Source organism: Nocardiopsis sp. iso_238 (assembly GCF_056173325.1).
In genome coordinates this window covers 1-57,392 of the sequence record NZ_CM149668.1, presented here as the reverse complement: position 1 = coordinate 57,392, position 57,392 = coordinate 1, and the positions used below count along the sequence as shown (strand labels likewise).

Sequence of the window (57,392 nt, the reverse complement as noted above, 5' to 3'; positions counted from 1 at the left end):
GCTGGCACGTAGTTAGCCGGTCCTTATTCCCCACCTACCGTCAACCCCACGAGAACGTGGAGCCTGCGTTGGTGGTAAAAGAGGTTTACAACCCGAAGGCCGTCATCCCCCACGCGGCGTCGCTGCATCAGGCTTTCGCCCATTGTGCAATATTCCCCACTGCTGCCTCCCGCAGGAGTCTGGGCCGTGTCTCAGTCCCAGTGTGGCCGGTCGCCCTCTCAGGCCGGCTACCCGTAATCGCCTTGGTAGGCCGTTACCCCACCAACAAGCTGATAGGCCGCGAGCCCATCCCTGACCGATAAAACTTTCCACCCTCCACCATGAGGTGGCGGGTCGTATCCGGTATTAGACGGCGTTTCCACCGCTTATCCCGGAGTCAGGGGCAGGTTGCTCACGTGTTACTCACCCGTTCGCCGCTCGTGTACCCCGAAGGGCCTTACCGCTCGACTTGCATGTGTTAAGCACGCCGCCAGCGTTCGTCCTGAGCCAGGATCAAACTCTCCATAAAGGTCAAACAACCCGTCCCGGCGACCAGAGGTCAGCCTGGGGCGAGTAAACCTAGAAGAAATCCTGACCAACCAACTCGCGTTGGTTAATCAAAGGAACCCTACGCACCGAAGTGCGTCGGGGCCAAAACAAACATGGCTTAAAGAAAATCAAACACGCGCTGTTGAGTTCTCAAGAAACAATCGCTCTTCCCGTACAAGCGCCAGAACCTCAAGGTTCCGTCTGCTCTTCCGGAGAAGGCCTCTGCGTTTCCACCGCTTTAGCGGCTTCTTCGCTTTGTTGTGTCTTTACTTTATCAGGTGTTCCGCGCCCCGCCAAATCGGCGGTTTGTGTTGACCAGATCGGGGTAAAGCCCGTTTTGCTTCGTTTGGTTCCGAGTTGCTGCCTTGCGGCTTTTGCTCGTTTCCTTGAAGCGACTCTCCGAGTTTACATGGCCCGAGCAGTGCTTGAACCGCTGTGTTTCGGAGAGGATGTCTGTGATCGCGACCCGGCTCGAGTCGGCCCTCTCGGGCCGCTCACCGACTCGCGGCGACCTGGAGAACATTACCCCCCGCCCAGACCCCAGGCAAACCGAACCCCTGTGTCCCCAGTCACCGGGGGCCAGGTTCATTCGAGCACCCGGGCCAGTGCCCCACCACCGAGCGCTCGCCCTCCTACGCGTGCGCGTACGCGCGCCCGTTCCCCCAGTTCCCTCCGCGAGCCTCCCCTCCCCGAGCCATGGGTGTTCCCTGCCCCCGCCTCCCCGCGGTCGCGCCTCCCCCACCGCCTCGTGCTGCCTCCCCTCCCTCCCGCCCTGGAGGCGGTTCCCGCGCCTCACTCCCCAACCCCACGGCCCCTCTGGGAACACACCCACTCACCGAAATGAGCACCATGGACAGAGGAAATCCTTACCCAGGTGACAAAGGAAAGCCGCGAACCACTTTCCTTCACCCTTGACTTTCCCAAACAACCGCACCCATCACGGGCTTTCCCGCGTTCCCGCACGTCAGAGCCGCCCAAACTCCGGAACAAGATCATTTTCCCCCGCCCCGAAAAGGTTCCGAAACTTCACCTGGAACTCTTGATATCCAGCCGATCCCGATACATGATGTGCAGCGTTACCGAAACACATTCTCTGGCTCGGATCCACCCGCACACGGGAGGGTTCAGCCGGGCCGCGTGCCGGAAGTTCGGGGGGACGGCGGGCGCAACGCGGTCATGCACCCTTGGAAGGACTCGCATGGACTCCCCATCCCCCGACGGCCGTGGCGGCGCCCCCAGCTCGACCAGCTCCCCCTCCTCCGTTTCCTCGAACAGCCCGGACACCACGTACTCCACGGACTCCCCCGGGAGCCACACCAGCTGGAAGCGCTTCGCCCTGTTCTGCCTCCCAGCCGGGGCGGCCATCGGCGGCATCCTCGTCGCCATGGCGAGCGGCGCCCTGGCGGCCTCCTTCAGCATCTCCGGCCAGCAGTTCAAAATCGCAGCGGACGAGATGCACGGTGAGGGCTTCACCCAGTTCGGATGGGTCAACGCGACCGTTCGCGACGAGCCCGTCCCCCTCGCGACGGCCGGGATCAGGTCCGCCGAGATCACCGGTCTGTGTCAGTCCGTCCTGACCACGGAGTTCCCCCTGGTCGGTTCGATCTCCCTCATGCTGACCGCCGGGGACGCCGGCACCCCGGTTCAGGCGTCCGACCTGGTCATCGACATGGAACAGATGGACGGCAACGCCGAGTTCACCAACATGGAGATCGGGCGGGACGCCTCCACCCTCGACAAGGGCCCCGACGGGCTCGGCTCGGGCCGCGGCCACACGGACCTGTTTGGCATGCAGTCCGACACCATCCACGTGGAGGACCTGGAGCAGACCGCCCGAGCCGCCTCCGCCGGGACCTTCAAGCTCCACAACCTCAGCCTCGGTGTCTCCCGTGGGGACGCCGAGTGCTTCTGAGAGGAGACCGGACCCCGTGGTCAGCGTGGACCAGGTGGCGTAGGCGGCGCCCGTTCCTGGCGGGACTGCTGATGATCCTGGCCGGGATCGAGATGGTGCTGGTCACCCGGATCCCCGTGGAGCTGATGCTCCACCTCGGTATCGGTGCCGTCTCCACCCTCGTGTTCAGCGGGATGCTGATCGTCCTTGGCCTGGTCACCTGGTTCACCCCGAACCAGCACGTGATCACCGGCAGCTTCGCCGGGTTCATCGCCCTGGGCGCACTGGTCCTGTCCAACCTCGGCGGGCTCGTCGTCGGCACCCTGCTGGCGCTGGTCGGGGGCGGTCTGGCCTTCGCCTGGCGTCCGCTCGCACGACCACCCCGTCGACGGAGCGGTCGTCGCCGGGCTCCCCGGGACAGGGAGCCGACGAGTCCGCGAGACCACTGATCCCCCGGGGCGAGTGGGCACCGTACCCCTGCCCACCCCGCCCACCCGTCCCGGGTTCCCGTCAGACAAGTGACGTCTACCTACGTCGGCGCGTGCACACACCTCCAGTCGCGCCGGGCGTCCTCCCCAGGGGCCGCCCGGCCACCCCACCCAAGGAGTACCCATGTCGGTTCCGCGACCGAGATCCCGCACCCGCTCCTGCCTGGCCGTCGCCGCCGTCGGAGCGCTCGTCCTCGGCTGGGGCGGTCCCGCCCTCGCCGAGCAGCAGGGCCCGACCACGGTCGAGCCCGCGGGCGCCGCCTTCACCGCCGAACTCGTCGGATCGGCCGTCTTCACCGCCGGGGACGTCACGATCACCTGCGACGTGTCCGCGACCTCACCCGGCAACGGCAACAACCTGGTCCCCGACGCTCCCGACAACCACAACCCCGACGGCGCGGTGGGCGGCCCCATCAACGCCCCGAACTTCACGGACTGCTCGACCGACGTGGCCCTCGTGAACGCGACCGTCACCGTGAACGACCCCGTCTGGCAGATGACGATGCAGCACGGTTCGCCCTCGCTCGCCACCATGATCGTCCCGGCGGCGGGGATCGTGGTGAACACGACCGGTCTGGCCACCTGCACCGCCACGGTCAGTCCCAACGCGGACGCGCCGATCGGAGGCGAGTGGACCAACGGGGACCCGGCTTCGACGTTGGCCTTCGACACCACGACCGCCGTCGAGGTGGAGGGGAGCTTCGGCTGCCCCAACGTCAGCGAGGCGGGATTCACCGCCACCTACGCGGTGACCAACGCGGACGACCCCGCGAGCCCCGTCACCGTGAGCGGCTGATCCAGCGGGGCCGTTCCGCACGGTCCCCGTAGTGAACGGGGTCGGGTCACGCGTGTCTGACGCTGGCCCGGCCCCACCCCGCACACTCCCCCGCCCTCCCCCGGTGTCGACTCCTCGACTCCTCGACTCCTCGACTCCTCGACTCCTCGACAGCTCGATCCGACCACTGCCGGGGGTCGCCGCGACGCTCCCCTCACCCACGTGAACACGGCAGCCCGCCCGCCCACCCGGGCGCCGATCCCTCACCTTCCCGGCCCACCGGCCACCCGCGGATCTCCACCCGCCCCGGTTCTCGGTGGCACTCCCGGTCCGTGACCGGGCCGAACCCACTCTCCCCAGTGACAACTACGCGCGAGTAGTCACTCACCTGACGACGGAGAAAGTCCGTGGCCTCCTCGCCTACGGTCGCAGTACTCCGTGGAGTCACGAGGCGAAGGCTCCTCGGAGGGCGCGGACCGCTTCGCCCGTCCCCGGACCCCCTCGGAGACCTCATGGCGTCCCAAGCCAGCAGCCCGCCCACCCCGCCGGAACGACCCACCCCGTCGACCGGGTCGGTCCCGCCCGCTCCGTCGACCCCTTCGGCCCCTGCGACGGCGGCCTCGCCGCCCCCTCCCCCGCCCTCGACCCTGTCGAAGCTCCGGCACACGCTGAGGGTCGCGCGGGTCCTGGTGCGGGCCGGGGTCCTCTCCCCCGGGCGCCCGGACCGGATCGTCCGCCAGCTCCGCGCGTTGAAGACCTGGGGTGCCACCATCGCGGGCGGTTACGCCGCCGCCGGTGAGCGTGTGCCCGACCAGGTGTCGCTGATCGACGAGTCCGGAAGCACGACCTTCGGGGAGATGAACCTGCTCGGGCGCGCTCTCGCCCGTGACCTCCACGGCCTCGGCGTCGGTCAGGGAACCCGGGTCGGCATCCTGTGCCGCAACCACGTCGGCCTGGTTCAGGCCACCATCGCCTGCGGGCGCCTCGGCGCCGACGCCGTCCTCCTGAACACCGGTTTGGCGGCGGGCCCCCTGGGCGACGTGATCGGGCGCAACGAGGTCTCGCTGCTGATCGCGGACGCCGAGTTCGAGGAGCTGTGCCGGGGCCTGCCTCCGGAGATCCCCCGGGTGACGGCCTGGGGTGAACCGAGCGTGCCGGGACCCCGGATACCCACCAGGGACCTGCTCTCCGCGGACGGCGCGGACTCCACGGGACCGCCGCCGCCCCCCGAGCGCCCGGGCAGGTTGATCGTGCTCACCTCGGGGACGACGGGTACTCCGAAGGGGGCCCGTCGCCCCACACCGAAGGGGCCGCAGGACGCCGCTTCCGTGCTGTCACGTATCCCGCTGAACTCCGGGGACCGCATCCTCGTCTCGGCTCCGGTCTTCCACACCTGGGGGCTGGCCGGGGTCCAGCTGGGCATGTCGATGCGGGCGACTCTGGTGATGCGTCGCCTGTTCGAGCCGGAGGACGTACTGCGGACGATCCAGGAGCAGCGGTGCACGGTGTTGTTCGCGGTGCCGGTGATGCTGCGGAGGATCATGGACCTGCCCCGGTCGACCCGGGACCGGTACGACACCTCGACACTGCGGATCGTGGCGTGCAGCGGGTCGGCGATGAGCCCGCAGTTGATCAGTGACTTCATGGACGCGTTCGGGGACGTCGTCTACAACCTGTACGGGTCGACCGAGGTGTCGTGGGCGACGATCGCGACCCCGGAGGACCTCAGGCTGGCTCCGACCACCGCCGGTCGGCCTCCCCTCGGAACCAGGATCGCGGTGCTGGACGAGCGGGGCCGGGAGGTACCGCAGGGGAGCAGGGGAGCCATCCACGTCGGCAACGAAATGCTCTTCGACGGATACACCAACGGAAACACCAAACGAATCGCCGACGGGCTGATGGAGACCGGCGACCGCGGCTACGTGGACGCCCACGGGTTGCTGCACGTGGCCGGACGGAACGACGACATGATCGTTTCGGGTGGTGAGAACGTCTTCCCGAGACCGGTGGAGGAGGCGATCGTGACGATGCCGTCGGTGCGCGAGGTGGTGGTGACCGGCGTCCCGGACGAGGAGTTCGGCCAACGCTTCGCCGCCTACGTGGTGCCCTACGAGGGCCGCTCCGTGGATCCGTACGAACTCCGCATGCACGTCCGTGAGGCCCTGGGCCGCTTCTCGGTGCCGCGCGACGTGGTGGTCCTGGAGGAGCTGCCGCGCAACGCCACGGGGAAGGTGGTCAAGCGGCGGTTGCCGAGCAGCGCGCCGGACCGGACGGAGGAGTGAGCCTCGGGGTCACGGGTTCACGGCCGGGGGCAGGGAGGCGTCCCTGCCCCCGCCAACGAAACACCCGTCCGGCCCCGATCCCCCCCGCTCTCCCTCCCCTGACGACTCCCCGCCCTCCTCCCACCCCTCCGTCGCGGCCCGGAACCTGCGCGACGGTGTCGACGTGAACGCCGGTCGACCCCGTCGCGCGCGAACTTGCCCCCGTTGCGCACACATGGTCCCCCGTGTCCCTTTTTTGCTTGTGCACAAGGCAATTGTGGGCTTTGACATCGGGTGCGTGGTTACTACGATGTGGAACGATGCCCGACCGATCCCCCGCCCAGACGGGCGACTTCGAACTCCCGGCAGTCGACGAGCAGATGTGCTTCGCGCTGTACGCGGCCTCGCGTGCGGTCACGAACCTCTACCGCCCACTGCTGGATCCGCTCGGCCTGACCTACCCCCAGTACCTCGTGATGATGCTCCTGTGGGAACGCGGAGAGTGCGCGGTCAAGGAGATCGGCGCGGTACTGCAACTCGACTACGGCACTCTCACGCCGCTGCTCAAACGCCTGGAGACCAACGGCCTCCTGCGCCGGGAACGCGACCCCGCCGACGAACGCTCGGTGCTGGTCACCGCCACGGGGGACGGCGCCGCGCTGCGGGCCCGCGCCCGGGGCATCCCGGAGGCCATCGGGCGGGTCATCGACCTGCCCGCCGAGGAGTTCGAGGCGACCAGGCTCGCGCTGCGGAGACTGACCGCCCACGTGCTCGCGGGCGAGGCCCGCGTCAAGGAACCCTAGCCGTCCCCTTCGGGGGAACGGTCACGAGGACGGGCACCACGGGGGTCGTGCCCGTCCTCCAAGGGTCCGGGGGACCGTGCGGACGGGCCGGAAAGCCCGTCCGCACCGGCTTTCCGGCCTCTTCGGGTTACCGTTGAAGCATGGCGATCTGGGCTTCAGACAACCGTAACGGCCACGTCCGCGAGGCCCTGACCCTCCTGCTCTCCCAAGGGGTGATCGACGACTTCCGGATCAGCCCCGAGGACGAGTTCCCGTTCAGAATCCAGGTTCCCGCCGGGATCGTCCCGATGACCGAGCACCAGGCGGCGCACTTCGCCCTGGGCGCCGTGACCGCGCACTTCGGCCACCTGGCCCGGGACTCCGAGGGGACGGGGACGGGGTTCTGACCTCACAACCGTCCCCGCGCCGCGACGACCACGCGACAACCGCCCGCACGGCCACAGACGCCCCGACCGCGACGGCTCCCCTCGCCCCTCAGCAACCGTCCGGCGCGAGCTCCCAGTGGCCCGGGGAGGACTCGGTCAGCGAGGTCCGCACCGCCGTGTTCCAGAGCCCGAGGGGGTCCCCGGAGCCCAGCGCGTAGGCGAGGCCCTGACGGTGTTCGGCCCGGCCCCGCCGCCGTAGTACTCGGCGGTGGTGGATCCGGGGCAGACGCTCCGTGCCGTCCGGGGCGTAGGGGCGGCGTCCTGGGGGCATCCGTGCGACAGGACGACCAGGGCGCGCCCCGGGGGAGTCGTCGGGGACGTACTCGTACACGGAGAGGCCGCCGGGGTTGGTGCCGAAGGCGGGCACCGGGGCGAGTTCGGCGGCCGAGGCACGCGGCGTCGCGACGACCAGCACCGCCACCGTCGTCAGGAGCACGGTGACCACGGAGAGGAGGGGAACCGCGAACCGGATCGGACCCGACCAGGGGACGGACACGGAGGTCCCGGGCCCGCGCATGGGCCGAACCCACATGGACCGACACCGGGGTGTGTCTCCACGCCCCGTCCCCCGGTCCGCGAGCCGCCCCTAGTTTGCTGGCATGACGACGCACGAGTTCCCGTCGGAGGCCGCGCGGCAGGCCCCCGGTGCCCCCGCCGAACCCTCCCTCCGCCCCCCTTCGGAGCCCGGTGCCTCGCCCGCTCCCGGTGCCGCCCCCACCGAAACCCCGCCCACCCCCGGCGGCCCACCCGCTCCCACTCCCCACACGACACGGGTCGATCTCTCCGGAAGGACGGCCCTGGTGACCGGCGCGGCCAGCGGGATCGGCCGCGCGTGCGCGCTGCGCCTCTCCGCCGCCGGGGCCGCCGTCCGGATGGTCGACGTCGACGGACCCGCCCTGGCCGCACTCGCCGCCCAGGGCGTGGGCGAACCGGTGGAACTGGACCTGACCGACCTGGACGCCGCCGAGGAGACCGCCCGGGGCACGGACATCGTGGTGAACAACGCCGGGGTACAGACGGTCGCCGCCGTCCAGGACTTCCCTCCCGGGCGTTTCTCCCTCATCCTTCGACTCATGGTCGAGTCACCGTTCCGCGTGGTGCGCGGGGCCCTGCCGCACATGTACGCGCGCGGATGGGGCCGGATCGTCAACATCTCCTCCGTGCACGGGCTGCGTGCCTCCGCCTACAAGTCCGCGTACGTGGCGGCCAAGCACGGGCTGGAGGGGTTCTCGAAGGTGGTCGCCCTGGAGGGTGCCCCCCACGGTGTGACCTCCAACTGTGTGAACCCCGGCTACGTGCGGACCGCGCTGGTGGAGAAGCAGATCGCGGACCAGGCCGAGGCGCACGGCATCCCCGTGGACCAGGTGATCTCGGAGGTCCTGCTGGCCCGCACCCCGGTGAAGCGGCTGATCGAACCCGCGGAGGTGGCCGAGATGGTCGCCTACCTGTGCTCCGAAGACGCGTCCTTCGTCAACGGGGCGTCCCTGCCCATCGACGGAGCCTGGAGTTCGAGCTGAACACCACCCCTGTCCCTCAGGACCCTTCCCCCTAGAGATCGGGGGCCGAGCAGCAGGCGCTCTTCCTGGAGCTGCTGCTGCGTGACGCACCGGCCGTCGAGTACGAGCGGCCGGTGCTCCGCGCCCGCTCGGACGGTTCGGACGCGGAGACGGTGGCCGCGCTGGAGAACGCCAAACTGGCCGCGCTGCGGGTGCGCGCGGTGCTGCGGGACCGGCAGCGGCGCGAGTCGGAGCTGAGCGCGCTGTTCGAGACCGCCAACGACCTCGCCGGGATGCGCAGCCTCGACCAGGTGCTCCGGGCGATCGTGGAGCGGGCGCGGCACCTGCTCGGGACGGACGTCGCCTATCTGACTCTGAGCGACCCGGAGGCGGGCGACACCTACATGCGGGTGACGTCGGGGTCGGTCTCAGCGACCTTCCAGCGGCTACGGCTGGCCCCGGGCAAGGGACTGGGCGGTCTGGTGGCCAGCACGTCGCTGCCGTACGTGACCGCCAACTACTTCGCGGACCCCCGGTTCGAGCACGCCGAGAACATCGACGACGGCGTGCGGGAGGAGGGCCTGGTCGCGATCCTGGGGGTGCCGTTGCGGATGAACGGACGAAGGGTGGGGGTGCTGTTCGCGGCCAACCGCCGGGAGCGTCCGTTCGCCCACTCGGAGGTGGCGCTGCTGTCGTCGCTGGCCACGCACGCCGCGATCGCGATCGACAACGCCAACCTCATCGACGACACCCGCCGGGCCCTGGACGAGCTGCACACCGTCAACGAACGCCTGCAACGGCACACGGCGTCGGTGGAGAGGTCGGCGGCGGCGCACGACAGGTTCACCGACCTCGTGCTGGGCGGGGGAGGGGTGCGGGAGGTCGCCTCAGCCATCGCGGCGGTCCTGGGCGGCACGGTGCGCATTCACGACCGCACCTCGGACGAGCTGGTGACCGCGTCCCCCGAGGGTGTGACCGGGGTGACGGCAGCGCTCCGGGAGAACAGTGCGGCCACCATGACCGGGGCGGCCGGGGAGGACGCCGAGCTGGCCGAGGCGGCCCGCTCCTCCCTGGCCAGCGGGCGGGCCGTTGCGGTCGGGGACGCGTGGGTCGCGGCGGCGGTCGCCGGGGCCGAGCCCCTGGGCACGCTCGTCCTGCGCGGGGTGGAGCTGGACGACACCGACCAGAGGGTGCTGGAGCGGGCGGCGATGGTCACCGCCCTGCTCCTGCTCATCCGCCGATCGGTCAGCGAGACCGAGCACCGGGTACGCGGCGACCTGCTCAACGAACTCCTGGAGGTGCCCGCGCGCGATCCGGCGTCCCTGCGCCAGCGGGCGGCGCTGCTCCACGCGGACCTGGACACCCCGCACGTGCTGGTGGTTGCGGAGGCACCCGGGGGAGACCCGCAGCGGTTGCGTTCGGCGGCGGCCTTCGCCGCCGAGACGGTCGGCGGGCTGGCGGCCTCCCGGGGCGGGCGGCTGGTGCTGGCCCTGCCCGGCTCCGACCCGGCCGAGGTGGGCGGACGGGTGGCGGCCGAGCTGTCCGCCGCCGCCAACGGCCCGGTGACGACCGGGCTGGCCGGGCCCACCCGGGGCCCGGCGACCTTCCGGGACGCGTTCACCGAGGCGATGCGGTGCCTCCAGACCCTGCGTGCCCTCGGCCGGATCGGGGACGCCGCCACCACCGACGACCTCGGGTTCTCCGGGTTGCTGCTGAGCCAGGACCGGGACGTGCCCGGCTTCGTGACGGCCGCGCTGGGGCCGCTCCTGGAGTACGACGCCAAGCGGGGCACCCTGCTGGTGGAGACCCTGCGCGCCTACTTCGCCGCCGGGGGCAACCTGTCCCGCGCCAAGGACGATCTGCACATCCACGTGAACACCGTGGCGCAGCGCCTGGAGCGGATCGGGCACCTGATCGGGGCGGGCTGGCAACGCCCCGACCGCGCGCTCGAACTCCAGCTCGCCCTTCACCTGCACGGTCTGCTCGACCAGGGCGTGGATCTGCTCAGCGACCCCGGCCATAGTCGAGTCCACGGCGACGGCCGAGGTTGACGAGACCACGCCGCCGTCCGGACCACGCCGCCGACCAGACCGGGGCGCGGTTCGGCCGCGCATCGAGTGCCCCGACGCCCCCGGCCGAACGGGAACCGGCCCCCCAGGGGGTTGACCTCAACATTGGTTGAGGAAGTGGACTGGACTCCGGGCCCCTCATCGAGGTGGCCCCCGGGCCCGAAGCCCGGCACTCATCCAGAGGGAGACACGATGTCCCAGCCGACGAAGACCCGGCCGATCCTGGTCACCGGAGCCACGGGCAACACCGGCCGCCACGTGGTGGCGGGGCTGCTCGCCGAGGGGGTACCGGTCCGTGCGCTGACCCGGGACCCGCAGCGGGCACGGCTGCCCGAGGGCGTCGAGGTGGTCGCGGGGGACGTCACCGACCCCGCGCACGTGACCCGCGCGGCCAGGGGCGCGAGGGCCGCCTACCTGGTGTGGCCGGGAACCGACGAGGCCGCGAAGGGAGCGGCGGAAGTGGTCGCGGCCCTGGGCGCCGAGGTCGGGAGGGTGGTCTACCTCTCCGCCGCCGGCGCGGAGGAGACCGAGGGCGTGTGGGGCGGCGTGGAACGCGCCGTGCGGCGCTCCGCCCGCGAGTGGACCTTCCTCCGGGTCACCGGGCTCGCGACGAACGCGCTGGCGTGGTCCGACAAGGTGCACCGGGGAGTCGTGCGGGCCCCGTTCGGCGCGGCGACCCGTTCCCTGGTGCACGAGCGGGACGTGGCCGAAATGGGGGTGCGCGCGCTCCTGGACGACGGACACGCGGGGCGGGCGTACGTGGTCAGCGGGCCCGAGGTGGTCAGCCAGACCGACCAGGTGCGGATGATCGGGGAGGAGATCGGGGTCCCGGCGCGGTGGGAGGAGCAGCCGCTGGACGAGGCCCTCGTGGAACTGTCGCAGGAGGTGGGGGTGGACTTCGCCCACCAGCTCATCGAGCACTGGACCGCCAACGTCGACATCCCCGAGGAGGTGTCCGAGGACGTCGCGCGGGTACTCGGCCGTCCCGCCCTGGGCTTCCGGGAGTGGGTCCGCGACCACGTCGCGGACTTCACCCCCGGAGACTGATCAGCCCTCCGAAACTCATCCGGTCCCCGAAGCCGATCCACCCTGCGGGCCGCCCGCCCCGGGGGCTGACCAGAGCGGCGGGACAGGGGTACGGGGCGGCGGGGGAGCGGCCGGGTCAGGGTGTGCGGGGTGCTGCCACCGGTACCGCCCGGGTCAGCAGGGCCCCTGGTCGGACCAGGCGCCCCACTCCCCGCCGAGGTCCGGCGGGAAGCCCTGGATCCACCATCGGGCCTCGTAGACCCGCCCCTCGTGGTGGACCCGGTCGCCCTCCTCGTAGATCGTGCCCGCGTCCCAGGCGGCACCGGCGCAGGAGCTCTCCGGGGCCTCCTGGCCTCCGCCCTCCCCGGAGCCACCGTCGGCGGTGTCGTCCTCCGCCTCCTCCTCGACCGGTTCGGGGCCGGTGGAGACCGTGAGAGTGACGGCGCCGTCCTCGGGCAGGATCGTGCCCGGTTCGGGGTCCTGGCCGCTGACCGCTCCCTCCGCGACGGACTCGCTCGGAGCCTCGACCACGGACACGGTCAGACCGAGCCCGGACAGCGCCTCGGAGGCCTCCGCCCGCCCCATGCCCGACAGCGCGGGAACGATGACCCCCTCGCTGACGTGCAGGGTCACCTCCTCCTCCCGGTCGCCGTCCTCCCCGACCCCGGGGACCGAGGACAGGACGGTGCCCGGCGTCTCCTCGGCGGAGTGCTCCTGCACCACCTCGACCTCGGTGAAACCGGCCTCACGCAGCAGGGCGCGGGCGTCGTTCTCGGTGCCGCCCACGACGTCCGGCACCTCCGCGTGCCGAGGGCCGACCGACAGCGAGAGCAGGATCGACTCGCCGCCCTCCAGCTCCGTGCCCGCCGCCGGTTCGGTCGCGGACACCTCACCCGGGACGACGTCCTCGCTGTAGGCGTCCTTGTAGGTGAAGGTGAGGTCCATGTCCAGGGCGGCCAGCTCCACCTCCGCCATCTCCGGGGAGAACCCGGCGAGATCGGGGAGTTCGGCGTCCCCGCCCGGCACGAGGGCCCATCCCGCGACGCACAGGGCCAGCACCACGGCCCCGGCTCCGACCAGGACGGGCAGGCGCCGCCAGGGAGGGGTGCCCCCGCCCCGGGCGGGGGAGGCCTCGACCGCGAGGGCGTCGACGCCCACGACCGGGATCGGCTGGGTGACGTCGCCGCCCTCGGCACGAGGACGCGGCAGCGACCTCAGTACCTGCTCGACCAGGGTGAGGTACTGTCCGGCGTCGCGCGGCCGGTAGCGGGGATTGGGTTCGGTGGCGTTGGAGACCAGCATGTCCAGGTCGGGCGGCAGTCCGGGGACGGTGGCCGAGGGGCGCAGCGCCTCCCCCTCCTCGGCCCGGAGGTCACCGGTCAGCAGGGTGTGCAGGAGCGCGCCCACCGCGCGCACGTCCGAGCGCGGGGTCAGGTCCTCGACCCCCAACAGCCGGAATCCGGTGATCGTGACCCGGCCCTCGGCGTCCAGGACCACGTCGCCCGGGGCGAGGTCGCCGTGCACCAGGCCCTCGTCATGTGCCGTCCGGAGCGCCTCCAGGACCTCGGCCACGACGCTCAGGGCCATGTGCGGGCCGTAGCGCAGCCCCTGCTCGCCGCCGCCGAGCACCTCGCTGAGGGGTTCCCCCGGCGTCGACGCGGTGACCAGGTACACGTGGTCGCCGTCCCGGCCGTCCCCGAGCACCCGCACGAGGCCGGGGGAGCGGAGTCCGGCCAGGCTCTGGGCCCGGCCCAGGAAGGCGTGGACGGCGGCGGGGTCGCCGACCAGGTCCGGGGCGAGGAGGGTGACGGTGACGGGCTGGTCCGCCACCGTGTCGTGCCCGTCGTGGACGGACACCTGGCCGTCGCCGCCGACACGTTCGCCCACGAGGACGCGTCCGTGCAGCGTGGTTCCGGTGGCCGGAGAGGGGGTGGGGGACTCCATGAGTCGGATTGTACGGCGCCGAAACCGCACGGATCCTTCTTCAACGGGCCGGATACGGACAGAAGCACCTGGACCGGGCGCGCGGTGTCAGCTGTCCGAATTCCCGGCCTCCCCGGGCCGGTTCGTGCGTGACCAGCGGAGTAGAGTCGGCCGACACCCCTCTCCCCTCCTGTGAGGCCCCATGAACACCCTTGGCAGCGACCCCGACCGGGACGGCGGAGACCACCGCCGGGACGACCGGGCCACAGGGGTCCTGCTCGGAGCCGCGTGCGGCGACGCGCTCGGCGTGCCCTACGAGTTCGCCGCCCGGCTCTCCGAGAAGGAGGTCCCCGCGATGGTCGGCGGCGGACTGGGCCCCTACGCCCCCGGGGAGTACTCGGACGACACCCAGATGGCGGTGTGCCTCGCGGAGGCGCTCCGGGACCACGACGACCCCCGCTCCGGACCGGCCCTGGAGCAGACCGCCCGCGCCTTCCTCTCCTGGCGCCGCGAGGGCGCCACGGACATCGGCGCGCAGACCGCCCGGGTCCTCGGTGACACCGAACGGGCCCTGGCCGCCGACGACACGGGCAGGACCGGGGCGGCCGAGGAGATGATCCGGCTGTCCGCGCGGATGTTCGGCGCGGGGGAGCGGTGCGCGGGCAACGGGTCGCTGATGCGCACCGCACCGTTGGCCCTGGCGCACCTCGACGACCGCCACCGGCTGGCCGAGACCGCGCGCGTGTACAGCCTGCTCACCCACGGCGACCCCCTCGCCGCCGAGGCCTGCGTGCTGTGGTGCGAGGGGATCCGGGTGGCCGTGCTGGACGGGTCCGACGAGGGACCGCGGGCGGGGCTCGACCTGCTGGAGCCCCACGAACGCGGGATCTGGGCCGGGTACCTGGCCGAGGCCGAGGCCGCCCCGCCCCACGCGTTCGCGCCCAACGGGTTCGTGGTGCGCGCGCTCCAGGCGGCCTGGTCGGCCGTCGTGCGCACCCCCGTGGACGCAGGGGACCCGGACCGGTACGCGGCCCCGGTGCGGGCGGCGGTGCGCGCGGGGGACGACACCGACACCGTGGCGGCGATCGCCGGTGCGCTGGTCGGCGCCCGGTGGGGGCGCTCCGCCATCCCGGAGGAGTACCTGACGGCGGTGCACGGTTGGCCGGGCTACCGTGCGGACGGGCTCGCGCGGCTGGCCGGGGAGATCGTGCGGCGACACGGAGGTTAGGGCCACGGGCGTCCGTTTGCGGCCACGGAGCGGACGTGCGGCATCATGGTGGCGCACGAGAGCGGGAACGTGAATCGGTACGGGAACGGGGAGCGGCCATGGCGGAGCGAATCGACTGGGTGCCTGCACACGATCACCCGGAGCTGACGGCCGATCCGGTGCGCGAGGCCATCGCGCCCTTCGACGGTTCGGTGCGGGCCGCGGCGATCGACCCCACGCTGGCGGACACCGCCGAGTTCTGCGAGGCCTACGGGCTGTCCCTGGAGACCAGCGCGAACTGCGTGGTTCTGTCCGCGAAGCGGGGCGGCGAGGTGACGTACGCGGCGTGCATGGTGCTGGCCACGGATCGGGCCGACGTCAACGGGGTGCTGCGCAGACACCTGGGGGCGCGGAAGGCGTCGTTCGCGCCGATGGACGAGGCGACCGGGCTGACCGGGATGGAGTACGGGGGGATCACCCCGTTCGGGTTGCCCCGGGGGTGGCCGGTCCTGGTCGACAAGCGGGTGTACGACACCCCGTGGGTGGTGGTGGGCAGCGGCCTGCGCCGCTCGAAGCTGCGTGTTCCCGGCCCGTTGCTGGCCGAACTGCCGGGTGCCGAAGTGCTGTCGCTGACCCGCTAGGGGCGGTGGACTCCGTCCGGCCGAGGCCCGCCGCGCGTCGATTTGTCGACAAATCCACGAGTGGTTAAGGCGGGTTTCGGAACGGGGACGGGCCCGGCACTAAGTGCCTGGTCTGGGGACATACCCGTTCGCGGCCAACAGGCTGTCCGGAAGTGCCCGCGTTCCCCCGCGCGACCGCACGCGCCCCTCCGACCGACCACCCACCCCTTCCTAGGAGACGGGGTAGCGCAGCCGGTACCACTGGGGCGCGGTGCGGTTCATGGGGAAGCCGAGTCCCCTCCGGGGGGCGTCCTCCACGTCGAGGAGGTCCCACCCGGGGAACGCCTCCAGGACCTCGGACCGGGACACCCCGCCCACCATCCTGCGATAGATCGACGGCCCGAACTCCAGCATGATCAGGGTCGCCCCCGGCGCGGCGAGCGCCGTCACACTGCGCCCCTGCGCCGCCCGCTGTTCGGCGTCGAAGCCCTGGAAGCAGCCGATGTCGATGAACAGGTCGAAGAGCCCCAGGTCGGGGGAGAGGTCGGTGGCGTCCCCGACGCGGTAGCTCACCTCGGCGGGCCCCTGGCGACGGGCCGCCTCGACGGCGGCGGGGACCAGGTCGACCCCGGTGACGTCCCAGCCCTGGTCGGCCAGCTCCGGGGTGAACCTCCCCCGGCCGCATCCGATGTCCAACGCCCGGCCCGGGCCGCCCCGCTCCTCGGCCTCGCGGTCGAGGAAGGAACGGAACCGCACCATGGCCACGGGTCCGTAGCGCTCCCACGGGGTGACGCCGAGACGGTACATCCGCGCGTAGTTGGTCATGGCTCCACGGTAAGCCCGGGTGCCCGACGTGGCCAGGCGCCTCGGTGCCGCCGGTGAAATCGCTGGTGGGGCGTTGTTCGGCTGGTCAGAGCCTATTTACTGACCGATCGGTCTGTAATACTGTTCGCTCAGGCCCACACCGAGGAGAGGACCGTCACGTGTCCGAAGTACTGGAGAGCTACGCACAGGGATCGTGGTTCACCCCCGCGGACGAGGGTGCCCCCCTGGCCGACGCGAACACCGGCGAGACCGTCGCGCGGATCTCGACGCGGGGCCCCGACGTCGCCGCGATGGTCGAGTACGCACGTGAGGTCGGCGGCCCCGCGCTGCGCCAGCTCACCTTCCACCAGCGGGCGAACATCCTCAAGGAGCTCGCCAAGCACCTGATGGGGTACAAGGACGAGTTCTACGCCCTCTCCCACCGCACCGGCGCCACCAAGCGCGACACCGTGGTCGACGTCGACGGCGGCTTCGGCACGCTCTTCAGCTTCTCCAGCAAGGGCCGCCGCGAACTCCCCAACTCGACGGTCATCCTGGACGGCCCGCTCGAACCGCTGGGCAAGGGCGGCACCTTCGTCGCGCAGCACGTGTTCACCTCGCGTCCCGGCGTCGCGGTGCAGATCAACGCCTTCAACTTCCCCGTCTGGGGCATGCTGGAGAAGCTCGCCCCGGCCTTCCTGGCGGGCCTTCCGAGCATCGTCAAGCCCGCCGGCCAGACCGCGTACCTGACCGTCGCGGTCGTCCGGCGGATGGTCGAGTCGGGGCTGCTGCCCGAGGGCTCCCTCCAGCTGCTGGTCGGCAGCCACCGGGGCCTGCTCGACGCCCTGGGCCCCCAGGACATCGTGGGCTTCACCGGCTCGGCGGCCACCGGCGCCCTGCTCCGGGAGCACCCGAACGTGGTCCGTGGCGGGGTGCGGCTCAACGTCGAGGCCGACTCGCTGAACTGCTCGATCCTCGGCCCCGACGTGGGCGTGGACGACCCCGAGTTCGACCTGTACGTCAAGCAGGTCGTGGCGGAGATGACCGTCAAGGCGGGCCAGAAGTGCACCGCCATCCGCCGGGTGATCGTGCCCGCCGCGATGGCCGACGCCGTCACCGGGGCCCTGACCGACCGCCTGTCCAGGGTCGTCGTGGGCGCCCCCGACCACCCCGACGCCCGCATGGGCGCCCTGGTCTCGCTCGCCCAGCGCGAGGAGGTCCGCAAGGCCGTCCGGACCCTGCGCACCTCCAGTGAGCTGGTGTTCGGTGACCCCGACCGGGTCGAGGTGACCGGCGCCGACGACGCCACCGGCGCGTTCATGTCACCGATCCTGCTCCGTGCCGCCCCCGGCGCGAAGGAGCCCCACGACGTCGAGGCGTTCGGTCCGGTCAGCACGATCATCACCTACGACTCGGTCGCCGAGGCCGTGGAACTGGCCGCGCGCGGCCAGGGCAGCCTGGTGGGTTCGCTGGTCACCCACGACGAGGACGTGGCCCGCGAGGTCGTCCTGGGCGTCGCCCCCTGGCACGGCCGCCTCCTGGTGCTCGACCGGGACGACGCCAAGGAGTCCACCGGCCACGGTTCCCCCATGCCGGTCCTGGTGCACGGCGGCCCCGGCCGCGCGGGCGGCGGCGAGGAGATGGGCGGTGTACGCGGCGTCAAGCACCACATGCAGCGCACCGCCGTCCAGGGCTCCCCGGACATGCTCACGGCGATCACCGGCCACTGGACGACCGGTTCGCGCCGGGCCGTCGGTGCGACGCACCCGTTCCGCAAGGACCTCGGTGAACTGCGGATCGGTGACACCATCGAGTCGGCGGAGCGCAGGGTCACCCGCGCGGACATCGACCACTTCGCGGAGTTCACCGGCGACACCTTCTACGCGCACACCGACGAGGAGGCGGCCGCCGCCAACCCGTTGTTCGGCGGGATCGTGGCGCACGGCTACCTGGTGGTCTCGCTGGCCGCCGGGCTGTTCGTGGACCCGGCCCCGGGTCCGGTGCTCGCCAACTTCGGCGTGGACAACCTGCGCTTCCTCACCCCGGTGAAGGAGGACGCGGTGATCCGGGTGACGCTGACCGCCAAGCAGATCACGCCGCGCACCAACGCCGAGTACGGCGAGGTCCGCTGGGACGCCCTCGTCACCGACCAGGACGGCGAGCCGGTCGCCACCTACGACGTCCTCACCCTGGTGGCCAAGGGCGAGGAGTAGGACCGGCCCGCGTGTCGATCCGTCTCCCTGTCGACGAACCGACGGGGAGACGGGTCGGCACCGGGATCCGGACCCGGGGCATAACCCTGGTTTATGTTCCCGAGATACGTGTCTTCCTAGGGTGAGTGGAGCGTGAACACCGAGGTTCCGACACGGGCAGGGGCGACATGGGACGCATCACCGTCGACGCCGAGAACAGTGATCCGGTCGAGTTGTACTACGAGGACCAGGGGAGCGGCCAGCCGGTCGTCCTCATCCACGGGTACCCGCTCGACGGACGATCCTGGGAGCGGCAGACCGCCGTGCTCCTCGACTCCGGGTACCGGGTCATCACCTACGACCGCAGGGGGTTCGGCCAGTCGTCGCACCCCGCCGACGGGTACGACTACGACACCTTCGCCGCCGACCTGAGGACCGTCCTGGAGACCCTGGACCTCCACGACGCGGTGCTCGTCGGGTTCTCCATGGGTACCGGAGAGGTCGCCCGCTACCTGGGCTCCTACGGCTCCGACCGCGTCACGAGGGCGGTCTTCCTCGGTTCGCTCCAGCCCTTCCTGCTCCAGACCGACGACAACCCCGGCGGCGCGGCCCCGCGCGAGTTCTTCGAGGACATCGTCGCCCAGGTCAGGGCCGACCGCTACGCCTACTTCACCGCGTTCCTGGAGGGCTTCTACAACCTGGACGAGACCCTGGGGGACCGGATCAGCGAGGAGGCCGTGCACAACAGCTGGAACAGCGCGGCGAACTCCGGGCCGGTGGCGTCCGCCGCCTGCCCGCTGACCTGGATCACCGACTTCCGCGAGGACGTGCCGAGGATCGACGTGCCCGCGCTGATCGTGCACGGCACCGGTGACCGCATCCTGCCGGTGGACGCCACGGGGCGCCGGTTCGCGGAGCTGCTGCCCTCGGCCGAGTACGTGGAGCTCGAAGGGGCCCCGCACGGCCTGCTGTGGACCCACGCGGACGAGGTCAACCAGGTGCTGCTGCGTTTCCTGGCCACCTGACGTGGGAGGACGCGACCGGAGCGTCCGTCCTCGGCGCACCACCAAGCTGCGTGTGACCGAGGACTTCGACGCACCGCCGGAGCGGGTGTTCGCCCTGACCCTCAGCGAGGAGGGCTTCGTGGACGCGATGCCCCCGGGCGTGGAGGTGCTGGGCTGGCCCGAGCGGTTCGGTGAGGGGGAGGTCCTGGACCTGCGCTGGGGCGTGGCCGGGGTCCACCCCGTGCGCTGGGTCGCGGTCATCGACGCCTACGAGGAGGGCCGTTCCTTCAGCGACCTCCAGGTGCGCGGACCGTTCCGTTACTGGCGGCACACCCACACGGTGGAACCGTACGGCGGGGGCACGCGCCACACCGACCTGGTGGAGATCAGCACCGGACTGGGTCCGGCGGGCGACCTCGCCGCCGCGATCGGCGTCCGCGGGGCCTTCGGGCCGAGACTGAACCGCATGCGCGCCGCCCTGGAAGGGTGAACGTGAGAGCGCCCCGGAGGTGCCGACTCCTCCGGGGCGCTGGTTCCGGGCCTACAGGCGGGCGATCGCCCTCGCCGGGTTCTCCATGGCGTCGGCGACGACGCGCATGAACCCGGCCGCCGCGCCGCCGTCACAGACCCGGTGGTCGAAGGCGAACGACAGCTGGGTGATTTTGCGGACCGTCAGCTCCCCGTCCACCACCCAGGGCCGGTCGATGATCCGGCCGAGGCCGAGGATCGCGACCTGCGGGTGGTTGATGATCGCCGCGCTGCCGTCCACGCGGAGCGCGCCGTAGTTGTTCAGTGTGAACGTGCCGCCGGTGAGCTGGGCGGGGGTGGCCCGACCCTCGCGGGCCATCTCGGTGAGCTCCCTGATCCCGGCGTCCAGCTCGGTGGTGGTGAGCCCGTGGGCGCCCATCACCGCCGGGGCGACCAGGCCCCGGTCGGTCTGCACGGCCAGGCCGAGGTTGACCCCGTCGTACTGGACGAGTTCCTCGCGTTCGGTGTCCACCCGGCCGTTGAGCTCCGGGTACGCGCGCAGGCCCGCGAGCACGAACCGGGCCACGTAGGCGAGCAGGCCGGGGCCGTCGGGGTCGGACTGACGCAGGCGCACCAGCTCGGTGGCGTCCACGTCGACCCACACGGTGGCCTCGGGGATCTCGGCCCGGCTGCGGGAGAGCGCGGCCGCGACCGTCCTGCGGAAGGTGCCCATCGGGACCCGCCGGGACTCGGTGAGTCCGGTGCGGGAGTCGACGGCGCCGGGGGCAACCGGCGCCGGGGCGGTGACCGGGGCCGCCTGGGAGGGGACCGCGATCGGGGCGGACGGGGCCGGAGCGGTGTTGGCACCGGCCGCCTCGATCGCGGAGCGTACGTCGCGGCGGGTGATCAGGCCACCCGGACCGCTGCCCTGGACGTCCGCCACGCGCAGCCCGGCCTCGCGGGCCAGCTGACGGACCAGGGGCGAGGTCACCAGTGGCACCCGGCGTGCCGGGGCCGCCTGGATGGGTGTCACCGAGGCCACGGGGGCGGCTGGCCGTGCGGCCTCCGCCGGGCGGTGGCGCGGTCGTCGGCGGCGCCCGGTGCCGGTGGACTCGGGGGTGCCGTAGCCGATCAGGACGTTGCCCGAGCCCGCGCGCTCCTCCTGCCGGTAGCGCTCACCGGCGGTGTCAGCGGAGTCGGCGGTGTCGGCGGGTGCGGACTCCGTCACCGGTGCCTCGGGAACCGGGACCTCCGCGACCGGGGCCGCCTCCGCCACACCGACGCTGATCAGCGGTTTCCCGACCGCCAGCACCTCGCCCTCCTGTCCGTGCAGGACGGTGACCGTCCCGGCGAACGGCGAGGGGACCTCGACGATGGACTTGGCTGTCTCCACCTCCGCGACGGGCTGGTCGAGGTCGACGGTGTCGCCCACGGCGACCAGCCACTTCACGACCTCGGCCTCGGTGAGACCCTCCCCGAGGTCGGGGAGGTCGAACGTACGGGTCGTCACTGGTCCTCCCACTGAAGGTCGTCGACGGCGTCCAGGATCCGGTCCACGCCGGGCAGCTGGAAACGCTCCAGCTTGGGCGGGGGGAAGGGGATGTCGAAGCCGGTCACCCGGCGGACCGGGGCGGCCAGCGAGTGGAAGCAGCGTTCGGTGACGCGGGCGACGATCTCCGAGGCGACGCTGGCGAACCCGCTGGCCTCGGCGACCACCACGGCGCGGCCGGTGGAACGGACCGCCGCGCACACGGTCTCGTCGTCGAAGGGGACGATCGAGCGCACGTCCACCACCTGGAGGCTGCGGCCCTCCTGGGAGGCGGCCTCTGCGGCCTCCATCGCGGTGGACACGGCGGGGCCGTAGGCGATCAGGGTGGCGTCGGTCCCCTCACGGCGGACCACGGCGTGCCCGATCCCGGGGGCGGGGCGGTCGACGTCGACCTCGTCCTTGGCCCAGTAGAGCTTCTTCGGCTCCATGAAGACCACGGGGTCAGGGGAGGCGACGGCCTCGCGCAGCAGGTGGTAGGCGTCCTCGGGGGTGGCCGGGGTGACGACCTTCAGGCCGGGGGTGTGCGCGTAGTAGGCCTCGGAGGAGTCGCAGTGGTGCTCCACCCCGCCGATGCCCCCCGCGTAGGGGACACGGATGACGATGGGCAGGCCGACCCGGCCCCGGGTGCGGTTGCGGGTCTTGGCGACGTGGCTGACGATCTGCTCGAAGGCCGGGTAGGCGAAGGCGTCGAACTGCATCTCGACCACCGGGCGCATGCCGTTCATCGCCATGCCCACGGCCATGCCGACGATCCCGGACTCCGCGAGCGGGGTGTCGAAGCAGCGGTCCTCACCGAACTCGGCGGTCAGGCCGTCGGTGATGCGGAAGACGCCGCCGAGGGGGCCCACGTCCTCACCGAAGACGTACACGGAGGGGTCCTCCGCGAGGGAGTCGCGCAGCGCCCGGTTGAGCGCCTGCGCCATGGAGAGCTTCTCGGTCGCCATGCTCAGTGGCCCTCTCTGCTCAGTTCGTCGGCCAGGAAGGCGGCCTGCTCGGTCAGCTGCGGGGTGGGGGCGGCGAACACGTGCGCGAACAGGTCGGCGGGGTCGGGCTCGACGTCCTGGTTGACGCCCTCACGCATGTGGGCGGCGACCGCCTCGGCCCTCTCCGCGATCTCCGCCTTCCTGGCCTTCGTGAGCACCCTCTTCCTCTTGAGGAAGGCCTCCATGCGCAGCAGCGGGTCGCGGGCCACCCAGGGGTCGACCTCGGCCTCGCTGCGGTAGCGGCTGGCGTCGTCGGCGTTGGTGTGCGCCTGCATCCGGTAGGTGTGCGCCTCGACCAGCTGCGGGCCACCGCCGGAACGGGCGGTCGCGACGGCGCGGTCCAGGACGGCGAGGACGGCGGCGGCGTCGTTGCCGTCCACGCGTTCGCCGTTGACGCCGTAGCCGACGCCCTTGTGGGCGAGGGAGGGGGCGGCGCTCTGCCGGGCCAGGGGCACGGAGATCGCGTACTCGTTGTTCTGCACGAAGAACACGACCGGTGCCTTGAAGACGGCGGCGAAGTTCAGGGCCTCGTGGAAGTCGCCCTCGCTGGTGGCGCCGTCGCCGCACAGCGCCATGACCACGGTGTCCTCGCCGCGCAGGCGGGCCGCGTGGGCGACGCCGACGGCGTGCAGGAGCTGGGTGGCGAGCGGGGTGGCCTGGGGTGCGACGCGGTGGGCGTAGGGGTCGTATCCCGCGTGCCAGTCGCCCTTGAGGAGGGTGAGGACCTCGACGGGGTCCACGCCGCGCGCGATGACGGCGGCGGTGTCGCGGTAGGTCGGGAAGAGCCAGTCGCCGTCGGCCAGCGCGAGCGCGGCGCCGGTCTGGCAGGCCTCCTGGCCGTGGGAGGAGGGGTAGACGGCGAGGCGGCCCTGGCGGACGAGGGCGCTGGCCTGGTCGTTGACGCGGCGGCCGATCACCAGGGAGGTGTAGGCCTCCAGGAGGCGCTGGGTGCCGGGCATCCGCAGGTCGGCGCCGTCGACCGGGACTCCGGACTCGTCGAGCAGTCGGACGGGCTGCTCGGAGGGGAGTAGGCCCTGGTGTCCAGCCATGCTGCAACCTCCTGTTTCACGCAGGGTTCGCGGAAGATCTGTACAGGGCCATGGTGCTGTTCACGACCATCTGTTCGCTACAAACCAGGAGGAATCGAGAAAATGTCGCGAAAGTTCCCATACTTCGCGTCAGTCCGTCCAGGAATGTGACCCGGGACACCTGCCCCCGTGGACATGTGGCCCACGCCTCACGGTCCGGTGACCCTCGCCGCGTGGACGCCCCGAGCCATCGCCGGGGTGCCCCGGCGTCGTTAGCATGTAGCGGTGCCGCGATCGCCCTGACCTGCGATGCGCCGGGCGCACACCACACCAGCGGGAACACCAGGGGGAACCAGACCGTGAGCGACGAGCGCGAGAACCTGAGCTATGAGCTGTTCGGCACCGCGATGCGCGAGATGGCCCAGGCGATCGCGGACGACGGGTACGAACCGGACATCATCCTGTCCATCGCCCGGGGCGGCCTGTTCGTCGCAGGCGGGCTCGGGTACGCCCTCGACGTCAAGAACCTCCACGTCATGAACGTGGAGTTCTACACGGGTGTGGGCACCACCCTGGACATGCCGGTCATGCTGCCGCCGGTGCCCAACGTGGTCGACCTGAGCAAGAAGAAGGTCCTGGTCGCCGACGACGTCGCCGACACCGGCAAGACGCTCAAGCTGGTGCACGACTTCTGCGCCGAACACACCGCCGAGGTGCGCAGCGCGGTCATCTACGAGAAGCCGCAGTCCCTGGTCAAGTGCGAGTACGTGTGGAAGCACACCGACCGCTGGATCAACTTCCCGTGGTCGGTGGAGCCGCCCGTGGTGCGGCGCGAGAACCAGGTGCGCGACGCCTGACCCCTTCCACGAACGACTCCGGCCCCGGGGCCGGAGTCGTTCGTGGAAGAAGCGGGAGACGCCCACGGGTGTTTCACGTGAAACACCCGCCTCTGGGCCGCACCACGTGGACAGCGTGGTGACATGTCGGTGGGTCGACCTGACGACGAAGCACCAGATCGACATGTCGACGCCGGTGGGACCGCGAGCTGGATGACGGGAGCACGGTCACGGGTCCGCGGAACGTCACCCGCCGGTCATGCGCTCCCCGTCCGCCGACGGTGACCCGGAGGTCGGGCCGTCGGACGGTTCGGCACCGACGGGGACGGACTCCGGGGCTCCACGGCCCGCCTGGCCGTAGGCCATCCGGCGCAGGAAGGTCTCGGCCGGACCACTGACGCCGAACCGGCCCATGATCGCGGCGACCACCACGGTGACCGCCCAGACCCCGGCGCCGAGCAGCACCGACTGGGCGTCGTCCAGACGCGTGGCCAGGTTGAGCGTGTACGGCATGAACAGCGCGAGCCACGCCACGGACTGGAGGAGATAGCAGGTCATGGACCGCTGTCCGGTGGCGGCGAGCGCACTCACGACCGGCCCGCGGCGATCACCGAGGGCCACCGCCACCAGGGCGATCAGGGCCGCGTAGCCGAAGCCGCCCGCGTACCCGGACAGGACGTGCAGCCACTTGGCGCCCACCTGGAGGACGGAGTCCGGCGACCAGACCTGGATCAGCACCAGCATCTGCGGGACGGCGCCCAGCACGGCGAGCGGGACACCGATCCCCGCGATCCGCCGCAGGAACGGGAGGTGCCGCTCGGGTTCCTCCAGGAGTCGGCGGCGGGCCGCCCAGATCCCCACGGTGAAGGGGAACAGGGAGATGGGCAGCATCAGCATGACGATCACCGGCCAGCTCCCGAGCCGGATGAACGGGTCCATGAGCGGGGTGACCTCCATGGCCATCTCCTGCTGGGCCCCGGAGGCGGAGAGCACGGCCTCGGCGGCCGAGTACAGCAGGCTGCCGAGGGACATCCAGACGAGACCGTGGGCGAGCAGGCGGCGGTCACCCAACTGGAGCAGCCCGGCGAACAGCAGCGCGATGAGCCCGTACACGGCGATGACGTCGCCGTGGAAGATCAGGACGGTGTGCAGCAGACCGATGACGATCATCCACCGGCCCCGTCTGCGTAGCAGGGAGCGGACCCAGGGCCACTGCCGTCCCTCGGCGGTGCGGCGGAGGTGGATCCGCGCGACGCCGTAGCCGAACAGCGCCGCGAACATCGGGTAGCCGCGCGACTCCGCGAAGAGCGTCATGAAGCCGGTGACCGCGACGTCCAGGGTTCCTGCCAGGCTGAAAACCTCGCCTCCCGTCGCGAACTGCCGGAACATATGGGCGTGCACGGTGGCGATGACCAGGAGCATGAGGCCCCTGGCGAGGTCGGGGGCGAGCGAACGTCGGCCGGTTCCCGCCGGGGTGGGCGGCCGATCCGAAGAGGGGGTGGATGGCACCGGGGACTCCCGTTCTCACTAGCCAATATTGGATACGATTGCGTATCTAAGAAAATAAGATACAGCCCCGTGTCTTATGAACGGACGGACATGACTGACCAGATGCGGCCAGCCGCCAGGACCACCCGAAGGCGCGGGCAGGAGCTCGTCGACGCCATCCACAGGGCCGTGATCGCGGAGACCGCCGAGACCGGTGTCTCCGGCCTGAGCATGGAGGGGGTCGCCCGCCGCGCCGGGACCGCCAAGACGTCGCTCTACCGCCGCTGGGCCTCACCGGAGGACATCCTGGTGGAAGCGGTCCTGCACCGGTATCCGCAGGAGAGCCCGACCCCCGAGGGGGGCGACCTCCGCGAGGACCTCCTGCGAGCACTGGGGCTCTTCCGCGACCTCATGGGCGAGGCCACACTGGGACGGGCGCTCATGGCCGTGTTCGCCGAGGGCCTGCGCCGTCCCGAACTCTTCCGGCGCATGACGACGGACGTGTACGAACCGCGTGGAGGGCGCTTCACCAGGACCGTGCTGGAGCACTACGCCGCCCGAGGAGAGGTCGATCCCGCCCGGGTCACCGACGTCACCACCGATATCGGAGAGGCCATGATGATCAAGTACTGCGCGGACAACCCCGGTGAGCTCCCGTCGTCGGACCACCTGGCGAGGATCGTCGACGAGGTCATCCTGCCCGCGGTCGGCCGGACCCCGGAACGGTAGCGACGGGCGCCGGGCGCGGGAGGGGCACCGGAACGTGCCGACGAGCCGACATCTCGACCGGTGGACCCGCCGGCTCCGCCGGTCACGCCCGCCACAACCGCCCGACGTCGGGCGTCACGGACCGACCAGGCGGGAGAGCTCCACCCGGGAGCGGATGCCGAGCCGGCTGTAGATGTTGCGCAGGTGGTGGTCGACCGTGCGGGTGCTCAGGAAGAGCCGCGCGGCGACCTCCCGGTTGGTGGCCCCGTCCGCCACGTGCCGGGCGATCCGCAGCTGTTGCGGGCTGAGCAGGTCCACCCCGGCGGCCTCGCGCGCCGCCGTGCTGCCGCGTGCGGCGCGCAGCTCCTCCCGGGCCTGGCGCGCCCACGGACGGGCACCCAGCCGGTCGAAGACCTCCATCGCCGTGTGCAGGTGTTCGCGTGCCCGCCCCGGGTGCCGGGAGCGACGCAGGTGCCCGCCGTACAGCAGCCGGGTGCGGGCCTCCTCGAAGTCGCAGTACCCGGAGGCGTGCAGGTCCAGCGCGCTCTCGAAGTACCGGGTGGCCTCCTCGCCCTCCGTGAGCAGCCCCCGGCAGCGCATGACCTGGGCCCGCGCGGTGTCCTGACCGGTGGCCTCCGCCCAGCTGGCGAAGGTCTCCACCGCCTCGCCCACGCGCACCGCGACCCCACCGCGCACCGACGCCTCCACCAGATGCGGGGTGATCAGCAGCCGCACCGCCGCGTGGCCGCTGCCCGGCCCGGAACGCGCCAGCGCGCGCAGCCGCATCGCCGCCTCCGAGGTGCGCCCGGAGCCGAGGTCGAGCAGGGCCAGCGCCCAGGCCGCCAGCCCGGCGGGCAGCCCCACGTCGTGCTCACCGGCCCGCGCCAGCGCGGTTCCGGCGTGCTCCCGGCACGCGTCCTCGTCCCCCCGGATCGCGGCGACGAAGGCGAGCGCGCCCCGGTGGTGGCTCGCGCAGTTGTCCTGACCGGACTCCAGGGAGACCCGCAGCCCCTCGACGGCGCTGCCCTCCGCCAGGGACAGCCGACCGAACCACATCTCCGCGTAGGTCAGGAACTCCAGGATTTGCGGGACCAGCGTGAGCGCCCCGGTGCGGCGGGCCGCCGACGCCGCCCGACCGGCCAGGGCACGCGTGCGCACGTGGTCGCCGCGGAGCAGCCCCGCGATCACGCCCAGCACGAGCGCCTGCGGGTCACCGATCCGGTCGGCGGTCTCCACGGCCCGTTCCAGGAGCACGGCGCCCTCCCGGTGACGCCCCTGGAACATGGCGGCCTTGCCGGTCATGTAGTCGAGGACCAGCCGGTCCCACGGCCGACCGGTGCCGTCCCGGTCCCCGGGCGGCTCGGCCACGAGGTCACGGGCCCGGCGCGCGGTGGCGAAGAAGCGTTCGTGGTCACCGGACAGGCAGCTGGCCTCACCCGCCTGGAGCAGGACCCGCAGCGCCGCGCCGGGATCGCTCAGGGCCAACCGGTCGGCGGCGGGGCCCAGGAGCTGGAAGGCGTCGATGGCCACGCCGGAGCGCAGGTCCATCTCGGCCCGGAGGAGGTCGGCGCGTACCTGGACGGTGTGCGCCCCGACGGCGCGGCCCGGACCCTCCTGGGCCGGGCGCACCCTCGCGAGGACCCGTCTGGCCCGCTCCGGGTCACCCGACAGCCAGGCGGAGCGCGCGGCGTCGGTCAGGCGCAGCCCCCGGAGGGCGGGGTCGGGGGTCAGCCGGGCGGCGTGTTCGTGGAGCAGGGAGGCGGGCGCGTGCCCGCCCCGCTCGACGGCGCGGCGCGCCTCCTCGTGGAGGGCGGCGGCGAGGCGTTCGTCGGGGGCGCCTCCGGCCAGGGCGCGGTGCCAGACGGCGCGTCCGGTGTCACCGGCGGCCTCGTGCGCGCGGGCCAGGTCCTGGTGGGCGGAGCGCCGCTCGGCGGGGGAGGCGCGGTGGTAGGCGGCGGAGCGGGCCAGCGGATGAGCGAGGTCCGTCCGCGCCCCGGTGTCGGTGAGCAGCCCGGCGCGGCGCGCGGGTTCGAGCGGGTCCGGTTCGGCGGGGTCGGGGTCCGGGGCGTGCGCATCGGCCGCGACCCGCACGAGGGCGCGCCGGGTGGCCCGGGGGAGTCGGGCGAGGGCGGCGGCGAAGGCGTCGGTGAGCTCACCCCGGGAGCGCGGCGGCTGGTCGAGGGCGACGGCCCCGGAGCGCTGTTCGGGGCCGGTCCCCTCCAGCAGTTCCAGGGCGGCGCGGGGGTTGCCCTCGGCGGCTCGGGCGAGGGCTCCCGCCACCGGCGCGGCCGGTTTCTCCCGGTCCGGCTCTCCGCGAGCGTCGGAGAGCAGCTCCAGGACCGCCTCCTCGGGCAGGGGCGGCAGCCGGAGCACGGGGATCCCGGTGAGCCGGTCGGGGTCGCCGTCCCGGGAGCTGAGCAGGACCGCCGCCCCGTCGTGGGTGAGACGCCGGGCGGCGAAGGCCACGGTCTCCCGGGAGGGCGCGTCGAGCAGGTGGAAGTCGTCCACGCAGAGCAGGAGCGGGCTCTGCGCGGCGACCTCGGAGAACAGCCCGAGGACCGCGTTGGCCAGCGGGAAGGCCTCGCCGGGGTCTCCGGTGTCCAGGGCGCGGGTGAGTGTCTCGCGCTGGGCGCGCCGCAGGCGCGGGAGGTGGGGGAGCGCGGGGCGCAGGAGCTGGTGCAGCCCCGCCAGGGGGAGCCGTTCCTCGCCCGGGGCGGCCCGGGCACGGAGCACGGTGAAGCCGCGGGCCTCGTCTGCGGCGCGCTCCACCAGGGCGGTCCGGCCCGCGCCGGGGGGACCCGTCACGAGCAGGCCGCCGCCGCGTCCCGAGCGGGCGGCGTCGAGCAGGCGTCGGACGGTGAGCAGTTCGCGGTCGCGGCCGTGGAGGGGCATCGGGCGTGTGAGCGGGTTCACGCTGATCACCCCCTCAAGTTACTCGCCGGTTAAGTCCGAGTAAAGGGACCGGCGATTCAGCCGATGCGCTCCATGTGACCGGGGGCACACAATCGGTTCCCCGCTTCCCCCACCCTCGGAGGTCACATGAGACGGCTGACCGCCCTCCTGTGCGGACTCGTCCTCGCCCTCACCACGGCCCTCCAGGCCGCCCCCGCCACCGCGAACACCCACACCCCGGTCGTCTTCGTCCACGGGTTCATGGGCAAGGGCGGCCAGTGGGACGACATGCGCGCCGCCCTCGTCGACTCCGGTGTCCCGGAGGACCGCCTGCACGTCTTCTCCTACGACTGGGCCCGGTCCAACACCACCATCGCCGGGCAGCTGGCCGACCACGTCGAAGGCGTGCGCGACCAGCACGGAGTGGACCGCGTGCACCTGGTCACCCACTCCATGGGCGGCCTGTCCTCGCGGTACTACATCAAGAACCTCGGCGGCACGGAGACCGTCGACCAGTGGATCTCCATCGGCGGCCCCAACAACGGGACCGACATCGCCAACCTGTGCCCGTCACCGATCACCCCCTGCCAGGAGATGCGGCACGGGTCGGACTTCCTGAACGGCCTCAACGACGGCGACCCCACGCCCGGCCCGGTCGGGTACACGACCCTGCGCTCGCCGTGCGACATCGTCATCTCACCCACGGACAGCACGTCGCTGCCGGGGGCCGACAACATCCGGGTGGGCTGCGTCGAACACATCTCGATGATGTGGAACGGCGAGGTCATCGACCACGTGCGCGGCATCGTCAGCTGACCCGCTTCCAGCTGAGGACGCCGTGTCTCCCTGTCGCCCTGTCGACAAGGGGACAAGGGGACAGGGAGACACGCGGGCGGCCCCTACCTGGCGGGGGCCGGGTCGCTGTCGTCGACGTGCAGGTCGACGCCCTGGATGCTCTTCGGCACCAGGGAGACGGCCACGAAGGAGATCACCGACAGGCCGATGATGTAGACCCCGATGGTCCACGAGGCCCCGAAGGAGGTCAGCAGCATCTCCGCGATCATCGCGGCGAAGGCGCCGCCGAGGATCGCGCCCAGGGCGTAGCCGATGGACACGCCCGAGTAGCGGACCTCGGCCGGGAACATCTCGGCGTACAGCGCCGACTGCGGGCCGTAGCTCAGGCCGAAGGTCAGCGTGAAGACGAAGACGCCCGCGAAGTACATGTAGATGTTGCCGGTGTCCACCATGAACCACATCGGGATCGCCCAGACGGACAGCAGGACGTAGCCGAGCTGGAAGGTGCGCACCCGGCCGATCCGGTCGCAGACCCAGCCGCCGTACAGGGTGGACACCAGCCAGCCGAAGGACGCCAGGGCGGTGGCGAGCAGGACCGGGCCCCGGTCCATGCCCAGACCCATCTCCTCCACCGGGCGCGACGCGTAGGTGGCCAGGAAGGCGATCACCAGGTAGCCGGCGGCGTTGTTGGCGACGAAGATCAGCGCGGAGAGCACAACCTCCCTGGTGTTCTTCCGGAACAGCTGGCCGAGCGGAGCGGACGACTTGGCGCGGCGGTTCTGCATCTCCTTGAAGACCGGGGACTCCTCCACGGTCTTGCGGATGAGGTGGCCGATGATGATCAGCAGGAAGGACAGCAGGAACGGGACGCGCCAGCCCCATTCGAGGAAGGCCTCGGTGCCGATGGCGGTGGTGATGCCCCACAGGACCAGGGTCGCCAGGATCATGCCGCAGGGGACGCCGATCTGCGGGTAGGCGCCGAAGAAGCCGCGCTTGTTGACCGGCGCGTGCTCCACGGACATCAGGGCGGCGCCGCCCCACTCGCCTCCGGCGGAGAAGCCCTGCGCGATGCGCAGGAGGATGAGCAGGATCGGCGCGGCCATCCCGATCTGCGCGTAGGTGGGCAGCAGACCGATGGCGCAGGTCGCGACACCCATCATGACCAGGGTGAATACCAGGATCTTCTTACGCCCGAACCGGTCTCCGAGGTGTCCGGCGACGATCGCGCCCAGGGGTCGGAAGAGGAAGGAGATACCGATGGTCGCGAAGGAGAGCACCTGCGCCACGGCCGGGTTGGCGTCGGCCAGCGGCGCCATGAAGAGGGGGGCCAGCACCAGGCCCGCGGCCTGGGCGTAGATGAAGAAGTCGTACCACTCGATGGTGGTCCCGACCATGGTCCCCGCGAGGACCTTGCGCTTCTCCTTGGGATCGAGGGTTCCACCGGGTCCTGGGACCGTGGCGTCGGAAGTCGCCATTGCTGCTCCGTAGGTTCTCTACCGGCCGGGGGGCCGCGTTCTCTGGCGGGCCCGGGTCGTCGGGCACCCGAAGACGGAACGGCGGATACCGGGACAGACCATGAGCCCCAGCACACCATGCCATGTGATGCAGTGCACTTTCTACACCGGGGTTCAATTTTCGCAGCTAGATGCGCATGTACTGACCGAACGGTCGGTGGGGAATCCTTCCTGACGAGGGAGGCTGGCAGCACGCGACGACCCGGTCACGAACCGCAGGCCCCGAAGCCGTCCACCTGGTGAGACATGCTGATCCGCCGACCTGTCGCCGTGTCACCTCCGGCCCTCCTCGATCACCTCCTCCGCTAGAGGGCGCGGCGCATCACAGCAGCTCCTTCAGGTAGACACCGGTCCGGCTGTCCGGGACAGACGCGATCCGTTCGGGGGAGCCCTGGGCGACGATCCGCCCGCCCTCCGATCCGCCGCCGGGGCCCAGGTCGACGACGTGGTCCGCAGTGGCCACGACCCGCATGTCGTGCTCGGCCGCCACCACCGTGGCCCCGGAGGCGACCAGGTCCCGCAGGCGGCCCATGAGGACGTCGGTGTCGTGCGGGTGGAGGCCCGTGGTGGGCTCGTCGAGCAGGTACACCGTGTCGGCCACCCGGCGGCGCTGGAGTTCGGTGGCGAGCTTGATGCGCTGGGCCTCACCGCCGGACAGCTCCGTGGCGGGCTGGCCCAGGCGCAGGTAGCCCAGGCCGACGCCGGACAGCGTCTCCAAGGCCCGCCGCACGGACGGTTCCTCGGTGAAGAACCCCGCCGCCTCCTCCACGGACATCGCGAGCACGTCCGCGACCGTGACCCCCCGGTACCGCACGCGCAGGGTGTCGTCGTTGTAGCGGGAACCCCCGCAGGTCGGGCAGGGCGCGTAGGTGGTGGGCAGGAACAGCAGCTCCACGGAGACGAACCCCTCGCCCTCGCAGGTCGCGCAGCGTCCCCCCACCACGTTGAAGGAGAACCGGCCGGGGCCGTAGCCGTGGGCGCGGGCGTCGTCGGTCCCGGCGAACAGCTTGCGGACGGTGTCGAAGAGCCCGGTGTAGGTGGCCAGGTTGGAGCGCGGGGTCCGGCCGATGGGCTGCTGGCTGACCCACACCACCCGTCCGTGCTCGGCGGCCTCGTCCGCGATCCCGGCCAGCAGCGTGGACTTGCCCGAGCCGGACACCCCGGTGACCGCGGTGAACACCCCGAGGGGCACGTCCACGTCCAGCCCCCGCAGGTTGTTGCTGGTGACCCCGCGCAGCTCCAGGTGGCCGCGCGACTCGCGCGGTCGGCGTTCGGGCACGGCGCGGTGGAAGAGGTAGCGGCGGGTCACCGACTCCGGGACGTCGCGCAGCCCGGCCACCGGACCGCTGTACAGGACCCGCCCGCCGCGTTCGCCCGCGTCCGGGCCGACGTCCACGATCCAGTCCGCGCCGCGCACGATGTCCAGGTCGTGCTCGACGAAGCACACGGTGTTGCCCCCGTCGCGGAGCCGCCGGAGGATGCCGGTGAGCGCCTCGCAGTCGGCGGGGTGCAGCCCCGCCGAGGGCTCGTCCAGCACGTAGACCACGCCGAACAGCCCGGTGCCGAGCTGCGTGGCCAGCCTGATCCGCTGGAACTCCCCGGTGGACAGGGTCGGCGCGGGCCGGTCCACGCTGAGGTAGCCCAGGCCCAGTTCCTCCAGGACCTCCACCCGGCCGGCGATCTCCCCGGCCAGCGTCGCGGCGGCCCCGGCCCCCTCCCGCCAGGGGCGCAGCAGCACGGCGAGTTCGGCCAGGGGCAGCGCCGCGAGTTCGGTGATGGTGTGCCCGGCGAAGGTGACCCGCAGCGCCTCCTGGCGCAGCCGCCGCCCTCCGCACTCCGGGCAGGTCCGGTTCACCATGAACTCGGCCGCCCTGCGTCTGCGGGCCTCGCTGGCCGAGGAGGCGTACGCCTTGAGCACCAGCCTGCGGGCGCTGCTGTACTTGCCCTGGTAGGGGCGGTGGACCCGGCCCGCCTCCCGGACGGGATGGACGGTCACCACGGGCTGTTCGTCGGTGAACAGGATCCATTCGCGCTCACTCCGGGGCAGCTCCCGCCAGGGGCGGCGGATGTCGTACCCGAGGGCGTCGAGGACGTCGCGCAGGTTCTTGCCCTGCCAGGCGCCAGGCCAGGACGCGACGGCCCCGTCAGCGATGCTCAGCGCGGGGTCGGGGACGAGCGAGTCCTCGGTGACCTCGTGTTCGATCCCCTCGCCGTGGCACACCGGGCAGGCCCCGACCACGGTGTTGGGGGAGAAGGAGTCGGAGTCGAGGTGCTCCGCTCCGGGCGGGTAGGTCCCCGCTCGGGACAGGAGCATGCGCAGCGTGTTGGAGAGCGTGGTGAGGGTGCCCACCGTGGACCGCACCGACGGGGCCGAACGCGGCTGGGCGAGCGCCACGGCGGGCGGCATGCCGGTGATGTCGTCCACTTCCGGGGCGGGGAGCTGCTGGAGGAGGCGGCGGGCGTACGGCGCGACCGACTCCAGGTACCGGTGTTGGGACTCGGCGTAGAGGGTCCCGAAGGCCAGTGAGGACTTCCCGGAGCCCGAGACGCCGGTGAAGGCGACCAGGGCGTCACGGGGCAGCTCCGTGTCCACGTTCCTCAGGTTGTGGATGCGGGCGCCGCGCACCCGGATGCGGTCGTCGAACTCTGTCATGTCCTCAGATGTACCCGCTCGGGCCCGTCACCTCGACGAACGGGGGCGGCCCCGGTGCCGGGGCCGCCCCCGTGGGGAAGTCCCGGGATCAGGTCCCGACCGTGGTCCGGGCGTCGTCGGCGCGGCGCAGACCCAGGCGGCCGCGGGTGGCCAGGGCCAGGATCACGGCGACGGTCAGGACGGCCGAGACCTCGAACACCCCGGCGGGGTCGCCCACGAGCACGCCCTTCAGCCCGGCGACGACGTTGACGGCGGCGTGGGCGACCACGGCGGCGAGGACCCCGCCCCGCGCCGAGTTGAAGACGTGGCCCATGACGACGGTGAGCCCCACGCAGAGCAGGGCGTAGGCGGGGAAGCTCACCTCGGACTGGATGGTGCCCGCCATGTCGAAGAGCGGGGCGTGCCACACGGCCCAGACGGCGCCGAGGGTCACGTTGGCGGCCAGCGGGGGGAGCGCGCCCTGGAGGCGGGGCAGCGCGAACCCGCGCCAGCCCAGCTCCTCGTTGCCGCCGCCGACCAGCGCGATGAGCAGGAACTGGACCGGAACGCCCAGGAGCGCGGCCCTCAGCGCCTGCTCCTCGACGGCGGCCGTCCCCAGGTAGACGGGCAGGGCGGCCGATCCGGCGATGGCCAGGACGACCAGCGCGGCGAGGGCGTAGGGCCGGAGGCCTCCCCTGCGGCCGAGGGAGTGGCGCCGGAAGAGGGCGCCGACCCCGGAGCGGCCCTGGGTGAGGGCGGTGACCAGGATCGCGGCCACCATCGGGCCGAAGCCCCCGACGAGGACGGCCGGGGTGGGGTCGCCGCCGTCGAGGAGCCGGGGACCGAGCCACCAGGCGGTCCAGGAGAAGGCGAAGGCGACGACCAGGAAGGCGGCGAGGCCGCGCGGGTCGACGGCGGTGGTCCGCGAGGGGTCGGGGGCGGTGACGGGGACGGAGGTGTTCGGACGTGTGGAGGGGGTCTCGGTTGCCATGCGGAGAAACATACACCGTTGGATGGAATCCGACAACGTATGATTGCTTGTATGCTGTTGGACATGGATGAACAAGGCCCCGACCAGCGGATCGACAGCGTCTTCCACCGCCCCCAACGGCGCCGACGTTCACAGCCCGCACTCAGCAGGGAACGGATCGTCACAGCGACCATCACACTGCTCGACCGGGAGGGCGCCTCCGCGCTGACCATGCGCAAGGTGGCCGCCGAGCTCGGAGTGCACGCGACCAGCCTCTACTGGTACGTGGAGCGCCGCGAGGACCTCGTGGACCTGGCCGTGGACGAGGTCCTGGCCGAGGCCGCCACCGGTCTGCCCGCCGCCGACCTGCCCTGGGACACCGCGCTCAAGGAGACGGCCCGCCGGTTCTACACGGCGCTGACCGCCCACACCTGGGCCGCGGAGTTCGCGGGTTCACGCCCCCTCGTCGGCCCGAACGCGGTCGCCCTGTCGAGGCGGATCATCGAGGCGCTGGGACGGCTCGGCGGCGGGGAGGAGCGCCAGGCCGTGGCCATCCGCGCGGTGTCCAACCAGATCCTCGGCGCGGCCACCTCGGCCGTCGCCATGAGCGTGACCCGGGCCGACCGCGCCGAGGAGCACGAGGGCGCCGTCGCGACGGCCGTGTCGGAGCCGGACGCCCTGGCCGTGGAGAACACCTACTTCGACCAGGCGCTGGACCTCGTCGTCCGGGGCATCAGGGCCGGTCACGAGGGCTGACCGGTGCGGGGCGCCAGACATCCGACGCCGGGAACGGCGGAGGCCCCGCTCCCTCCAAGGGGAACGGGGCCTCCGGGTGCGGCTCAGGTCAGCCGGTGTAGTTGGGGTCCTGCTCGATCGGGGTGACCGGGCCGGCCTCCGCGGGGTCCGACGGCTTCTCCGGCTCGACCGGGGCGGCCGTGGGCTCCTCGGGGGTGGGCTCCACCGGGGCGTCCGTGGGCTCCTCGACGGAGGGGTCCTCCGGGGAGACCGGGCCCGGAACCTCCGACGGGGCCTCGGCGACGGGGAGTGCCGGGGAGTCGTCCGACGCGAACGCCGGGGCGGTGCCGAAGAAGGCGGCCGCCATCGCGGCGACGATGAGCACTCGGGACTTCACGCGCATGGTTGACCTCTTGTCGTGTGTTCGGGTGTCCGCTCGGTGAGCGGTCATTCGTTGATCTCGACCGGGGTGCCGATCGGCAGGCGTTCGGCCATCCAGGTGACGTCGTCGTTGGACACCCGGATGCAGCCGTGGCTGACCTCGCCGCCCAGACCCGACTCGTCGTCGGTGCCGTGCAGCCCCAGCTGGCCGGGACCGCCCGCGAAGCTCTCCAGGGTGTCGGAGTGCCCGCTGAGGCCGAAGGCGAAGGCCCCGTACTCGCCGCCGGGGTCCGAGGGCTTGAGCAGCTCGGTGAAGTAGTACTCACCGGGCGGCGTCGGGGTGTCGCCCGTACCGATACCGATCTGGCCGGTCAGGACCTCCTCCTCGCCCTCGGTGACCGTGAAGGAGAACTCCGACATGTCGACCACCACGCGGTACGCGGTGACGGTGATCTCGACGTCGTCGGCCTCGATCCAGCCCGTGGACCCGTTGGGCCGCACCGGCAGGAGCACCTCCAACCAGTCGCCCCGGGCCTCCTGGACCAGGAAGGCCCGGTCCGCGCCGAAGTCGTTCGGGCTGGCGAGGGTGTGCACGACCTCGCCGCCGTCCGGCTCGGAACGGACCTCGATCTCGTCCGTGAGGGCCGTCGCGATCCGGGCGCCCTCGGGTTCCGTCCGCTCCTCGGTCCGTACCGACGCCTCGGAGGTCTCCTCCGGCGGCTCCGACGACGAGCAGGCGGGCACGACGGCCAGTACGGCGACGGCGGCCAGAACGGGAAGTCTCCCGACGGTTCCACCGGGTGTCAGGGATCGGCGCATGGGGTCCATCCGGTCGAGGGAGTCCGGCGGGTCTCTCCGCGCCGGACACCATGAAGAGTGGTCGAGGAATGTGAAGAACCCGTGTGGCCGCCGTGTGCGTCCCATGTGGTGACCTGCGGCGTCCCCCGACGCCCCCGTCGGCCCAGCTGGCGGCGGTCGTACGATCATCGGTGCCGGGGGACCCGTCCCCGGTCGGCGAACGGAGGCCCTCACGTGTGCGCGCATGTCCTGGTGGCCGAGGACGACGTGAACCAGGCCGAACTGATCCGGCGATACCTGGAGCACGAGGGCCACACCGTCCGTGTGGTCCACAACGGCCGGTCCGTGCTGGAGGAACACCACCGCGACCGCCCCGACCTGATCGTGATGGACGTGATGATGCCGGTGATGAGCGGGTTGGAGGCGTGCCGGGTGCTGCGGGCCGAGTCCGACGTGGCGGTGCTGCTGCTCACCGCCCGATCCACCGAGGAGGACCTGCTCACCGGCCTGGACCTGGGCGCGGACGACTACGTCACCAAGCCCTACAGTCCGCGCGAGCTCATGGCGCGGGTACGCACGCTGCTGCGCCGCTCCCGCACCCCGGTGCGGGACGAGGAGCGCGTGCTGGAGGCGGGCCCGATCATCGTGGACCCGGCCCGGCACACGGTGCGGGTCGACGGGGAACCGGTGCGGTGCACCCCCGTGGAGTTCCAGTTGCTCCAGGCCCTGGCGGTCCGTCCGGGCCGTGTGCTGAGCCGGGCCCAGCTGCTGGAACTCATCCACGGGATCAGCGGCTACATCACCAGGCGCACCATCGACGTCCATGTGAAGAACCTGCGCCGCAAGATCGAGCCCGACCCCCGGAAACCGGTCCGGCTGGTCACCGTCTACGGCGTCGGCTACAAGCTCGCGGTGCCCGAACGTGTCCGCTGACCGGCCGCGCGGCGGAGAACGGTGGGCCTCCCTGCGGCACGGACTCCTGTTCCGTCTGCTGGCGGGTTCGGTCCTGGTGGCGGTCTGCTCGATCACCGCGACGGCCTGGCTGTCGGTGCAGCGGACCTCGGAGTCCATCACCACCCAGCAGGGGGAGACCCTGACGGTGGACACCCACATCCACGACACCCTCGTCGGGTACGCGGCGGCCCACAGTGACTGGGCCGGAGTGGCGGAGACCGTCGACGACCTGGCGGAGGAGACCGGCCGCCGGGTCGTCCTCACCACCGAGGGCCGGGCGGTGATCGCGGACTCCGCCGCACCGGCCCAGGGAGCGGGGGACGCCCCTCCGCCGCCCACCCGGACCTCGTCGGTGGTGGACCCGCTGGCCGTCGACGTGACCCTGGTCGCCGGCAACGGGGACCGCATCGACCCGCGCGCGGTGGGCCCGTTCGCCCTGACGGAGGAGGAGCGCGGGACGCTGCGCGACCAGGCGGAACAGGGCGTCTCCTGCCTGGAGTCGCTCTACGGCCTCCCCGCCGAGGTGGTGACCGGACCGAGCGGGCGACCCGCGGTCGAGGCCGAGGGCGGGGACGCCTACACGTGGGCCGACTGCGGGCTGGACGCGCTGGACCAGCCGGTCGGCGGTGAAGAGGAGGCGCTGGCCGACCTCAACGCGCGGGCCTCGGACTGCGGCGACCCCGAGGCGAACCTCGAGTACGCGATGGACGGCCGCACCGGGGGCCTCGTGATCACGGGGAGTCCGACCGCCCCGGGGCCGGTCCCGGACGACGCCCGTCCACCGGCCGCCCCCGAGGACCCGGCCGCTCCCGTCCCGACCGCTCCCGAGGAGCCCGTCGATCCCCTACCCGCACCGGAGTTCCCGTCCGAGAGTGAGGAACCCTCCGCTCCGCCGGACCCGGGGCCCCTCGTGCCGGGCGAGGCGCCGACCGAGGTCCCGCAGGTGTGGCCGTCACCCGGTGAGGTCGATCCCGCTCCCGGCGCGGAGAGCCTGACGTGGTCCAGGGTCGAACTGGGACCGGAGGAGGCCGCCTGCCTGGACGCCGCCCGACGGGCCCAGCTCGACCCCCACGTGGCGCCCGCCGCGCTGCTGTTCATCGACGACCCCGCGGAGAGCCCTGAGGCGGGGCTGTCACTGTCCCGCGAGGGCGCCCTGCGCCTGGGTGGCGTGGTGCTGCTGATCCTGGTGTTGACCGTGGTGGTGAGCACGACCATCGCGACCCGGCTGCTGCGCCCGGTGCGCGCGCTCACCGACGCCGTGAACCACATGAGGGAGGGCGGAGGGCCCACCACCCGGGTGGAGGTCCGCGACGCCGGGGAGATCGGCCGCCTCGCGGAGGCGTTCAACGAGATGTCCGAGCACCTGGAGCGGGCCGAGGACCAGCGCAAGGCGATGGTGAGCGACGTGTCGCACGAGCTGCGGACGCCGCTGAGCAACCTGCGCGGCTGGTTGGAGGCCGTCCAGGACGGGGTGGTCGATCCCGACCCGGACCGCATGGAGATGCTGCTCGGGGAGACCCTGCTGCTCCAGGCGGTCATCGACGACCTCCAGGACCTCGCCCTGGCCGACGCCGGCCGGCTGCGCCTGTCCCCGGAACCGGTGGACGCCGCCCTCCTCGTCGCCCGGGTGGTCGCGGGCCACGAGCTGCGCGCGGAGGAGGCCGGGGTCCGCCTCGTCGACGAGTCGCGCGACGTGACCCTCGTCGCGGACCGCACCCGGATGCTCCAGGTGCTGGGCAACCTGGTCGGCAACGCGCTGCGGCACACCCCGGAGGGAGGGACCGTCACCGTGCAGGCGTACCGGGCGGGTCCGGACGCGGTGATCCGGGTGGTCGACACCGGGGTCGGCATCGCGGAGGAGGACCTGCCGCACGTCTTCGACCGGTTCTGGCGGGCGGACCGGTCCCGCAACCGGCGTACCGGAGGCAGCGGCCTCGGGCTGGCCATCGTGCGCGGACTCGTGGAGCTGCACGGCGGTTCGGTGACGGCGGACAGCACGGTCGGGGAGGGGACGGCCTTCACCCTCCGGATGCCCCTGGCCGGTCCCGCCGCCGGGTAGGCACAAGTCGACATGGCGACTCGGCGCGGTGTCGACAAAGCCCCACGAGGAAGACGGGGCCGAAAAAGCAGAGGGTCCACCAGTCAACACTGGTGCACCTTCCCGGCTACGGCGGGCTCGCCCCCTCCGCTGACTGCTCGACGGCGCGGGTCTCACGACCTCTCTTCTGGGTGGAAGCAGGGCGAGGAGGCCCCGACGGAGAGAGTGCCCTTGTCGCTCACACGGAGGGTCATCCCGAACCCGTCCTCGACGTTCCGCACCGAGATCGAGAGCTTGTCGGGACGCCGGTCACGCATGATCTCGTACCCGTTGTCGGTCCAGTACTGGTGCAGTGCCTCAGCGTGGGCCTCGTTGTCCTCGGGGGCGAGGTCACGAAGCCAGTAGACATGGCTGACGGTGACCGACTCGTTCCTGCCGCCTCCCTCGCAGCCACCGGTGATCGGCTGGTCCAGGGGCTCCAACCGGACATCCCCAGGGATTACGCCTACCGCGTCGTTGATGTGCTCGTCGATCTTCTCGACGGCCTCGTCCTCGGTCATGGTCGCTTCCGTTCCGCCGCAGCCGGTCAGCACAAGGGCGACCGATGCGACGCAGGCCGCTGTCCTCCCCAGGTTCTTCACTGAGTTCTCCCCTTCCAGCGGACCCCCTGTGTCGCCCCAGCCCCGCTCAGGTTGCGCTGGCCGAGGACGTCGGCTGGCGTCCACGGTGGACCGACGGGCTCACCTCAGGAGTCCGGTTCTCCGTCGGGCCACACGCAGGGGGAGGCGGCACTCATAGACCGGGAACCCTGGACGAACATCACGAAGGAGTCCTCCTCGTATCCGACGAAGTTGAACAGGTCATCGGGGCGGGCAGCGGCGGGCCTCACGACCTCTCTTCTGGGTGAAAGCAGGGCGAGGAGGCCCCGACGGAGAGAATGCCGTCGTCACTCACACGGAGGGTCATCCCGAACCCGTCCTCGGGGTGGTGCACCGAGATCGAGAGCTTGTCGGGACGCCGGTCACGCATGATCTCGTACCCGTTGTCGGTCCAGTACTGGTGCAGTGCCTCAGCGTGGGCCTCGTTGTCCTCGGGGGCGAGGTCGTGGAGCCAGTAGGTGTGGCTGGCGGTGACGGGTTCGTTCCTGCCGCCCCCGTCGCAGCCACCGAAGTTCGGTTGCCCCAGGGGCTCCAACCGGACCTCCTCGGGGAGCACGCCTACCGCGTCGTTGATGTGCTCGTCGATCTTCTTGACGGCCTCGTCCTCGTTGATCGGGTCCTCCGCAATGGGGTCAGATGTGGATGGTGTCTCGGACCCGCAGCCAGCCACTGTCACGGCGAGTACGGAGAGAGCGGCCACCGTCTTCCAGTTCGTCATTCCGTTCCTGGTTCCTCCATCGGCGTTCGCGGCGGGTCAGAGGACGCCTCGAACGAATTCTCCCAAGTATTCGACGGACATGCCGCTCGCATTCTGGTCGGAACGTTCCCCCGATTCCTTGGGCGGATCGTAGTATTCCGAGTGTGCGGGTCCGAACGGGAACGATCCGCCCGTGGACCCCTCGTTGGACTCGAAGATGGTGGCCCCGAACTCCTCCGTGAACGGGTCGGGTCCGTGGATGAAATCAGGGGTTCTGTCGTTGATCTTGTCGTTCTCGGCCGTGGAGACGTGGACGTCCTCCGGGAGGAACCCGAGTTCGGAGACGTGTTGGGCCTTGACGCCGGGGCTTCCGACGAAGGCGATCTGGTCGGCGTCCAGGCCCTGGTCGCTCATGGCGGTGTGCCCGACCACGGTGCTGCCGTAGCTGTGCCCGATGACTGTGTTGTGCGAGGGCGAGGCCCCCTCGTGGGTGGCACGGAGCCCGGCCTGGAAGCGACTCAGTTCGTCGACCGCACCCTCAGCCCGGTCCTCGGACACGGCCTCGGTCACCGACGGGGCGTCGTAGCCGATCCAACTGATGACCGCCGTCTGCTCGATCCGGCCCTCACGTTTGGCCTCGTCGGCGATAGTCTCAGCGTTACCAACTCGGCTGTTCACGTTCTCCCAGGTGTTCGTGGTCCCGGGAACCATCGTCGCGACGTTGTCAGCGGTGTCGGGGTTGCCATGGGACACAATGGCGCGGCCGTTGTCTCCCCTCTCGAACGCCAACAGGAACTTGTCGGTGTCGGCTGAGCTGTCCCCAAGGTCGTTGAGCAGTGTCTCGACGACGTCCTTCTCGGCCTCCAACTCCTCGATCTGGTTGTCCAGGATCCGTCGTGGTCCGTCGTGGCCGGGGCCGTTACTCAGGGCCTCCCGCTCCTCCCGGAGGTCGTCGATCTCGCTGTCGATCCTGTCGGGCTCCTCGGCCAGGTAGTCGCGGTTGAGTTGGTCGCGCACCGTGGCGGGGATGCCGTCGAGGTCCCGGAGGAGGTCGGGGTCGTCGGCCATGGCCTGTTCTCGCTCTTCCTCGGACAGGGAGTCCCACCAGGCGTTGACCAGGTGGGGCGGTTCGCTGCCGTCGATCTCGTCCGGCACCATCGCGGGGTAGTGGTCGCCGTAGGTGGCGATCTGCCCGGCGGTGAGCAGGCCCGCCTCCACCATGCGCTCCAGGGACTCCTTGCTGGGCCCGGTGCGCAGCTCGATCTTGGTCCGTTCGGCCCGGGTCATCAGGGTGCCCCAGATACCGGAGTGTTCCGAGCGCAGTTCCTCGCGCGTGGCCGCCAACCGATCGGCCTCGGTCTCGCCGCCGAACAACTCCACGAACGCCTGACCGATGACGTAGTCGGAGCCCATGCCCCTGAGCGCCTGGATGTCGGCCTTGGCCTGCTGCCAGCGTTGCACGATGTCGGCGCGGTCGGTGAGGTAGGTGTCGACGTCCCCGGCCCACAGCCGCAGGATCCCGGCACCGTAGGTGAGGGCCTTGGAGGCCTCCTCCCACGCCATGAGCTCGTCGGCGGAGGCGGAGCTGATGTCCCAGGCGATGCGGTCGGTGAACTGGTTCGCGGAGGAACGCATCTGGCTGTCGGTGTCACCGGACCGGCCGAGCATGTCCGCGTGGAGCTCGTCGAGCTCTTCGGCGCCCGAGCGGATCGTCGGAGGGTCGGCCTCGATCGGGTCGGGCAGACCGAGGGTCATGTCCTCGACACTGGTCATGGGGGCTTCTCTCAGGGGGGTCAGAAGTTGATCGGGATGTCGAGTTCCTCGAGCCCCTCTCGGAACTCGTCCGCGTTCTCGGAGTCCGTGGCGGCGATCTCCAGGACCGAACCCTGGACGTTCTGCGCGAGCGCGATGCCGCTCCGGGCGGTCGCCTGGATGTCCTCCAGGGCGTTGTCCCCGTAGGTGGACAGGCCCGAGGTCACGTAGGAGGACACCGGGCCGTGCAGGCTCTCCAGGATCGTTTCGAACCTGCCGCCAAGGAGGGCCATGGTCTCGGCGAGCATCTCCGCAGCCTCCGCTTCGGGGAGGGCGTCGACACTCACGCCGGCTTCGTCGGACATGCGATTCCCGGGAGATGGGGGACGGGGGTCACGTCGACCGTACTCACCGGAAACCAGGTGAGGGACGCCCGCATCCTTCTCGCATCTCCCGCCTGAACTGCATGGATGACCACTCAGGTGAGAACGCAAGACCGGGGCCGGTTGCGGCCACCTCCCCGAGAGGAGGGACCAAGGCCCCTGGACGGTTTCCGCGACCGGATCCGCCGCCACCCCACACCGGGGGGTACGAGTCGACATGGCGACTCGGCGCGGTGTCGACAAAGCGCGCGGGCGGCCCCGGTCCGTCCGCTTGGTCGTGGGAGGTCCGTGTCCACTCAGGGCACGAAAAAAGACCCCCCGGAGGGAGTCTTTTCGCTGGGTGGGCGTACCAGGACTTGAACCTGGGGCCTCATCCTTATCAGGGATGCGCTCTAACCGACTGAGCTATACGCCCGCGTTCCGTCAGGAACTCTACCGCATCCGGAGGGGCGGAGCGAACCGGAATCCTCGGGGTGGGGAGGAGGTGCGCGGCCCCGCCGCGTCCCTCTTCACCTTCGATTTTAGCGGGCTTCGGGAGTGCTCGGGACGGGTCGGGCCCGGCTCCTCGGAGAGGTGCCGGGCCCGGACGGGACGGAGGACTACTCGGCCTCGGAGAGCGTGACGTCCACGCCGCCGACCAGGTCGGAGACCAGGTTGTAGAGCATCGCGCCCACCGTGGACAGGGCGGTGATCAGCACGACGTTCAGCGCGCCGATCACACCCGTGTAGCCCAGCACACGGCCCGGGGAGAACCAGGCGGCCGGGTTGAGGCCCAGCTCGTCCTCTCCGCCGTCGCCCTCCATGAGGGCGTTGATCATGTTGGTGAGTTCGTCGAAGACACCCAGCATCGACAGGGTCGCGTAGATCACCGCGACGGCGACGAACAGGATGATGAAGCAGACGAGGGAGACCACGAAGGCGAACTTCATGACCGACCACGGCTCCACGCGGGAGACGGTCAGGTGGGCCTTGCGGCTCGCCAGGGTGGCCTTGACCGCGCTCGGCCCCGCGGGGGTGGACTCCCCCTCGGGCTCGGACGGCGACTCGGTCATCTCGGGCTCCGCGTTCGTGGCCTCCGAGGAGTCCTCAGCGGTCTCCCCCGCCGTCTCCACGTCCGCGTCACCGGCGGTGGCATCCGCGTCGGACTCGTTGCTGGGTGTGTTCCGCTGGTTCTCAGACATAGAAGCGCTACCGCTGGACTTTCGTTGAGACGGGTCGATCCGTGTGTCCCGTGGGGCCGCCGAAACGCACCCCACGGGACGTACTGGTCTTAACGCGCAGTCTAGGCGTCAGGGTTGCCTTCGCCCGCGACCTGCTCGACCGTGTCGGCGTTGGCGGCCTCGACGGCGTCCGCGACCTCCTCGGCCTCGGCCTCCTCGGCGGCCTCGGCGTTCGCGGCGACGGCCACGATCTTGTTGCCCTTGTCCAGGTTCATCAGCCGGACGCCCATGGTGGTGCGCCCGGACCGCTTCACCTCGGCGGCACCGGTGCGGATGACCCCGCCGGCGGAGGTGATCGCGAAGATCTCGTCCACCTCCGGGTCCACCATGAGGGCGCCGACCAGCTTGCCGCGGGCCTCCACGACCTTGGCCGTCAGAACGCCCTTGCCGCCTCGGTTCTGCACCGGGTACTGCTCCGAGGGGGTCCGCTTGGCGTACCCGTTCTCGGTGGTGACCAGCACGTCGGTGGAACCGTCGTCGGGGCGGATGACGTCCATGGAGAGCAGGTAGTCGCCCTCCAGGAACCGCATGCCGATCACACCGCTGGTGGCGCGGCCCATGGGCCGCAGCGACTCGTCGGAGGCCGGGAAGCGGATCGCCTGGGCGTCGCTGGAGATCAGCAGCAGGTCGTCGTCGGGGAAGACCAGGCGCGCCGCGATCAGCTCGTCCTCCTCGCGGAGGTTGATCGCGATGATGCCCGCCGCGCGCGCGGAGTCGAAGTCCTCCAGGCGCGACTTCTTCACCAGGCCCTCGCGGGTGGCCAGCACCAGGTAGGGCGCCGCCTCGTAGTCGCGCAGCGCCATGATCTGCGCGATCTCCTCACCCGGCTGGAAGGGCAGCAGGTTGGCGACGTGCTGGCCGCGCGCGTCGCGGGCGGCCTCCGGCAGCTCGTAGGCCTTCGTCCGGTACACCCGTCCCTGGTTCGTGAAGCACAGGATCCAGTGGTGGGTGGTGGTGACGAAGAAGTGCTGGACGATGTCGTCCTGCTTGAGCTGGGCACCCCGCACGCCCTTGCCGCCGCGCTTCTGCGCGCGGTAGTTGTCGATGCGGGTGCGCTTGGCGTACCCACCGCGGGAGATCGTGACGACCACGTCCTCCTCCGCGATGAAGTCCTCCATGCGCATGTCACCCTCGAACGGGATGATGTGCGTGCGCCGCTCGTCGCCGTACTTGTCGACGATCTCGCCCAGCTCCTCGCGGATGATGGTCCGCTGACGGGGGTCCGAGGCGAGGATGTCGTTGTAGTCGGTGATGAGCGCCATGAGCTCGTCGTACTCGGCGGTGAGGGCGTTGCGCTCCAGGGCCGCCAGCTTGCGCAGCTGCATGTCGAGGATCGCGCGGGCCTGGATGTCGTCGATCTCCAGCAGGCCCATCAGGCCGGTGCGCGCGTCGTCCGCCGAGGCGCTGCTCCGGATCAGGCTGATGACCTCGTCGATCCGGTCCATCGCCCGCAGGAGGGCACGCAGGATGTGCGCCCGCTCCTCGGCCTTGCGCAGCAGGTACTTCGTCCGGCGGACGATGACCTCGACCTGGTGCTTGACCCAGTGGCGGATCATCTGGTCCAGGCGCAGGGTGCGCGGCACCCCGTCGACCAGGGCCAGCATGTTCGCGCCGAAGGTCTCCTGGAGCTGGGTGTGCTTGTACAGGTTGTTCAGCACGACCTTGGCGACCGCGTCGCGCTTGAGCACGATGACCAGGCGCTGACCGGTACGGCCGCTGCTCTCGTCCCGCACGTCCGCGATGCCGGTGATCTTGCCGTCCTTGACCAGGTCGGCGATCTTCAGCGCCAGGTTGTCCGGGTTGACCTGGTAGGGCAGCTCGGTGATGACCAGGGTCTGACGCCCCCGGCCGTCCTCCTCGACCTCGACCACGGCGCGCATGGTGATGGAGCCGCGCCCGGTCCGGTAGGCCTCCTCGATCCCGCGCTTGCCCACGATGAGTCCGCGCGTGGGGAAGTCGGGGCCCTTGACCCGGGCGATGAGCTGGTCGAGCAGCTCCTCGTCCTCGGCCTCGGGGTTGTCGAGGTACCAGTTGACGCCGTCCGCGACCTCGCGCAGGTTGTGCGGCGGGATGTTGGTGGCCATGCCGACCGCGATGCCCGAGGAGCCGTTGACCAGCAGGTTCGGGAAGCGGGCGGGCAGCACGACGGGCTCGGAGGAGCGGCCGTCGTAGTTGGGCCGGAAGTCGACGGTCTCCTTGTCGATGTCCCGGAGCATCTCCATGGCCAGCGGCGCGAGCTTGCACTCGGTGTAGCGCATGGCGGCCGCCGGGTCGTTGCCCGGCGAGCCGAAGTTGCCGTTCGGGTCGACCAGCGGCATCCGCATCGACCACCACTGGGCCAGGCGGACCAGGGTGTCGTAGATGGCGCTGTCACCGTGCGGGTGGTAGTTGCCCATCACGTCACCGACGACGCGGGCGCACTTGAAGTAACCGCGGTCGGGACGGTAGCCGCCGTCGTACATCGCGTACAGCACGCGCTGGTGGACCGGCTTGAGCCCGTCACGGACGTCGGGGAGGGCCCGGCCGACGATGACCGACATCGCGTAGTCGAGGTAGCTGCGCTGCATCTCGACCTGGATGTCGACGGGCTCGATCCGGTCGGTCACGCGCGAGAGGGACTCGACAGTGGAGTCCCCGCCCTCAGGGGCGTCGGGGTTGTTCGCATCCGTCACGGATGTCGATCCCTTCTACGAGGCTTGCTTGGGGCACGGGTGGGAACGGGGGACCTAGATGTCCAGGAAGCGGACGTCCTTGGCGTTGCGCTGGATGAAGGCGCGCCGCGACTCGACGTCCTCACCCATGAGCACGCTGAACATCTCGTCGGCCTGGGCCGCGTCCTCCAGGTTGACCTGGTCGAGCACGCGGCGGTCCGGGTCCATCGTGGTGTCCCACAGCTCGTTGGCGTTCATCTCGCCCAGACCCTTGAAGCGCTGCACCATGTCGCGCGGGCGCGGGTCCCTCTTGCCCTCGGCGATCCCGGCCTCGATGACCCGGTCGCGCTCGGCGTCGGAGAAGGCGTAGCTGGCGTCGCTGCCCTTCTGGTCCCACTTGATCTTGTAGAGCGGCGGACGGGCCAGGTAGACGTTCCCGGCCTCGACCAGCGGCTTCATGAAGCGGAACAGCAGGGTGAGCAGCAGCGTCCGGATGTGCTGGCCGTCGACGTCGGCGTCGGCCATCAGGATGATCTTGTGGTACCGCAGCTTCTCGGCGTCGAACTCCTCGTGGATGCCGGTGCCCAGAGCGGTGATGATCGCCTGGACCTCGTTGTTCTTGAGGATGCGGTCGATCCGCGACTTCTCGACGTTCAGGATCTTGCCGCGGATGGGCAGGATGGCCTGGTTGTGCGGGTTGCGACCACCCTTGGCGGAGCCGCCGGCCGAGTCGCCCTCGACGATGTAGACCTCGCACTCCTCCGGGTTGGTGGACTGGCAGTCCGACAGCTTGCCCGGGAGGGAGGTGGTCTCGAGGAGGGTCTTGCGGCGGGTCAGGTCGCGGGCCTGGCGGGCGGCCACACGGGCGCGGGCGGCCTGGCTGGCCTTGGACACGATGTCCTTGGCCTCGCCGGGGTTGCGCTCGAACCAGTCGCGCAGGTGCTCGTTGGTGACCTTCTGGACGAAGGACTTGGCCTCGGTGTTGCCGAGCTTCGTCTTGGTCTGGCCCTCGAACTGGGGGTCCGCGAGCTTGACCGAGATGATCGCGGTCAGGCCCTCACGGATGTCGTCGCCGGTGAGGTTGTCCTCCTTGTCGCGCAGCAGCTTCTGGTCCCGGGCGTACCGGTTGACCAGAGTGGTGAGCGCGGAGCGGAAACCCTCCTCGTGCGTGCCGCCCTCCGCCGTGTTGATGGTGTTGGCGAAGGTGTGCACCGACGAGGTGTAGGACTGGTTCCACTGCATGGCGATCTCGACCGCGATGCCGTCGCCGTCCTCCTCGAAGGAGATGATCGACGCGTGCGCCGGCTCCTTCTTGGCGTTGATGTGCCGGACGTAGTCCGACAGCCCCTCCTCGTAGTGGAAGGTGTTGACCACGGGACCGTCGTCGGTGTGGTCGGGCCGCTCGTCGCGGATGGTGATGGACAGCCCCTTGTTGAGGAAGGCCATCTCCTGCATCCGGCGGGCCAGCGTCTCGAACGAGTACGTGGTGGTCTCGAAGATGTCGCCGTCGGCCCAGAAGGTGATCTCGGTGCCGGTCTCGTCGGTCTCCTCGGCCTTCACGAGCTCACCCGTGGGGGCGGTCATCTCGTAGTGCTGGCGCCAGACGTGCCCCTGTTGGCGGATCTCCACGTCCAGTGCCGTGGACAGCGCGTTGACGACGGAGATGCCGACGCCGTGCAGACCGCCGGAGACCGCGTAGGACTTGCCGTCGAACTTTCCGCCCGCGTGCAGCGTCGTGAGGACGACCTCGACCGCGGGACGCTGCTCGACGGGGTGGATACCGACCGGGATACCCCGGCCGTTGTCGGCCACCCTGATCCCGCCGTCGGCGAGCAGGGTCACCTCGATGGCGTCGGCGTGACCCGCCAGCGCCTCGTCGACCGAGTTGTCGACCACCTCGTAGACCAGGTGATGCAGACCCCGCTCACCGGTGGAGCCGATGTACATACCCGGGCGCTTGCGTACTGCCTCGAGCCCTTCGAGAACCGTGATTGATCCTGCGTCGTAGGCCAAGTGGGAACACCCTCCTGCTGGGGACGCCTGTCGGCAGCGGCCGAGCGGACGACGGTCAACCCACGACAGGGTGATCGGAGGGCCGACTTGCCGCGACACCTGGGGGATCACCGTTCGCCGCACGGGCCGTCCGCCCACCCTCTACATGGGAGCGTGATACCGGCTACAGGCGTCTGAAGAACCGTCTCCATGATACCCCGCCCGGTGCGACAAAGTGGCATTCGCGGCCCTGTGCCGCTCCAGAACGAACGTTCGGGGCGGGAGCCGAGTCCCTACACGCGGGAGCCCCCTTGCGCAAGTCCCGGCGCGGTTCAGTGGCCTTCGCAGGGCCACCGCACCCCCTCGGTGCCATGTCACGGAAGGAGAGGGGTCCAGCGATCGGGGAGCACGTCCCGGAACGGTGCCCGAAGGGGCGCGCGGGACCCCAGGTCACAGACGTGCCGGGGCGACACGGGGCAATCCGGGCGGGGTCACCGGCGGCGGAAGCCCGGCCCCTTCACCTTGATCGCGATGACGGTGCCGTCACCGAGCTCCTCGTTAAGACGGCGCATCAGATCCCGAACCATCGCTCGCGCGTGGGCCGCCATCGTCGGTGAATCAGCCACCACGACGAGTTCGCCCTCCGAATAACTCTCCGGACGCAGGTGCTCGGCGTTGAAATCACCGACGATGTCCGCCCACCGGCCGAACACACCGCCGATCGCCACCTGCTCCTGCCAGCCGTGCTCGATCAGCCAGGTGCGCACCGCGTCTCCGAACAGCTGCGGTTCGTTCCGTGACCGCAACCGGCCACGCGCGCGCTTCCGGTTCATGCCCCGGGGGACGGCGCCGCGCTCACGCGCCTCCGCCCGGGCCCGGGCCAGCGCCTGGCGTGCCAGGTCCGCGCCGGAGGCCGGGGGAGCCTCCGGGGCGTGCGGCGCCTGCGGTGCGGCCGGGCCGCCGCTGTCCACAGGCTGTGGACGGACCGCTTCGGCGGGGACACCCGCGGCGTCGCGGCCGACACCGGGATCCACAGGCTGTGGACGACCCTCACGCATCCTCGACCACCCCCTCACGGACCCCGAACCGCGCACCGTCCAGTTCCTTCGGGATGTCCTCCGCGACCGCCGCCGTCACCAGCACCTGCTCGGTGTCGCGCACCCGCTCGGTCAGCCTGCGGCGGCGCTCGGAGTCCAGCTCCGCGAAGACGTCGTCCAGGATCAGGACCGGGTCGTCGCCCTCGGCCCGCAGCAGCTCGAACGCGGCCAGCTTGAGCGAGAGGGCGTACGACCACGACTCGCCCTGGCTGGCGTAGCCCTTCGCGGGCAGGTCACCGAGCTGGAGGTGCAGGTCGTCGCGGTGCGGTCCGACCAGGCTGACGCCCCGTTGGAGCTCCCGGTCGCGCGCCCCGGCCATCGCCTCGCGCAGGACCTCCACGAGCCGGGGACGGTCGTGCGGAAGCTCGGCCCCCTCCTCGACGGAGGAGCTCCGGTAGGTCGGCACGGCGGGGCCCCCGGACTCGGTCAGCCCCGCGTAGGAGTGCGCGATCAGCGGGCGCAGCTCCTCCACCAGGGCCAACCGCGCCGCCAGGAGCTCCGCCCCGGTCTCGGCCAGGTGGGAGTCCCAGACCTCCAGCGTGCTCAGGTCCGGGGTGGCCCGCTGGCGCATCCGCGCCGAGGCCGACTTCAACAGGGCGTTGCGCTGCTTGAGCACCCGCTCGTAGTCGGAGCGCACCCCCGCCATCCGGGGCGCGCGCGCCACCAGGAGGTCGTCGAGGAACCGGCGCCGTTCCCCCGGGTCGCCCTTGACCAGGGCCAGGTCCTCGGGGGCGAACAGCACCGTCCGCAGGATGCCCAGCACGTCGCGGGGGCGCCCGGCCGCGCCGCGGTTCACCCTGGCGCGGTTGGCGCGGCCCGGGTTGATCTCCAGGTCCACCAGCATGTCGCGGCCGTCACGGACGACCTTGGCGCTGACGATCGCGCGCGGAGCACCCTGGCGCACCAGCGGGGTGTCCGAGGAGACCCGGTGGCTGCTGAGGCTGGCGACGTACCCGATCGCCTCGACGAGGTTGGTCTTGCCCTGGCCGTTGGAGCCGACGAACACGCTCACGCCGGGTTCGAGTCGCAACTGGGCCGTCTCGTAGGAGCGGAAATCGGCCAGTTGCAGGTGGGAGACGTACATCCGGCCTTCCTCCTGGAACGGGGGAGCGGGAACGGTGGGGAGGGGCGGCGGGGAACGGTGCCGGGGTCGGTCCGGGGATCCCGGACCGACCCCGGGGGAGGAGCGGGCGCGGTCAGCCCTGCTCGGCGTCCCTGGGCTCGGCCTTGGTGACGGCGTGGCCGCCGAACTGGTTGCGCAGGGCGGCGACGACCTTCATGGCCTCGCTGTCGTCCTGGCGGGAGGCGAACCGCGCGAAGAGCGAGGCGGTGATCGCCGGGGCGGGGACCGCGAGGTCCACGGCGGCCTGTACGGTCCACCGGCCCTCGCCGGAGTCCTGCACGTATCCGCGCAGCTCGGACAGGTCCGGGTCCTCCTCCAGGGCGCGTCCCAGCAGGTCCAGCAGCCAGGAACGCACGACAGTGCCCTCGCGCCAGCTCTCGAAGGTGCCGGGGACGTCCTTGACGATCCCGGAGGCCACCATCAGCTCGTAGCCCTCCGCGAAGGACTGCATCATGCCGTACTCGATGCCGTTGTGGACCATCTTCACGAAGTGGCCAGCGCCGACCGCTCCGGCGTGCACGAAGCCGCCGCCGTCGTCGGGGGTCAGGGAGTCGAAGACGGGGCGCAGGCGCTCCACGTCCTCGGCCCGGCCGCCGACCATGATCCCGTAGCCGTTCTGCCGACCCCACACGCCGCCGCTCACACCGGCGTCCACGTAGCCGACGCCCTTCGCGGCCAGCGCCTCAGCGCGCGGCGCGTCGTCGACGTAGTGGGTGTTGCCGCCCTCGACGACGATGTCGCCCTCGGCGAGGAGGTCACCCAGCTCGGAGACGATCGCGGCCGTCGGGTCGCCGGACGGGACCATCACCCAGACCACGCGGGGGGCTTCGAGGCGGTCGACCAGTTCCGACAGGGTCTCGACGTCGCGGGCGCCGGGGGAGACGTCGTAGCCGACGACGTCGTGCCCCTTCTCACGCAGGCGGGCGGCCATGTTGCCGCCCATCTTGCCGAGACCGATCATTCCGAGTTGCATGTGTACTCCCCTGGGGCACCTGTGGACATGTGGAAGCCGACCGGCCCGTGGCGCTGTGCACGGGCCGGGCGGCGGACGCTCGTCGGTGGAACGGGCGTTCCGGTCAGCCGGAGAGGCGGACCGGCATGATCAGGTAGCGGTACTCGGGGGAAGCACCCTCCTCAGCGGGCTTCCCGGTGAGGATCGCGGGCTTGGTCGAGGTGGTGAAGTGCAGGCGGGCCACGTCGGTGCCGATGGCGCCCAGCCCGTCCAGCAGGAACCCGGAGTTGAAGGCGATCTGGATGTCCTCGCCGTCCAGGTCCGCCTCCAGGGTCTCCACGGCCTGCGCGTCCTCGCCGGTGCCCGCCTCCAGGACCAGTGCGCCCTGGGAGAAGGCCAGGCGCAGCGGGGTGTTGCGCTCAGCGACCAGGGAGACGCGCTTGACGGCCTCGACGAACTCGGAGCGGCTGACCTCCGCGACGGTGTTGAAGGTGTCCGGCAGCAGCGCGCGGTACTTGGGGAACTCACCGTCCAGCAGGCGCGTGGTGGTGCGTCGGCCACCGCCCTCGAAGCCCATCATGCCCTCGCCGGTCTCGCTGCCCGACAGGGCGATGGAGACCTCGGCACCCGAGGTGAGCGACTTGGCGGTGTCGTGGAGGGTCTTGGCCGGAACCAGCGCGACCGCGGACAGGTCCGGGTTCTCCGGCTTCCAGTTCAGCTCACGGACGGCGAGGCGGTAGCGGTCGGTGGAGGCGAGCGTGATGGTCTCGCCCTCGATCTCGACCCGGATGCCGGTGAGCATCGGGAGCGTGTCGTCGCGGCCGGCCGCGACGGCGACCTGGCTGACGGCGGCGGCGAAGGCGTCGCTGCCGATGGTCCCGCTCACGCCGGGCATCTCCGGGAGGGACGGGTAGTCCTCGACCGGCATGGTGTTCAGGGTGAACTTCGCGCTGCCGCAGCTCACGACGACCTTCGGGCCGTCCGTGGAGATCTCCACAGTCTGTGGAGGAAGGTTGCGGGTGATCTCGGCGAGGAGGCGTCCGGAGACCAGGGTCTGTCCGGGCTCCTCGATCTCGATGTCCACGGAGACCTGCGCGGAGACCTCGTAGTCGAAGCCGGACAGGCGCACGCGCTGTCGGCCGTCGATCTCGCCCGCGTCCAGCAGGATCCCGGCGAGGACCGGTACAGAGGGACGCGAGGGCAGTGTGCGCGCTGTCCAGGCGACAGCGTCGGCCAGTACGTCGCGTTCGACCCGGAACTTCACTCTCCGACTCACTTTCCGCCCGACCGGGGACCGGTCGCAGCCTCAACGTTGCAGCTCGTGGGTGTCTCGTGGATCCGCCGGGGGCGTGTCCCCAGGGTGTGGACGGTGTCCGCGACGAGGGCGGACCGTGCCGCTGGAGCGGTCTCGGGCTCCGTAGGGGTCACCGCTCAGAACCGGGCGGCGGAGGACAGGGGCGAGACCACACGTTACCCGGATTCATCCGCTGCCGCTGCCAGCTCGGGACTGACCCGCCGTCACCTCGATCTCAGGGGTTTGTCCACAGATTTTCCGCGAAGCTGTTTTGACGCCACATCTTGGTTAATGAAGGTGCGTCGTAGTAGTAGGGGCTGTGGATAATGTGGATAACCCTTGTTCTCGCAGGTCAGACTGCGAATTTTTGTCCACAGGCCCTGTGGATGACCCTGTGGGTAACTCGGGCCCGTTGTGGACAACCAGAGGGCCCCTCAGCTTGTCCACAGACCGTCCACAGGTTCGTCCACAGCTTTTCCCCAAGTTGTCCACAGTGCCCCGGGGTTCGGTGGTCCGATCATCGGTGTCGGCGTCCACAGGGCGACCCCGGGTTACCCACAGGCTCGGCGCCGTTGTCCACAGGTTGTCCACAGGGTTGTCCACAGAATTGGACCCCTCCCTGTGGATAACTCCGCCGAGAAAACCCCAAACTTTTTTTCGGAGCACGGAGCAGAGCGCGCGAACCTGGACAAAGAGTCTGTGCACAGGGTTTTCCACAGGCCCTTCGCGAATCGCGGGTCCCGTTCCTCGTCAGGGCCCCTGACCGGCGCACTCCGGCCCCGCTGTGGCCAGCGCAACAGGCTTCGGACACCCCGGAAACCAGGGGAAACGATGCGTGTCGGGTACGGACGGTGCGGCTCGGCCACGACACGGACGTACTCCTCCCCAGGGTGCGAACACGCACACAAGCCTGTGGATAACTCGGTCCGGGCGGTTCCGGGGGAGCCTCGGAGACTGTGGACAAGAGCGGAGCGGTCGCACGGGCGCCACCGGACCGGGGGCGGGCTCTCTGAGGGGTTCGGTCCGGGGACAAGTGGAGAAGTCGACACGGCGACTCGGTGACTCGGTGACACGTCGACAGGCGGACACGTCCACCCGGCGACACGGAGGAGGCCCTGAAGAGGACTCCGGGCCACAGGGGAGGCCCCCGGGCACGAAGGAGGGGGCGGGCCCGCATCGCGGCGGCCCGCCCCCTCCGATCGTTCGTTGCCCGGTGCGCGGTCACGTCAGCGAGGGCTGGTCCTTGATCCGGCTGGTCAGCTCGTGCACCTGGTTGTAGATGGAGCGGCGCTCCGCCATCAGCGCCCGGACCTTGCGGTCGGCGTGCATGACCGTGGTGTGGTCCCGGCCGAACTGCTGCCCGATCTTGGGCAGGGAGAGGTCGGTGAGCTCACGGCACAGGTACATGGCGATCTGCCGGGCCGTCACCAGCACCCGGGACCGGGAGGTCCCGCACAGGTCCTCCAGGCTCAGCCCGAAGTAGGCCGCGGTCTGGGACATGATCGCACTGGCCGTGACCTCGGGGACCTCGGCGTTGGGGACCAGGTCCCGCAGCACCTGGCCGGTCAGGTCCAGGTCCACCGACTGCCGGTTGAGGCTGGCGAAGGCGGTCACGCGGATGAGCGCGCCCTCCAGCTCCCGGATGTTGGTGGAGATCTTGCTCGCGATGAACTCCAGGACCTCGGGCGGGGCGGCCAGGCCCTCCTGCGCGGCCTTCTTGCGCAGGATGGCGATCCGGGTCTCCAGCTCCGGCGGCTGGACGTCCGTCAGCAGGCCCCACTCGAACCGGCTCCGCATCCGGTCCTCCAGCGTGGTCAGCTGCTTGGGCGGCCGGTCGCTGGAGATGACGATCTGCTTGTCGGAGTTGTGGAGCGTGTTGAACGTGTGGAAGAACTCCTCCTGCGTCTGCTCCTTGTTCTCCAGGAACTGGATGTCGTCCACCAGGAGCACGTCGATGTCCCGGTAGCGACGGCGGAACCCGTCCGCCTTGCCGTCCCGGATCGAGTTGATGAACTCGTTGGTGAACTCCTCCGAGCTCACGTACCGCACCCGGGAACCCTCGTACAGCCGGTGCGTGTAGTGGCCGATGGCGTGCAGCAGGTGGGTCTTTCCCAGGCCGGAGCCACCGTGGATGAACAGAGGGTTGTACGCCTTCGCGGGTGCCTCGGCCGCCGCGACGGAGGCCGCGTGCGCGAACCGGTTGCTGGAGCCGATGACGAAGGTGTCGAAGGTGTACTTCGGGTTCAGCCGCGCGTGCTCACCAGGGGGGATCTCCTGGGACCGCCCGGGCGGGGAGGTGGGCGCGGGTGCGGCAGGGGCCGCGGGCTCGCTCTCCTCCGCCGCCGGGGGCTCCGCCACGGGCTCGACGGGCGCGGGTGCGGCCTCGGGCTCGCTCGGGGCCGGTTCCGCGACGGGGGCCGACTTCGGGCCGGGCCTCGCGGACGGGCTCTCCCAGCGGTTGGGCTCGTCCCAGGACGCGTCGGACCAGCTCTGCTGCTGCCACAGCTGCTCCTGTGCGGGCTGCTCCCACCCGGAGGAGGCTGCCCCGGGGAACGCCCCGTGGTGCCCCTCCTGGGGCCGCGCCGGGGGATCGGGGAGCTGTTGCTGGGCGCCGTGCGCGGGGACCTCCGCGGCGGGCGGTGCCGGTGCGGCCGGAGCCGGTCCCTGGGGGGCGCGGGCACCGGCGGGCGCGTGACCGTGCTGGTGGGGCGCCGGTCCGCGGTCGTCGGTCCGGGGGCCCTGGACCGAGGGCGAGGGGCCGAGCAGGTCGGCCTGGGCCTCCTGGGCACGGGCGTGCCCCGGGTGCGCGCCCAGCGCCTCGGACGGGTGCGGGGCCTCCTGCCTCTGGGGCGCCTCGAAGGGGTGCGGCCCGGCGGGACGCGCATGCTGGCCACGGGGTTCGTGGGCGGAGGGCTGGTCGGGGCGGCCGTGCGGCGGCGGCTGCTCGGGCGGCGCGGAGAGCGAGGTGTGCGCGCCCGTGTCCCTGCTCACTCCGTAGGGGGAGGGCGTAGGGGGAGGGGTGGGCACGGCGGTGGGGTCCACGGTGACCGCGACCCGGATCTCCCGTCCCAGGTGGGCGGAGAGCGCCTTGCTGATCGCCGGGTAGAGGCGTGTCTCCAGGACCTTCTTGGTGAACTCGTTGGGCGCCGCGATCAGCGCCGTGTCCTCGATCAGACCCAGCGGACGGGTCTGCGGCAGCCAGGCACGCTGGTGTGCGGGGAGGGAGTCGTGGTCGATCCCGTCCAGCACGCTCGACCAGACCATTGCGAGGTTGACCTGTGCTTCAGCCAA

Annotated in this window: 46 protein-coding genes, 1 tRNA gene and 1 rRNA gene (1 of these 48 running past the window's edge); 20 read left to right on the top strand and 28 right to left on the bottom strand. The window is 71.2% G+C overall.

Translation table 11 applies throughout. From position 1 onward, the window contains the following. Nucleotides 1–508: ribosomal RNA gene (locus AC0VYL_RS00240) — 16S ribosomal RNA — on the bottom strand (it extends 1,025 nt beyond the left edge of the window). Between the two features lie 1,218 nt (nt 509–1,726). Between AC0VYL_RS00240 and AC0VYL_RS00235 the strand changes: the two genes are divergently transcribed. The 6 genes from AC0VYL_RS00235 (at nt 1,727) to AC0VYL_RS00210 (ending at nt 7,132) form a co-directional block, all read left to right on the top strand. After that, nucleotides 1,727–2,440, top strand: coding sequence for a DUF6230 family protein (locus AC0VYL_RS00235; protein WP_475481978.1), 714 nt, complete (start codon nt 1,727–1,729; stop codon nt 2,438–2,440). Further along, entirely contained in the window at nt 2,431–2,868 is a 438-nt protein-coding gene (locus AC0VYL_RS00230; RefSeq protein ID WP_475481977.1) for a DUF6114 domain-containing protein, read from the top strand. The genes AC0VYL_RS00235 and AC0VYL_RS00230 overlap by 10 nt, the downstream gene beginning before the upstream one ends. Before the next feature lie 163 nt (nt 2,869–3,031). Continuing rightward, nucleotides 3,032–3,703, top strand: coding sequence for a hypothetical protein (locus AC0VYL_RS00225; RefSeq protein ID WP_475457614.1), 672 nt, complete (start codon nt 3,032–3,034; stop codon nt 3,701–3,703). A 491-nt stretch (nt 3,704–4,194) separates the two neighbouring features. Next, complete coding sequence (locus tag AC0VYL_RS00220; RefSeq protein WP_475481976.1) at nt 4,195–5,964, top strand: AMP-binding protein; 1,770 nt, start codon at nt 4,195–4,197, stop codon at nt 5,962–5,964. 299 nt (nt 5,965–6,263) lie between these two features. Then, on the top strand, nt 6,264–6,746 hold the full coding sequence (locus AC0VYL_RS00215; protein ID WP_475481975.1) for a MarR family winged helix-turn-helix transcriptional regulator: 483 nt from the start codon (nt 6,264–6,266) through the stop codon (nt 6,744–6,746). Between the two features lie 140 nt (nt 6,747–6,886). Continuing rightward, nucleotides 6,887–7,132, top strand: coding sequence for a hypothetical protein (locus AC0VYL_RS00210; RefSeq protein WP_378747100.1), 246 nt, complete (start codon nt 6,887–6,889; stop codon nt 7,130–7,132). Between the two features lie 88 nt (nt 7,133–7,220). On the opposite strand, the gene AC0VYL_RS00205 is transcribed toward AC0VYL_RS00210, so the two are convergent. Next, nucleotides 7,221–7,688 carry a hypothetical protein gene (locus AC0VYL_RS00205; protein WP_475481974.1) on the bottom strand — a complete coding sequence of 156 codons (468 nt, stop codon included), beginning with the start codon at nt 7,686–7,688 and terminating at the stop codon, nt 7,221–7,223. A gap of 82 nt (nt 7,689–7,770) precedes the next feature. On the opposite strand from AC0VYL_RS00205, the gene AC0VYL_RS00200 reads away from it, so the two are divergent. The 3 genes from AC0VYL_RS00200 (at nt 7,771) to AC0VYL_RS00190 (ending at nt 11,783) form a co-directional block, all read left to right on the top strand. Further along, nucleotides 7,771–8,688 (top strand): 3-hydroxybutyrate dehydrogenase, encoded by a 918-nt coding sequence (locus AC0VYL_RS00200; protein ID WP_475481973.1) that lies wholly within the window; start codon nt 7,771–7,773, stop codon nt 8,686–8,688. A gap of 65 nt (nt 8,689–8,753) precedes the next feature. Further along, on the top strand, nt 8,754–10,718 hold the full coding sequence (locus tag AC0VYL_RS00195; protein WP_475483589.1) for a helix-turn-helix domain-containing protein: 1,965 nt from the start codon (nt 8,754–8,756) through the stop codon (nt 10,716–10,718). Nucleotides 10,719–10,928: 210 nt separating this feature from the next. After that, nucleotides 10,929–11,783 carry an SDR family oxidoreductase gene (locus tag AC0VYL_RS00190; protein ID WP_475481972.1) on the top strand — a complete coding sequence of 285 codons (855 nt, stop codon included), beginning with the start codon at nt 10,929–10,931 and terminating at the stop codon, nt 11,781–11,783. Nucleotides 11,784–11,936: 153 nt separating this feature from the next. Here AC0VYL_RS00190 and AC0VYL_RS00185 read toward each other — a convergent pair whose 3' ends face one another. Then, nucleotides 11,937–13,706, bottom strand: a complete 1,770-nt coding sequence (locus tag AC0VYL_RS00185; protein ID WP_475481971.1) for a PASTA domain-containing protein — start codon at nt 13,704–13,706, stop codon at nt 11,937–11,939. Nucleotides 13,707–13,887: 181 nt separating this feature from the next. Between AC0VYL_RS00185 and AC0VYL_RS00180 the strand changes: the two genes are divergently transcribed. After that, nucleotides 13,888–14,913: an ADP-ribosylglycohydrolase family protein gene (locus AC0VYL_RS00180; RefSeq protein ID WP_475481970.1), complete on the top strand. Its 1,026-nt coding sequence runs from the start codon at nt 13,888–13,890 to the stop codon at nt 14,911–14,913. A gap of 98 nt (nt 14,914–15,011) precedes the next feature. Further along, on the top strand, nt 15,012–15,533 hold the full coding sequence (locus AC0VYL_RS00175) for a YbaK/EbsC family protein (protein ID WP_475481969.1): 522 nt from the start codon (nt 15,012–15,014) through the stop codon (nt 15,531–15,533). Nucleotides 15,534–15,743: 210 nt separating this feature from the next. Here the strand turns inward: AC0VYL_RS00175 and AC0VYL_RS00170 are convergent, their stop codons facing one another. Next, nucleotides 15,744–16,337 carry a class I SAM-dependent methyltransferase gene (locus AC0VYL_RS00170; RefSeq protein ID WP_475457597.1) on the bottom strand — a complete coding sequence of 198 codons (594 nt, stop codon included), beginning with the start codon at nt 16,335–16,337 and terminating at the stop codon, nt 15,744–15,746. 158 nt (nt 16,338–16,495) lie between these two features. Between AC0VYL_RS00170 and paaZ the strand changes: the two genes are divergently transcribed. The 3 genes from paaZ (at nt 16,496) to AC0VYL_RS00155 (ending at nt 20,002) form a co-directional block, all read left to right on the top strand. Beyond that, on the top strand, nt 16,496–18,529 hold the full coding sequence (paaZ, locus tag AC0VYL_RS00165; protein WP_475481968.1) for a phenylacetic acid degradation bifunctional protein PaaZ: 2,034 nt from the start codon (nt 16,496–16,498) through the stop codon (nt 18,527–18,529). Nucleotides 18,530–18,696: 167 nt separating this feature from the next. Continuing rightward, a complete protein-coding gene (locus AC0VYL_RS00160; RefSeq protein ID WP_475457593.1) occupies nt 18,697–19,533 on the top strand; it encodes an alpha/beta fold hydrolase in 837 nt (278 codons plus the stop codon). A gap of 52 nt (nt 19,534–19,585) precedes the next feature. Then, the gene (locus AC0VYL_RS00155) at nt 19,586–20,002 is read left to right on the top strand and encodes an SRPBCC family protein (RefSeq protein WP_475457591.1); all 417 of its coding nucleotides are present in this window, start codon (nt 19,586–19,588) and stop codon (nt 20,000–20,002) included. Between the two features lie 51 nt (nt 20,003–20,053). On the opposite strand, the gene AC0VYL_RS00150 is transcribed toward AC0VYL_RS00155, so the two are convergent. Genes AC0VYL_RS00150 through pdhA form a run of 3 tightly spaced genes read right to left on the bottom strand, consistent with a single transcriptional unit; the run spans nt 20,054 to nt 23,561 of the window. Beyond that, nucleotides 20,054–21,490 carry a dihydrolipoamide acetyltransferase family protein gene (locus AC0VYL_RS00150; protein ID WP_475481967.1) on the bottom strand — a complete coding sequence of 479 codons (1,437 nt, stop codon included), beginning with the start codon at nt 21,488–21,490 and terminating at the stop codon, nt 20,054–20,056. Further along, entirely contained in the window at nt 21,487–22,473 is a 987-nt protein-coding gene (locus AC0VYL_RS00145; protein WP_475457587.1) for an alpha-ketoacid dehydrogenase subunit beta, read from the bottom strand. Before AC0VYL_RS00145 ends, AC0VYL_RS00150 begins: the two co-directional genes overlap by 4 nt. A gap of 2 nt (nt 22,474–22,475) precedes the next feature. After that, entirely contained in the window at nt 22,476–23,561 is a 1,086-nt protein-coding gene (gene pdhA / locus AC0VYL_RS00140; protein WP_475481966.1) for a pyruvate dehydrogenase (acetyl-transferring) E1 component subunit alpha, read from the bottom strand. Nucleotides 23,562–23,899: 338 nt separating this feature from the next. Between pdhA and AC0VYL_RS00135 the strand changes: the two genes are divergently transcribed. Continuing rightward, a complete protein-coding gene (locus AC0VYL_RS00135; protein WP_475457583.1) occupies nt 23,900–24,397 on the top strand; it encodes a phosphoribosyltransferase in 498 nt (165 codons plus the stop codon). A gap of 225 nt (nt 24,398–24,622) precedes the next feature. Here AC0VYL_RS00135 and AC0VYL_RS00130 read toward each other — a convergent pair whose 3' ends face one another. Then, nucleotides 24,623–25,798: a DUF418 domain-containing protein gene (locus AC0VYL_RS00130; protein WP_475483588.1), complete on the bottom strand. Its 1,176-nt coding sequence runs from the start codon at nt 25,796–25,798 to the stop codon at nt 24,623–24,625. 177 nt (nt 25,799–25,975) lie between these two features. Here AC0VYL_RS00130 and AC0VYL_RS00125 point away from each other — a divergent pair, with 177 nt between their 5' ends. Further along, a complete protein-coding gene (locus AC0VYL_RS00125; RefSeq protein WP_475457579.1) occupies nt 25,976–26,593 on the top strand; it encodes a TetR/AcrR family transcriptional regulator in 618 nt (205 codons plus the stop codon). Between the two features lie 114 nt (nt 26,594–26,707). On the opposite strand, the gene AC0VYL_RS00120 is transcribed toward AC0VYL_RS00125, so the two are convergent. Continuing rightward, a complete protein-coding gene (locus AC0VYL_RS00120; protein ID WP_475481965.1) occupies nt 26,708–29,494 on the bottom strand; it encodes a helix-turn-helix transcriptional regulator in 2,787 nt (928 codons plus the stop codon). A gap of 117 nt (nt 29,495–29,611) precedes the next feature. On the opposite strand from AC0VYL_RS00120, the gene AC0VYL_RS00115 reads away from it, so the two are divergent. Then, nucleotides 29,612–30,280: an esterase/lipase family protein gene (locus tag AC0VYL_RS00115; protein WP_475481964.1), complete on the top strand. Its 669-nt coding sequence runs from the start codon at nt 29,612–29,614 to the stop codon at nt 30,278–30,280. An 83-nt stretch (nt 30,281–30,363) separates the two neighbouring features. Here the strand turns inward: AC0VYL_RS00115 and AC0VYL_RS00110 are convergent, their stop codons facing one another. From AC0VYL_RS00110 to AC0VYL_RS00100, 3 genes are all read right to left on the bottom strand, one after another. Then, nucleotides 30,364–31,734 carry an MFS transporter gene (locus AC0VYL_RS00110; protein WP_475457571.1) on the bottom strand — a complete coding sequence of 457 codons (1,371 nt, stop codon included), beginning with the start codon at nt 31,732–31,734 and terminating at the stop codon, nt 30,364–30,366. A gap of 361 nt (nt 31,735–32,095) precedes the next feature. Further along, on the bottom strand, nt 32,096–34,426 hold the full coding sequence (locus AC0VYL_RS00105) for an ATP-binding cassette domain-containing protein (RefSeq protein WP_475481963.1): 2,331 nt from the start codon (nt 34,424–34,426) through the stop codon (nt 32,096–32,098). An 88-nt stretch (nt 34,427–34,514) separates the two neighbouring features. After that, nucleotides 34,515–35,408, bottom strand: coding sequence for a CPBP family intramembrane glutamic endopeptidase (locus AC0VYL_RS00100; RefSeq protein ID WP_475481962.1), 894 nt, complete (start codon nt 35,406–35,408; stop codon nt 34,515–34,517). A gap of 39 nt (nt 35,409–35,447) precedes the next feature. Here AC0VYL_RS00100 and AC0VYL_RS00095 point away from each other — a divergent pair, with 39 nt between their 5' ends. Then, nucleotides 35,448–36,131: a TetR/AcrR family transcriptional regulator C-terminal domain-containing protein gene (locus tag AC0VYL_RS00095; RefSeq protein WP_475481961.1), complete on the top strand. Its 684-nt coding sequence runs from the start codon at nt 35,448–35,450 to the stop codon at nt 36,129–36,131. A gap of 88 nt (nt 36,132–36,219) precedes the next feature. Here AC0VYL_RS00095 and AC0VYL_RS00090 read toward each other — a convergent pair whose 3' ends face one another. Both AC0VYL_RS00090 and AC0VYL_RS00085 read right to left on the bottom strand, forming a co-directional pair. Further along, nucleotides 36,220–36,513 (bottom strand): hypothetical protein, encoded by a 294-nt coding sequence (locus AC0VYL_RS00090; protein WP_475457564.1) that lies wholly within the window; start codon nt 36,511–36,513, stop codon nt 36,220–36,222. Between the two features lie 44 nt (nt 36,514–36,557). Beyond that, nucleotides 36,558–37,319, bottom strand: a complete 762-nt coding sequence (locus tag AC0VYL_RS00085; RefSeq protein WP_475457562.1) for a L,D-transpeptidase family protein — start codon at nt 37,317–37,319, stop codon at nt 36,558–36,560. 204 nt (nt 37,320–37,523) lie between these two features. Between AC0VYL_RS00085 and AC0VYL_RS00080 the strand changes: the two genes are divergently transcribed. Then, entirely contained in the window at nt 37,524–38,222 is a 699-nt protein-coding gene (locus AC0VYL_RS00080; protein WP_475457560.1) for a response regulator transcription factor, read from the top strand. Then, nucleotides 38,212–40,302 (top strand): ATP-binding protein, encoded by a 2,091-nt coding sequence (locus AC0VYL_RS00075; RefSeq protein WP_475481960.1) that lies wholly within the window; start codon nt 38,212–38,214, stop codon nt 40,300–40,302. Before AC0VYL_RS00080 ends, AC0VYL_RS00075 begins: the two co-directional genes overlap by 11 nt. A 152-nt stretch (nt 40,303–40,454) precedes the next feature. On the opposite strand, the gene AC0VYL_RS00070 is transcribed toward AC0VYL_RS00075, so the two are convergent. From AC0VYL_RS00070 to dnaA, 14 genes are all read right to left on the bottom strand, one after another. Continuing rightward, entirely contained in the window at nt 40,455–40,841 is a 387-nt protein-coding gene (locus AC0VYL_RS00070; protein ID WP_475481959.1) for a hypothetical protein, read from the bottom strand. A gap of 185 nt (nt 40,842–41,026) precedes the next feature. Continuing rightward, complete coding sequence (locus AC0VYL_RS00065; RefSeq protein ID WP_475481958.1) at nt 41,027–41,170, bottom strand: hypothetical protein; 144 nt, start codon at nt 41,168–41,170, stop codon at nt 41,027–41,029. Further along, nucleotides 41,167–41,658, bottom strand: coding sequence for a hypothetical protein (locus AC0VYL_RS00060; protein ID WP_475481957.1), 492 nt, complete (start codon nt 41,656–41,658; stop codon nt 41,167–41,169). The genes AC0VYL_RS00065 and AC0VYL_RS00060 overlap by 4 nt, the downstream gene beginning before the upstream one ends. 36 nt (nt 41,659–41,694) lie before the next feature. Then, entirely contained in the window at nt 41,695–43,410 is a 1,716-nt protein-coding gene (locus AC0VYL_RS00055; protein ID WP_475481956.1) for an alpha/beta hydrolase, read from the bottom strand. Nucleotides 43,411–43,430: 20 nt separating this feature from the next. Beyond that, the gene (locus tag AC0VYL_RS00050; RefSeq protein ID WP_475481955.1) at nt 43,431–43,754 is read right to left on the bottom strand and encodes a hypothetical protein; all 324 of its coding nucleotides are present in this window, start codon (nt 43,752–43,754) and stop codon (nt 43,431–43,433) included. A gap of 359 nt (nt 43,755–44,113) precedes the next feature. Further along, nucleotides 44,114–44,187 (bottom strand) — tRNA-Ile (locus AC0VYL_RS00045). A 184-nt stretch (nt 44,188–44,371) separates the two neighbouring features. Beyond that, on the bottom strand, nt 44,372–44,953 hold the full coding sequence (locus tag AC0VYL_RS00040; protein WP_475457554.1) for a DUF3566 domain-containing protein: 582 nt from the start codon (nt 44,951–44,953) through the stop codon (nt 44,372–44,374). Nucleotides 44,954–45,054: 101 nt separating this feature from the next. Continuing rightward, nucleotides 45,055–47,664 carry a DNA gyrase subunit A gene (gene gyrA / locus AC0VYL_RS00035; RefSeq protein WP_475481954.1) on the bottom strand — a complete coding sequence of 870 codons (2,610 nt, stop codon included), beginning with the start codon at nt 47,662–47,664 and terminating at the stop codon, nt 45,055–45,057. A gap of 54 nt (nt 47,665–47,718) precedes the next feature. Continuing rightward, on the bottom strand, nt 47,719–49,656 hold the full coding sequence (gyrB, locus tag AC0VYL_RS00030; RefSeq protein ID WP_378747065.1) for a DNA topoisomerase (ATP-hydrolyzing) subunit B: 1,938 nt from the start codon (nt 49,654–49,656) through the stop codon (nt 47,719–47,721). Nucleotides 49,657–50,126: 470 nt separating this feature from the next. Continuing rightward, nucleotides 50,127–50,606 (bottom strand): DciA family protein, encoded by a 480-nt coding sequence (locus tag AC0VYL_RS00025; protein WP_475463300.1) that lies wholly within the window; start codon nt 50,604–50,606, stop codon nt 50,127–50,129. Between the two features lie 79 nt (nt 50,607–50,685). Further along, nucleotides 50,686–51,816 carry a DNA replication/repair protein RecF gene (gene recF / locus AC0VYL_RS00020; RefSeq protein WP_475457549.1) on the bottom strand — a complete coding sequence of 377 codons (1,131 nt, stop codon included), beginning with the start codon at nt 51,814–51,816 and terminating at the stop codon, nt 50,686–50,688. 112 nt (nt 51,817–51,928) lie between these two features. Continuing rightward, a complete protein-coding gene (gnd, locus tag AC0VYL_RS00015) occupies nt 51,929–52,828 on the bottom strand; it encodes a phosphogluconate dehydrogenase (NAD(+)-dependent, decarboxylating) (protein ID WP_475481953.1) in 900 nt (299 codons plus the stop codon). 103 nt (nt 52,829–52,931) lie between these two features. Then, nucleotides 52,932–54,071, bottom strand: a complete 1,140-nt coding sequence (gene dnaN / locus AC0VYL_RS00010) for a DNA polymerase III subunit beta (protein ID WP_475457545.1) — start codon at nt 54,069–54,071, stop codon at nt 52,932–52,934. 1,251 nt (nt 54,072–55,322) lie between these two features. After that, complete coding sequence (dnaA, locus tag AC0VYL_RS00005) at nt 55,323–57,365, bottom strand: chromosomal replication initiator protein DnaA (protein ID WP_475483587.1); 2,043 nt, start codon at nt 57,363–57,365, stop codon at nt 55,323–55,325. Nucleotides 57,366–57,392 lie beyond the last annotated feature (27 nt).

What these genes read in the sequence shown, in the direction of transcription:
- AC0VYL_RS00105 (WP_475481963.1), bottom strand. Translation starts at nt 34,426, where the DNA reads ATGACAGAGTTCGACGACCGCATCCGGGTGCGCGGCGCCCGCATCCAC.
- pdhA (WP_475481966.1), bottom strand. Translation starts at nt 23,561, where the DNA reads ATGGCTGGACACCAGGGCCTACTCCCCTCCGAGCAGCCCGTCCGACTG.
- AC0VYL_RS00220 (WP_475481976.1), top strand. Translation starts at nt 4,195, where the DNA reads ATGGCGTCCCAAGCCAGCAGCCCGCCCACCCCGCCGGAACGACCCACC.
- AC0VYL_RS00060 (WP_475481957.1), bottom strand. Translation starts at nt 41,658, where the DNA reads ATGACGAACTGGAAGACGGTGGCCGCTCTCTCCGTACTCGCCGTGACA.
- AC0VYL_RS00110 (WP_475457571.1), bottom strand. Translation starts at nt 31,734, where the DNA reads ATGGCGACTTCCGACGCCACGGTCCCAGGACCCGGTGGAACCCTCGAT.
- recF (WP_475457549.1), bottom strand. Translation starts at nt 51,816, where the DNA reads ATGTACGTCTCCCACCTGCAACTGGCCGATTTCCGCTCCTACGAGACG.
- AC0VYL_RS00160 (WP_475457593.1), top strand. Translation starts at nt 18,697, where the DNA reads ATGGGACGCATCACCGTCGACGCCGAGAACAGTGATCCGGTCGAGTTG.
- AC0VYL_RS00040 (WP_475457554.1), bottom strand. Translation starts at nt 44,953, where the DNA reads ATGTCTGAGAACCAGCGGAACACACCCAGCAACGAGTCCGACGCGGAT.
- AC0VYL_RS00130 (WP_475483588.1), bottom strand. Translation starts at nt 25,798, where the DNA reads ATGCTCCTGGTCATCGCCACCGTGCACGCCCATATGTTCCGGCAGTTC.
- AC0VYL_RS00090 (WP_475457564.1), bottom strand. Translation starts at nt 36,513, where the DNA reads ATGCGCGTGAAGTCCCGAGTGCTCATCGTCGCCGCGATGGCGGCCGCC.
- AC0VYL_RS00125 (WP_475457579.1), top strand. Translation starts at nt 25,976, where the DNA reads ATGACTGACCAGATGCGGCCAGCCGCCAGGACCACCCGAAGGCGCGGG.
- AC0VYL_RS00215 (WP_475481975.1), top strand. Translation starts at nt 6,264, where the DNA reads ATGCCCGACCGATCCCCCGCCCAGACGGGCGACTTCGAACTCCCGGCA.
- AC0VYL_RS00100 (WP_475481962.1), bottom strand. Translation starts at nt 35,408, where the DNA reads ATGTTTCTCCGCATGGCAACCGAGACCCCCTCCACACGTCCGAACACC.
- gnd (WP_475481953.1), bottom strand. Translation starts at nt 52,828, where the DNA reads ATGCAACTCGGAATGATCGGTCTCGGCAAGATGGGCGGCAACATGGCC.
- AC0VYL_RS00115 (WP_475481964.1), top strand. Translation starts at nt 29,612, where the DNA reads ATGAGACGGCTGACCGCCCTCCTGTGCGGACTCGTCCTCGCCCTCACC.
- AC0VYL_RS00085 (WP_475457562.1), bottom strand. Translation starts at nt 37,319, where the DNA reads ATGGACCCCATGCGCCGATCCCTGACACCCGGTGGAACCGTCGGGAGA.
- AC0VYL_RS00210 (WP_378747100.1), top strand. Translation starts at nt 6,887, where the DNA reads ATGGCGATCTGGGCTTCAGACAACCGTAACGGCCACGTCCGCGAGGCC.
- AC0VYL_RS00055 (WP_475481956.1), bottom strand. Translation starts at nt 43,410, where the DNA reads ATGACCAGTGTCGAGGACATGACCCTCGGTCTGCCCGACCCGATCGAG.
- AC0VYL_RS00050 (WP_475481955.1), bottom strand. Translation starts at nt 43,754, where the DNA reads ATGTCCGACGAAGCCGGCGTGAGTGTCGACGCCCTCCCCGAAGCGGAG.
- AC0VYL_RS00095 (WP_475481961.1), top strand. Translation starts at nt 35,448, where the DNA reads ATGCTGTTGGACATGGATGAACAAGGCCCCGACCAGCGGATCGACAGC.
- AC0VYL_RS00170 (WP_475457597.1), bottom strand. Translation starts at nt 16,337, where the DNA reads ATGACCAACTACGCGCGGATGTACCGTCTCGGCGTCACCCCGTGGGAG.
- AC0VYL_RS00180 (WP_475481970.1), top strand. Translation starts at nt 13,888, where the DNA reads ATGAACACCCTTGGCAGCGACCCCGACCGGGACGGCGGAGACCACCGC.
- AC0VYL_RS00145 (WP_475457587.1), bottom strand. Translation starts at nt 22,473, where the DNA reads ATGGCGACCGAGAAGCTCTCCATGGCGCAGGCGCTCAACCGGGCGCTG.
- AC0VYL_RS00190 (WP_475481972.1), top strand. Translation starts at nt 10,929, where the DNA reads ATGTCCCAGCCGACGAAGACCCGGCCGATCCTGGTCACCGGAGCCACG.
- AC0VYL_RS00225 (WP_475457614.1), top strand. Translation starts at nt 3,032, where the DNA reads ATGTCGGTTCCGCGACCGAGATCCCGCACCCGCTCCTGCCTGGCCGTC.
- AC0VYL_RS00235 (WP_475481978.1), top strand. Translation starts at nt 1,727, where the DNA reads ATGGACTCCCCATCCCCCGACGGCCGTGGCGGCGCCCCCAGCTCGACC.
- AC0VYL_RS00200 (WP_475481973.1), top strand. Translation starts at nt 7,771, where the DNA reads ATGACGACGCACGAGTTCCCGTCGGAGGCCGCGCGGCAGGCCCCCGGT.
- AC0VYL_RS00185 (WP_475481971.1), bottom strand. Translation starts at nt 13,706, where the DNA reads ATGGAGTCCCCCACCCCCTCTCCGGCCACCGGAACCACGCTGCACGGA.
- dnaA (WP_475483587.1), bottom strand. Translation starts at nt 57,365, where the DNA reads ATGGTCTGGTCGAGCGTGCTGGACGGGATCGACCACGACTCCCTCCCC.
- AC0VYL_RS00070 (WP_475481959.1), bottom strand. Translation starts at nt 40,841, where the DNA reads ATGACCGAGGACGAGGCCGTCGAGAAGATCGACGAGCACATCAACGAC.
- AC0VYL_RS00205 (WP_475481974.1), bottom strand. Translation starts at nt 7,688, where the DNA reads ATGCGCGGGCCCGGGACCTCCGTGTCCGTCCCCTGGTCGGGTCCGATC.
- AC0VYL_RS00175 (WP_475481969.1), top strand. Translation starts at nt 15,012, where the DNA reads ATGGCGGAGCGAATCGACTGGGTGCCTGCACACGATCACCCGGAGCTG.